General features: G+C 70.9%; 49 protein-coding genes, 1 tRNA gene and 2 pseudogenes (2 of these 52 cut by a window edge). 27 read left to right on the forward strand and 25 right to left on the reverse strand.

The genetic code is table 11. From position 1 onward, the window contains the following. From IH50_RS0131970 to IH50_RS0131980, 3 genes are all read left to right on the forward strand, one after another. Positions 1-504, forward strand: the final stretch of a protein-coding gene (locus tag IH50_RS0131970) for an MMPL family transporter (RefSeq protein WP_030870269.1). 1,704 nt of this gene lie to the left of the window's left edge; 504 of the gene's 2,208 nt are visible here — the last part of the coding sequence; the start codon falls outside the window, past its left edge; the stop codon is at positions 502-504. A 405-nt stretch (positions 505-909) separates the two neighbouring features. After that, a complete protein-coding gene (locus tag IH50_RS0131975) occupies positions 910-1,248 on the forward strand; it encodes an XRE family transcriptional regulator (RefSeq protein ID WP_030870272.1) in 339 nt (112 codons plus the stop codon). 92 nt (positions 1,249-1,340) lie between these two features. Next, positions 1,341-1,616 carry a DUF1876 domain-containing protein gene (locus IH50_RS0131980; protein ID WP_030870277.1) on the forward strand — a complete coding sequence of 92 codons (276 nt, stop codon included), beginning with the start codon at positions 1,341-1,343 and terminating at the stop codon, positions 1,614-1,616. On the opposite strand, the gene IH50_RS0131985 is transcribed toward IH50_RS0131980, so the two are convergent. The 4 genes from IH50_RS0131985 to IH50_RS0132000 all read right to left on the reverse strand — a co-directional run bounded on the left by IH50_RS0131985 (position 1,613) and on the right by IH50_RS0132000 (position 5,459). Further along, positions 1,613-2,773 carry a serine hydrolase domain-containing protein gene (locus tag IH50_RS0131985; protein WP_030870280.1) on the reverse strand — a complete coding sequence of 387 codons (1,161 nt, stop codon included), beginning with the start codon at positions 2,771-2,773 and terminating at the stop codon, positions 1,613-1,615. The genes IH50_RS0131980 and IH50_RS0131985 overlap by 4 nt on opposite strands. Before the next feature lie 103 nt (positions 2,774-2,876). Further along, positions 2,877-3,638 (reverse strand): energy-coupling factor ABC transporter ATP-binding protein, encoded by a 762-nt coding sequence (locus IH50_RS0131990; RefSeq protein WP_107062200.1) that lies wholly within the window; start codon positions 3,636-3,638, stop codon positions 2,877-2,879. Beyond that, on the reverse strand, positions 3,635-4,396 hold the full coding sequence (gene cbiQ, locus IH50_RS0131995; RefSeq protein WP_030870285.1) for a cobalt ECF transporter T component CbiQ: 762 nt from the start codon (positions 4,394-4,396) through the stop codon (positions 3,635-3,637). The genes IH50_RS0131990 and cbiQ overlap by 4 nt, the downstream gene beginning before the upstream one ends. 1 nt (position 4,397) lies before the next feature. Continuing rightward, positions 4,398-5,459 carry an energy-coupling factor ABC transporter permease gene (locus IH50_RS0132000; RefSeq protein WP_030870286.1) on the reverse strand — a complete coding sequence of 354 codons (1,062 nt, stop codon included), beginning with the start codon at positions 5,457-5,459 and terminating at the stop codon, positions 4,398-4,400. Positions 5,460-5,648: 189 nt separating this feature from the next. Here IH50_RS0132000 and IH50_RS40275 point away from each other — a divergent pair, with 189 nt between their 5' ends. Beyond that, positions 5,649-6,005 (forward strand): SsgA family sporulation/cell division regulator, encoded by a 357-nt coding sequence (locus tag IH50_RS40275; RefSeq protein ID WP_078914166.1) that lies wholly within the window; start codon positions 5,649-5,651, stop codon positions 6,003-6,005. A gap of 190 nt (positions 6,006-6,195) precedes the next feature. On the opposite strand, the pseudogene IH50_RS0132005 reads toward IH50_RS40275, so the two are convergent. The 3 genes and pseudogenes from IH50_RS0132005 to IH50_RS0132015 all read right to left on the reverse strand — a co-directional run. Beyond that, positions 6,196-7,845, reverse strand: a pseudogene (locus IH50_RS0132005) (penicillin-binding transpeptidase domain-containing protein); the annotation flags it as partial. A 106-nt stretch (positions 7,846-7,951) separates the two neighbouring features. After that, positions 7,952-9,598 carry a penicillin-binding transpeptidase domain-containing protein gene (locus tag IH50_RS0132010; protein ID WP_030870290.1) on the reverse strand — a complete coding sequence of 549 codons (1,647 nt, stop codon included), beginning with the start codon at positions 9,596-9,598 and terminating at the stop codon, positions 7,952-7,954. A 148-nt stretch (positions 9,599-9,746) separates the two neighbouring features. Next, a complete protein-coding gene (locus IH50_RS0132015; protein WP_030870291.1) occupies positions 9,747-11,507 on the reverse strand; it encodes a dolichyl-phosphate-mannose--protein mannosyltransferase in 1,761 nt (586 codons plus the stop codon). Between the two features lie 85 nt (positions 11,508-11,592). Between IH50_RS0132015 and rsmI the strand changes: the two genes are divergently transcribed. The 5 genes from rsmI to IH50_RS0132040 all read left to right on the forward strand — a co-directional run bounded on the left by rsmI (position 11,593) and on the right by IH50_RS0132040 (position 15,835). Beyond that, positions 11,593-12,441 (forward strand): 16S rRNA (cytidine(1402)-2'-O)-methyltransferase, encoded by an 849-nt coding sequence (gene rsmI, locus IH50_RS0132020; protein ID WP_030870293.1) that lies wholly within the window; start codon positions 11,593-11,595, stop codon positions 12,439-12,441. A 265-nt stretch (positions 12,442-12,706) separates the two neighbouring features. After that, a complete protein-coding gene (locus IH50_RS0132025; protein ID WP_030870295.1) occupies positions 12,707-13,114 on the forward strand; it encodes a hypothetical protein in 408 nt (135 codons plus the stop codon). 30 nt (positions 13,115-13,144) lie between these two features. Beyond that, entirely contained in the window at positions 13,145-14,035 is an 891-nt protein-coding gene (locus tag IH50_RS0132030; protein WP_030870297.1) for a TatD family hydrolase, read from the forward strand. 34 nt (positions 14,036-14,069) lie between these two features. Further along, positions 14,070-14,942, forward strand: a complete 873-nt coding sequence (gene rsmA / locus IH50_RS0132035) for a 16S rRNA (adenine(1518)-N(6)/adenine(1519)-N(6))-dimethyltransferase RsmA (RefSeq protein WP_030870299.1) — start codon at positions 14,070-14,072, stop codon at positions 14,940-14,942. Beyond that, complete coding sequence (locus IH50_RS0132040) at positions 14,939-15,835, forward strand: 4-(cytidine 5'-diphospho)-2-C-methyl-D-erythritol kinase (RefSeq protein WP_030870301.1); 897 nt, start codon at positions 14,939-14,941, stop codon at positions 15,833-15,835. The genes rsmA and IH50_RS0132040 overlap by 4 nt, the downstream gene beginning before the upstream one ends. Before the next feature lie 12 nt (positions 15,836-15,847). Here IH50_RS0132040 and IH50_RS0132045 read toward each other — a convergent pair whose 3' ends face one another. Next, positions 15,848-16,441 (reverse strand): Uma2 family endonuclease, encoded by a 594-nt coding sequence (locus tag IH50_RS0132045; RefSeq protein ID WP_037873251.1) that lies wholly within the window; start codon positions 16,439-16,441, stop codon positions 15,848-15,850. A 156-nt stretch (positions 16,442-16,597) separates the two neighbouring features. Between IH50_RS0132045 and IH50_RS0132050 the strand changes: the two genes are divergently transcribed. The 4 genes from IH50_RS0132050 (at position 16,598) to IH50_RS0132065 (ending at position 23,210) form a co-directional block, all read left to right on the forward strand. Further along, a complete protein-coding gene (locus tag IH50_RS0132050; RefSeq protein WP_030870306.1) occupies positions 16,598-18,409 on the forward strand; it encodes an ABC-F family ATP-binding cassette domain-containing protein in 1,812 nt (603 codons plus the stop codon). A gap of 236 nt (positions 18,410-18,645) precedes the next feature. Continuing rightward, positions 18,646-20,379, forward strand: coding sequence for a PQQ-binding-like beta-propeller repeat protein (locus IH50_RS0132055; RefSeq protein ID WP_030870309.1), 1,734 nt, complete (start codon positions 18,646-18,648; stop codon positions 20,377-20,379). A gap of 69 nt (positions 20,380-20,448) precedes the next feature. Further along, positions 20,449-22,323 (forward strand): PQQ-binding-like beta-propeller repeat protein, encoded by a 1,875-nt coding sequence (locus IH50_RS0132060; protein ID WP_078914167.1) that lies wholly within the window; start codon positions 20,449-20,451, stop codon positions 22,321-22,323. Positions 22,324-22,529: 206 nt separating this feature from the next. Beyond that, positions 22,530-23,210 (forward strand): helix-turn-helix transcriptional regulator, encoded by a 681-nt coding sequence (locus tag IH50_RS0132065; RefSeq protein ID WP_030870314.1) that lies wholly within the window; start codon positions 22,530-22,532, stop codon positions 23,208-23,210. 158 nt (positions 23,211-23,368) lie between these two features. Here the strand turns inward: IH50_RS0132065 and IH50_RS0132070 are convergent, their stop codons facing one another. Beyond that, positions 23,369-23,680, reverse strand: a complete 312-nt coding sequence (locus IH50_RS0132070) for a hypothetical protein (protein ID WP_030870318.1) — start codon at positions 23,678-23,680, stop codon at positions 23,369-23,371. A 21-nt stretch (positions 23,681-23,701) separates the two neighbouring features. Further along, positions 23,702-25,381, reverse strand: coding sequence for a sodium:solute symporter family protein (locus IH50_RS0132075; protein WP_030870321.1), 1,680 nt, complete (start codon positions 25,379-25,381; stop codon positions 23,702-23,704). Positions 25,382-25,557: 176 nt separating this feature from the next. On the opposite strand from IH50_RS0132075, the gene galT reads away from it, so the two are divergent. From galT to galK, 3 genes are read left to right on the forward strand one after another with little or no spacing between them, the layout of a single operon-like run. Continuing rightward, positions 25,558-26,619, forward strand: a complete 1,062-nt coding sequence (gene galT, locus IH50_RS0132080; protein ID WP_030870324.1) for a galactose-1-phosphate uridylyltransferase — start codon at positions 25,558-25,560, stop codon at positions 26,617-26,619. Next, complete coding sequence (gene galE / locus IH50_RS0132085) at positions 26,616-27,596, forward strand: UDP-glucose 4-epimerase GalE (protein WP_030870327.1); 981 nt, start codon at positions 26,616-26,618, stop codon at positions 27,594-27,596. Before galT ends, galE begins: the two co-directional genes overlap by 4 nt. 28 nt (positions 27,597-27,624) lie before the next feature. Beyond that, positions 27,625-28,797, forward strand: coding sequence for a galactokinase (gene galK, locus IH50_RS0132090; protein ID WP_030870328.1), 1,173 nt, complete (start codon positions 27,625-27,627; stop codon positions 28,795-28,797). Positions 28,798-28,800: 3 nt separating this feature from the next. Here galK and IH50_RS0132095 read toward each other — a convergent pair whose 3' ends face one another. Further along, positions 28,801-29,253 (reverse strand): GNAT family N-acetyltransferase, encoded by a 453-nt coding sequence (locus IH50_RS0132095; RefSeq protein ID WP_030870329.1) that lies wholly within the window; start codon positions 29,251-29,253, stop codon positions 28,801-28,803. A gap of 269 nt (positions 29,254-29,522) precedes the next feature. Between IH50_RS0132095 and IH50_RS0132100 the strand changes: the two genes are divergently transcribed. Continuing rightward, positions 29,523-30,290 (forward strand): response regulator transcription factor, encoded by a 768-nt coding sequence (locus IH50_RS0132100; protein WP_030870331.1) that lies wholly within the window; start codon positions 29,523-29,525, stop codon positions 30,288-30,290. Here IH50_RS0132100 and IH50_RS0132105 read toward each other — a convergent pair. After that, positions 30,249-30,746, reverse strand: coding sequence for a MarR family winged helix-turn-helix transcriptional regulator (locus tag IH50_RS0132105; RefSeq protein ID WP_030870335.1), 498 nt, complete (start codon positions 30,744-30,746; stop codon positions 30,249-30,251). The genes IH50_RS0132100 and IH50_RS0132105 overlap by 42 nt on opposite strands. Positions 30,747-30,860: 114 nt before the next feature. Between IH50_RS0132105 and IH50_RS0132110 the strand changes: the two genes are divergently transcribed. Both IH50_RS0132110 and IH50_RS0132115 read left to right on the forward strand, forming a co-directional pair. Beyond that, positions 30,861-31,664 carry a trans-aconitate 2-methyltransferase gene (locus IH50_RS0132110; RefSeq protein ID WP_030870337.1) on the forward strand — a complete coding sequence of 268 codons (804 nt, stop codon included), beginning with the start codon at positions 30,861-30,863 and terminating at the stop codon, positions 31,662-31,664. After that, positions 31,664-32,047 carry a VOC family protein gene (locus IH50_RS0132115; protein WP_030870341.1) on the forward strand — a complete coding sequence of 128 codons (384 nt, stop codon included), beginning with the start codon at positions 31,664-31,666 and terminating at the stop codon, positions 32,045-32,047. Before IH50_RS0132110 ends, IH50_RS0132115 begins: the two co-directional genes overlap by 1 nt. On the opposite strand, the gene IH50_RS41765 is transcribed toward IH50_RS0132115, so the two are convergent. The 3 genes from IH50_RS41765 to IH50_RS0132125 are packed head-to-tail and all read right to left on the reverse strand — an operon-like array spanning position 31,972 to position 33,957. Beyond that, positions 31,972-32,217 (reverse strand): type II toxin-antitoxin system prevent-host-death family antitoxin, encoded by a 246-nt coding sequence (locus IH50_RS41765; RefSeq protein ID WP_158801340.1) that lies wholly within the window; start codon positions 32,215-32,217, stop codon positions 31,972-31,974. The two genes, IH50_RS0132115 and IH50_RS41765, sit on opposite strands and share 76 nt — an antisense overlap. Before the next feature lie 52 nt (positions 32,218-32,269). After that, positions 32,270-32,947, reverse strand: coding sequence for a TetR/AcrR family transcriptional regulator (locus IH50_RS0132120; RefSeq protein ID WP_030870343.1), 678 nt, complete (start codon positions 32,945-32,947; stop codon positions 32,270-32,272). After that, the gene (locus tag IH50_RS0132125; RefSeq protein WP_030870345.1) at positions 32,944-33,957 is read right to left on the reverse strand and encodes an acyl-CoA desaturase; all 1,014 of its coding nucleotides are present in this window, start codon (positions 33,955-33,957) and stop codon (positions 32,944-32,946) included. The genes IH50_RS0132120 and IH50_RS0132125 overlap by 4 nt, the downstream gene beginning before the upstream one ends. Before the next feature lie 291 nt (positions 33,958-34,248). Here IH50_RS0132125 and ppc point away from each other — a divergent pair, with 291 nt between their 5' ends. Then, on the forward strand, positions 34,249-36,981 hold the full coding sequence (gene ppc, locus IH50_RS0132130; RefSeq protein ID WP_030870348.1) for a phosphoenolpyruvate carboxylase: 2,733 nt from the start codon (positions 34,249-34,251) through the stop codon (positions 36,979-36,981). Positions 36,982-37,089: 108 nt separating this feature from the next. Here ppc and IH50_RS0132135 read toward each other — a convergent pair whose 3' ends face one another. From IH50_RS0132135 to IH50_RS38115, 7 genes and pseudogenes are all read right to left on the reverse strand, one after another. Continuing rightward, the gene (locus IH50_RS0132135; protein ID WP_030870351.1) at positions 37,090-37,575 is read right to left on the reverse strand and encodes a hypothetical protein; all 486 of its coding nucleotides are present in this window, start codon (positions 37,573-37,575) and stop codon (positions 37,090-37,092) included. A gap of 125 nt (positions 37,576-37,700) precedes the next feature. Beyond that, positions 37,701-38,291, reverse strand: coding sequence for an aminoacyl-tRNA hydrolase (gene pth, locus IH50_RS0132140; protein WP_030870354.1), 591 nt, complete (start codon positions 38,289-38,291; stop codon positions 37,701-37,703). Positions 38,292-38,373: 82 nt separating this feature from the next. Continuing rightward, positions 38,374-38,967, reverse strand: coding sequence for a 50S ribosomal protein L25/general stress protein Ctc (locus IH50_RS0132145; protein WP_030870357.1), 594 nt, complete (start codon positions 38,965-38,967; stop codon positions 38,374-38,376). Between the two features lie 217 nt (positions 38,968-39,184). Continuing rightward, the gene (locus IH50_RS0132150; RefSeq protein ID WP_030870360.1) at positions 39,185-40,165 is read right to left on the reverse strand and encodes a ribose-phosphate diphosphokinase; all 981 of its coding nucleotides are present in this window, start codon (positions 40,163-40,165) and stop codon (positions 39,185-39,187) included. Positions 40,166-40,253: 88 nt separating this feature from the next. Continuing rightward, on the reverse strand, positions 40,254-41,699 hold the full coding sequence (gene glmU, locus IH50_RS0132155) for a bifunctional UDP-N-acetylglucosamine diphosphorylase/glucosamine-1-phosphate N-acetyltransferase GlmU (protein ID WP_030870363.1): 1,446 nt from the start codon (positions 41,697-41,699) through the stop codon (positions 40,254-40,256). 123 nt (positions 41,700-41,822) lie between these two features. Continuing rightward, positions 41,823-41,893, reverse strand: a tRNA-Gln gene (locus tag IH50_RS0132160). Between the two features lie 6 nt (positions 41,894-41,899). Then, a pseudogene (locus IH50_RS38115) lies at positions 41,900-42,780 on the reverse strand (hypothetical protein). Positions 42,781-42,941: 161 nt separating this feature from the next. Between IH50_RS38115 and IH50_RS0132170 the strand changes: the two are divergent. Next, the gene (locus tag IH50_RS0132170) at positions 42,942-44,252 is read left to right on the forward strand and encodes a sensor histidine kinase (protein ID WP_030870366.1); all 1,311 of its coding nucleotides are present in this window, start codon (positions 42,942-42,944) and stop codon (positions 44,250-44,252) included. Between the two features lie 41 nt (positions 44,253-44,293). Here the strand turns inward: IH50_RS0132170 and IH50_RS0132175 are convergent, their stop codons facing one another. Together IH50_RS0132175 and IH50_RS0132180 are read right to left on the reverse strand one after the other, a co-directional pair. Beyond that, positions 44,294-44,788: an SUKH-3 domain-containing protein gene (locus IH50_RS0132175; protein ID WP_030870369.1), complete on the reverse strand. Its 495-nt coding sequence runs from the start codon at positions 44,786-44,788 to the stop codon at positions 44,294-44,296. A 20-nt stretch (positions 44,789-44,808) separates the two neighbouring features. Continuing rightward, positions 44,809-45,324 carry a YwqJ-related putative deaminase gene (locus IH50_RS0132180; RefSeq protein ID WP_030870372.1) on the reverse strand — a complete coding sequence of 172 codons (516 nt, stop codon included), beginning with the start codon at positions 45,322-45,324 and terminating at the stop codon, positions 44,809-44,811. A gap of 351 nt (positions 45,325-45,675) precedes the next feature. Here IH50_RS0132180 and IH50_RS0132185 point away from each other — a divergent pair, with 351 nt between their 5' ends. The 3 genes from IH50_RS0132185 (at position 45,676) to IH50_RS0132200 (ending at position 50,384) form a co-directional block, all read left to right on the forward strand. Then, positions 45,676-46,665: an SMI1/KNR4 family protein gene (locus IH50_RS0132185; protein WP_030870374.1), complete on the forward strand. Its 990-nt coding sequence runs from the start codon at positions 45,676-45,678 to the stop codon at positions 46,663-46,665. Between the two features lie 9 nt (positions 46,666-46,674). Further along, positions 46,675-49,296 (forward strand): SUKH-4 family immunity protein, encoded by a 2,622-nt coding sequence (locus IH50_RS40280; RefSeq protein WP_078914168.1) that lies wholly within the window; start codon positions 46,675-46,677, stop codon positions 49,294-49,296. Positions 49,297-49,499: 203 nt separating this feature from the next. After that, entirely contained in the window at positions 49,500-50,384 is an 885-nt protein-coding gene (locus IH50_RS0132200; protein ID WP_030870380.1) for a hypothetical protein, read from the forward strand. Positions 50,385-50,429: 45 nt separating this feature from the next. Here the strand turns inward: IH50_RS0132200 and IH50_RS0132205 are convergent, their stop codons facing one another. Next, positions 50,430-51,923, reverse strand: coding sequence for an MFS transporter (locus IH50_RS0132205; protein WP_030870382.1), 1,494 nt, complete (start codon positions 51,921-51,923; stop codon positions 50,430-50,432). Between the two features lie 438 nt (positions 51,924-52,361). On the opposite strand from IH50_RS0132205, the gene IH50_RS0132210 reads away from it, so the two are divergent. The 3 genes from IH50_RS0132210 to mfd all read left to right on the forward strand — a co-directional run. Then, positions 52,362-53,150 (forward strand): ABC transporter ATP-binding protein, encoded by a 789-nt coding sequence (locus IH50_RS0132210; RefSeq protein ID WP_030870384.1) that lies wholly within the window; start codon positions 52,362-52,364, stop codon positions 53,148-53,150. Beyond that, a complete protein-coding gene (locus IH50_RS0132215) occupies positions 53,147-55,726 on the forward strand; it encodes an ABC transporter permease (protein WP_030870387.1) in 2,580 nt (859 codons plus the stop codon). The genes IH50_RS0132210 and IH50_RS0132215 overlap by 4 nt, the downstream gene beginning before the upstream one ends. Positions 55,727-56,009: 283 nt before the next feature. Beyond that, positions 56,010-56,577 carry the start of a transcription-repair coupling factor gene (gene mfd / locus IH50_RS0132220; protein ID WP_030870390.1) on the forward strand. Its footprint extends 2,966 nt past the window's final position, so only the first 568 of its 3,534 coding nucleotides appear in the window; it begins with the start codon at positions 56,010-56,012; the stop codon falls past the right edge of the window.

Here is a 56,577-nt window from a genome sequence, read left to right on the forward strand (position 1 = left end):
GTCGTCGCGGTCTACCAGTGGGGCTGGCTGTCCGGCCTGATGGGCGTCGAGGAGACCGGCCCGATCATGTCGATGATGCCGATCTTCATGGTCGGCGTGGTCTTCGGACTGGCCATGGACTACGAGGTGTTCCTCGTGACCCGGATGCGGGAGGCCTACGTCCACGGGGAGAAGCCCGCCCAGGCCGTGGTGACCGGCTTCAAGTACAGCGCCCGGGTGGTGACCGCCGCGGCGGTGATCATGATGGCGGTGTTCTCCGGCTTCATCGGCTCCAGCGAGCAGATGGTCAAGATGATCGGCTTCGGCCTCGCCGTCGCCGTCCTCTTCGACGCGTTCGTCGTCCGCATGACGATCGTCCCGGCGGTGCTGGCCCTGCTTGGCGACAAGGCCTGGTGGCTGCCGAAGTGGCTGGACCGGATCCTGCCCAACGTGGACGTCGAGGGCGAGGGCCTGCGCACGGACGACGACCGCAAGGACGAGGACCGGGAACTCGTCCGGGCCTGACGGCCTGAGCGGTACGCAGAACCAGCCGGTGAGGGCTCCGTGGGGACGGGGCGCCCTCACCGGCTTCCCTCTGCGCACGGTGTGTCAGGTGTCGTGGATCATGGAGCGGCGTCCGTCGCGAACGGCCCAGGCCGCCAGCTCTCCGTTAATGGACCCTACGGGCATCTGCGTCATGCGTTAAAGGTACATAGCGCCCCATGTGTACACACTGGCTCGTTGCTGCCGACGCTCACGGTCGCCCCAGTGCGACGTGCGCGAGCGCACTGGATGATTCGGCCTCTCCGCCCGGCCTGCCTCGTTCAGGATCGAGCCTGATGTTAACGCTTGCATTAACATCAGGCTCATTCCGGTCGCCGAGGAGCGATACCGCATGCATATGACCGATCTTGAAACCAGGGAGTACGAATGAGAACGGTCGGCTGGGAGGAGGCCAAGCGCAAGGCCCGCGAGCGGCGTGAGGTCGCTGGGCTGCCGGTGCGTTCGGCTGAGGAGAAGCAGGCGGCCATGGACAGGCTGACCGCCGAGGTGCGCGCTTTCAAGCTGGCAGAGGTCCGGCGTGACCAGGCGTTGACCCAGCGCCAGGTCGCCGCGTCCATGGGAGTTTCGGCACCTCGTGTCTCCGCGATCGAGCACGGCGAGCTGGACCGGGCCGAGGTCGCGACACTCCGGGCCTATGTGGAAGCGCTCGGGGGCCGGCTCCGTGTGGTCGCGGACTTCGGGGACGCGGAGTACACCGTGGCCTGAGCCGGTCGCCACGTTTCCGTCGGACACGGGCGGGTGCGCGGGTGCGGGGCGAGGGGCACTCTGGAATGAGAGGAATTCCGGAGGTGATCCTCATGACGCACACCGCAGTGGGATGGCACGTGGACCTGGAGTTCGAGGAGGACGACCGGCAGACGCGCGCCGCCGCGATGGTCCGGCTGCCCGACGGGAGTGAGGTACGGGCCCACGGCCACGCGAACCGGCACCACACCGACTCCAATCAGCCACGGGTCGGGGAGGAGATCGCCGGCGCACGCGCGCTGAACGAACTCGCCATGCAGATGCTGACCAAGGCGCACGGCGAGATCGACGACGCGTCGGGCCGCGTCTCGCACCCGATCCACGTCTAGGCCGAAAGAGCCTGCCGTACCGCCCGTATCAGCGCCTGGGCCCTGGGGTCCGCCGTCACCGTCCTGCGGAAGCCGTTGGTGACGTAGCCGAAGCCGATGCCCGACTCCGGGTCGGCGAAGCCGAGGGAGCCGCCGCGGCCGGGGTGGCCGAAGGAGCCCGGGGCCAGGAGGGGGGAGGCGCCGCCGTGCAGCATGTAGCCGAGCCCGAAGCGGGTGTTCACGACCAGCACCCGGTCGGGGCCGGCCGACTCCTCGGCGCGGGCGAGTTCCACGGTGGCCGGGTCGAGGAGGCGTACGCCGTCGACCGGGCCGGTCAGTGACGCGTAGAAGCGCGCCAGCCCGTCCGCCGTCGCGATTCCGTTGGCGGCGGGCAGGGACGCCGCGTGGAAGGCCGGGGCGTTCTGGTCCGGGAAGGGGGTGATCGCCGCGAAGGCGCGGCGGGTGAGGGAGGACGGGTCGGCGTAGGCGTCGGTGACCGAGCGCTTGGGGCGGGCGCGGAGCGTCCCGGACGGCTCGGGGCCCTCGACCCTGCCGACCGTGCCCACGCGGTGGGCCTGCGCGTCCGGCAGCCCCACCCACAGGTCGAGGCCCAGCGGCCCGGCGATCTCCGACGCGATCCACTCGCCGCAGCCCCGGCCGGTCACCCGGCGCACCAGCTCGTCGACCAGCCAACCGTAGGTCAGCGCGTGATAGCCGTGGCCGGTGCCCGGCTCCCAGGCGGGGGCCTGCGCGGCGACCGCCTCGGCGGCCCGTACGGGGTCGGCCGCCTCGTCCAGGATGAGCGGACGGTCCAGGACGGGGAGCCCCGCGCGGTGGTTCAGTACGTGCCGGACCAGCAGCCGCTCCTTGCCCTGCGCCTTGAACTCCGGCCAGTACCGGCCGACCGGCGCGTCCAGGTCCAGCTCGCCGCGCCGGTGCAGCAGCAGGAGGACGGCGGCGGCGACGCCCTTGGTCGCCGAGCGCACGACCTGCGCGGTGTCCCGCTCCCAGGGCCGCGTGCCGTCGACGTCCTTCACCCCGGCCCACAGGTCGACGACCCTGCGTCCGTCCCGGTACACGGCGACGGCCGCGCCCCGCTCCCCGAGCGCCTCGAAGTTCCGCGCGAACGCCTCCCGGACCGGTTCGAAACCCCCGGCCACCGTGCCGTGCACGTCCACGTCCCTCGGTCCTTCCCCTCGCCTGTGGCACTCGCCTGTGACAGTGCGTGCAACAGTGCCGGTCCGCCTGCGATTCCTGGGCGGAGGTGACTGTGCGCGATCGTTACGAACGGCCGGGCGCGGCCGGCACGGAGCGCGGATCGAAGCCGTACGGCAGCTCAAGCCGGTGGGCGCGCATCAGCGCGTCGTCGGCGAGCAGATCCGCCGTGGCGCCGTCCGCCGCGATCACACCGTCGCTGAGGATCAGTGAGCGCGGGCACAGTTCGAGGGCGTAGGGCAGGTCGTGGGTGACCATCAGGACGGTGACGTCCAGGGAGCGCAGGATGTCGGCGAGTTCGCGGCGGGAGGCGGGGTCCAGGTTGGAGGACGGCTCGTCCAGGACCAGGATCTCCGGCTCCATCGCCAGGACGGTCGCCACGGCCACCCGGCGCCGCTGGCCGAAGGAGAGGTGGTGCGGCGGGCGGTCCTTGAACTCCGCCATGCCGACCAGGCCCAGCGCCCGGTCCACCCGCTCCTCCAGCTCGGGCCCCCGCAGCCCGGCCGCCGCCGGACCGAACGCCACGTCCTCGCGCACCGTCGGCATGAAGAGCTGGTCGTCCGGGTCCTGGAAGACGATGCCGACCCGGCGCCGGATCTCCGCCATGTGCTTCCTGCCCACGGGCAGCCCGGCCACCGTCACCGTGCCGGTGCCGCCGGTCAGGATGCCGTTGAGGTGGAGGACGAGGGTGGTCTTGCCGGCGCCGTTCGGGCCGAGCAGCGCGACCCGCTCGCCGCGCGTGATCGAGAAGTCGACGCCGAACAGGGCCTGGTGGCCGTCGGGGTAGGCGAAGGCGAGGCCGGAGACCTCCAGGGAAGCAGTACTCATAGGGCCCATCCCAGCAGACAGACGACGAGGGCGGCCGAGGGGAGGGCGAGGGCGTACGACCACTGCGCCCGGTCCGCGGTCACCTCGTCGATCACCGGCATGGAACCGGCGTAGCCGCGGCTGACCATGGCCAGGTGGACCCGCTCGCCGCGTTCGTAGGAGCGGATGAACAGCGCGCCCGCCGACTTGGCGAGGACGCCCCAGTGCCTCACCCCGCGCGCCTCGAAGCCGCGGGACTCGCGGGCGATCCGCATGCGCCGCATCTCGTCGGTGATGACGTCGCCGTAGCGGACCATGAAGGAGGCGATCTGCACCAGCAGCGGCGGCAGCCTCAGCCGCTGGAGGCCGAGGAGGAGTTCGCGCAGCTCGGTGGTGGAGGCGAGGAGGACCGAGGCGGCCACGCCCAGGGTGCCCTTGGCCAGCACGTTCCACGCGCCCCACAGTCCGTTCACGCTCAGCGACAGCCCGAGGACGTCGGTCCGTTCGCCCTCCGCGACGAACGGCAGGAGGACGGCGAAGGCGACGAACGGGACCTCGATCAGCAGCCGCTTGAGCAGGAAGCCGGCCGGGACGCGGGCGGCGTACGCGACGAGGGCGAGCAGTCCGGCGTACACCGCGAACGCCCACATCGCCTCGCGCGGGGTGGACACCACGACCAGGACGAAGGCGAAGACCGCGGTGAGCTTGGTGTGCGGCGGCAGGGCGTGCACGGGGGAGTGCCCGTGCCGGTAGAGCTTGTGCGCGTGACCCGCTCCCACGTCAGACGCTCGTACGGGTGGGGGAGGCGGCGGCCTCGGCCTCCTCGCCGGTACGGCGCCTGCGGACCGCCCAGAACACTCCGGTGCCCGCGACGACCGTCACGCCCACCCCGATCACGCCGGCCAGGCCTCCGGAGAGGCGGGCGTCGTCGACGTCCTTGACGCCGTAGTCGGCGAGCGGGGAGCCGGCGATCGCGTGCTCCTCGGCCTTCTTGTCGATGCCGTGGTCGCCGGCGACCTTCTCCAGGCCGTCCGGGTCCGCGGAGGCGTAGAAGCTGACGAACCCGGCGAGGACCAGCGAGGTGACCAGGCCGGTGATCCACACCTTGCGCGGGGAACGGGCGGGGACGGGCTCCGGCTCCGGGGTGTCCGGGGCGTCGACCAGTTCGCCGTTCACCCGCAGCTTGAGCTTCTGCGTCAGGCCGCGCGCCCCGTGCACCAGGTCCGGGCGGACGGCGATGACCGCGCCGACGGTCAGGGCGGTGATCACGGCCTCGCCGATGCCGATGAGGACGTGCACGCCCACCATGGCGCCGGCGACCTTGCCGAGGGAGACGTCGGCGGTGCCGCCGATCGCGTAGAGCAGCGTGAAGACGACGGCGGAGGCGGGGACGGAGACCAGGGCGGCGACGAAGGAGGCGGCGGTCACCGAGCGGCGGGTGCGCGGCAGCACCTTCACCAGGCCGCGGAAGAGCGCGTAGGCGACGACCGTGGTGACGATCGCCATGTCGGTGATGTTCACGCCGAGCGCGGTCAGCCCGCCGTCGGCGAAGAGGACGGCCTGCATCAGCAGGACGACGGAGACGCACAGGACCCCGGTGAAGGGGCCGACGAGGATCGCGGCGAGGGCGCCGCCGAGCAGATGGCCGCTGGTCCCCGCCGCGACGGGGAAGTTCAGCATCTGCACGGCGAAGATGAACGCCGCCACCAGTCCGGCCAGGGGCGCGGTGCGCTCGTCGAGTTCGCGGCGGGCGCCGCGCAGGCTCACGGCGATGGCGCCGGCGGCGACGACTCCGGCAGCGGCTGATATGGGGGCGTTGATGAATCCGTCAGGTGCGTGCACGGACTCGATGATGTGGCCTGTTGCAAACGTTGCGCAAGAGCGAGCCCCTTGTTTTACCTCATGCATAGCCCGGCTGTGATATGCGCCTCTCGGACGCGCGAATTCCGGATCGGGTGCACGATGGAACGGGGGGCGGGTATACGGCTTGGACGGCTTTCATTCAGATCGGCGCAGCGTAAGGGGCCACCGATGTCCGTGGTAGAGCAGTACGCGCGAGCCCACATCGTCACCGACGTCCTGGATGAGGACCGTGGAGCGGTACCCGTGGTACTGCGCTACGACTCCGAGCAGGACCCCCGCTGTGTCCACATGGAGCTTCCGGGCGCCGCGCCCCGCGAATGGACCGTCGCACGGGAACTGCTGGAGCAGGGGCTGCGCGCCCCCGCGGGCCGGGACGAGATACGGGTGTGGCCGTGCGGCCGGGTCCAGGCCGTGGTCGAGTTCCACACCGCGCAGGGCGTGTCGGTGGTGCAGTTCGAGACCAAGACCCTGACCCGGTTCCTGCGGCGGACCTACGCGGCCGCCGCCGAACCCGTCCCGCACTGACGCCCGACCCCGGTGCCGGCCCTCGGCTGCCGGGGGCGGCGTCCGGCTTTGGGCCTGACGCCCGGCCGCTGGGCCAGGCCCTCGGCTCCGGGCCTGACGCTCGGCCTCCGGGCCTGACGCTCGGTCTCCGGGCCTGACGCTCGGTCTCCGGGCCTGACGCTCGGTCTCCGGGCCTGACGCTCGGTCTCCGGGCCACGATCGGGCCGGCCGTCGAGCCGCCGTGACCGCCCTGCTGGACCACGCCCGCGGCCGCCAGGTCCCCGCGGTACGCGGTGAACCAGCCGTTGGGCTTCTTCTGCCCGTCGACCTCGGCCGACCCGGTCTTCGCGCCCTTCTGCCCGCTCACCCCGGCCATCGCCTCCGCGGCGGTGCCGTAGGAGGCGGTGTACGACATCAGCTCCCGGAGCTGCGCCAGCGTGCCGGCCGACAGGGTGCGCGAGGCCGTCGCGAGCTTCCGCCCGTCGACCTGAGGGGAGACCAGGTACGGCTGGCGGAAGACGCCCGACTGGACCGTCGCCGACACCGACGCCATGTTCAGCGGGTTCATCCGCACCCCGCCCTGGCCGATCAGGGAGGCCCCCATCGGGGCCTTCGACTGCACCGGCACCGAGCCGTCGAAGGTCGGCACGCCGACCTGCCAGTTGTTCATCGACAGCCCGAAGACCTGCTGGGCCTGCTTGGTCAGGTCGTCGTCCGCCAGCTCGGGCGCCTGGCTGATGAAGGCCGTATTGCAGGAACGGGCGAAACTCGCCTTGAACGTGCCGTCCTTGATCTCGAACTTGTCGTCGTTCTGGAACTTCCAGCCGCCGTAGGTGAAGTACTTCGGGCACGGGTGCTGCTCGTCCACCGAGGCGAGGCCCTTCTCGATCAGCAGCGAGGCGGTGATCACCTTCATCGTGGAGCCCGGGGCCAGCGAACCGGAGAACGCGGTGTTGAAACCGTGCGAGGAGTTCGCCACCGCCAGGATCTCGCCGGTCGACGGGCGCAGCACCACCACCGACGCCCGCTCCTTCTTCGCCACCTGTGCCTCGGCGGCGGCCTGCAGGGACGGGCTCAGCGTGGTCTTCACCGTGCCGGGCGTGCCCTCGCTCAGTTCCAGGAGCGTCTTGTCGGACAGCTCCGCCTTCTTCGACGCCTTGCCGCGCACGATCCGCAGCTCGACGCCGGCCTCGCCGCCCGCCTTCTCGCCGTACTTCTCGCGCAGCCCGTCCAGCACCGGCCCCAGGGACGGGTACGCGGCGGTGGTCAGCTCGTCGCCGTCCCGGTCCAGCGCCTTGACGGGCGGGGTGCCCGCCTCGCCGGTGACAAGGGTGTCGCCCTCCTTCAGCTCGGGATGCACCACGGCCGGCTGCCAGGCCACCCGCGGCTCACCGTCCCCGGCCCGGCGTACGACGGTCAGCGCGCTGTCGTACGCCAGCGGCTTGCTGACGTCCTCGGCTGAGACCGTGCCCTTGACGGCGAAGGGGACCTTGCCGCCGGCGCGGGTGCCGGGGGTGAGGGTGAGGTCCTTGATCCGGGCGTCCTCGGCGTAGGCGGTGAGCAGGGCGGCCGCGGCCTCGGGATCGTCGGTGGTGGCGGCGGCTTCCTTCACCTTCCCGGACTGCCAGGCGGTGAGGAAGCGTTCGGCCGTGCCGGTGACCTCGGCGGCGGACAGCGGCCCGGTCCTGACGTCCTTCGCCTGCGCGGAGGACGACGTCCGCGTGCCGTCCTCGGCCGCGGCACCGCCGCCGAACAGCGCGTAGGCGCCGAACCCGGCGCCCCCGACGACCACGGCGATCACCCCGCCGAGCACGACGGGCCGTCTCCTGCGCCCCCCGGCGGCGTTCCTTCTGTTCCCCACTGCTTCCCGTTCCTCCACTGTCCGCCGGGCTCCCCGTGGCCCTCGTGGCGCTCACGTGTGCCGACGACGGCCACCACACTAGAGTCCCGCCGCGTGCCCGGCGCGGTCAGCCGGCGGCTCGTAGCACGGCTGCGACAATCGGCCCGGCCGCGTCGCCGCCGTGGCCGCCCTTCTGGACCATGGCCGCCGCCGCGACGTCGTCGCGGAAGCCGGTGAACCAGCTGTCGGAGGTGGTGTTGCCGTCGACCTCGGCGGAACCGGTCTTCGCGCCGATGTCGCCGCGGAGCCCGGCCATGGCCTCCTGGGCGGTGCCCTGGGTGGCGGTGAGCCGCATCATCTGCCTGAGCTGGGAGGCGGTGCCCGCCGGGAGTCCCTTGGCCTGCGCGAACTGCCGGCCGTCGAGGTCGGAGGGGACCAGGTACGGCTGGCGGAAGGCGCCGGTGATGGCGGTGGCCGTCACGGAGGCCATGTTCAGCGGGTTCATCTGCACCTGGCCCTGGCCGATGGCGTTCGCCGCCTGGTCCGGGCCGCTGACGGTGGGAACACGGCCGTCGAAGGAGGCGATGCCCGTCTTCCAGTCGTCGCGGCCGAGCCCGAACCGTTCCTGGGCCTCCTGGGTGAGCGAGGCTTCGGTGAGCGGCTTCTCGTCGACGAGCTTGATGAAGGCCGTGTTGCAGGAGCGCAGGAAGCTGTTGGCGAGGCTGGCGCCCTCGTTCGGCTCCATGCCGGTGAGGTTCTTGAAGGTCTGCCCCTGCCACATGGCGCTGGGCGGACAGGGCGCCGGGCCGTTCATGGAGGTCACGCCGTTGTCGATGAGCATGGCGGCGGTGATGATCTTCATGGTGGAGCCGGGGGCGACCTGCCCCTGGAAGGCCGCGTTGAACCCGTCGTCGCGGTGGTTGGCCACCGCCAGCACCTCACCGGTGCTCGGCTTCACCGCCACCACCGACGACTCGGCGTACTGCCGCACCGCCTTCTCGGCCGCGGCCTGCGCCGTGGCGCTGAGGGTGGTGCGCAGCTTGCCCGGCTCGCCCTCGGCGAGGGTCAGCAGCGGGGTGTCGGCGGCGGCCTCGCCCGTGGTGCCCGCGGAGTGTCTGATCACCAGCTCGACGCCGGGGGTGCCGCCCGCCTTCTCGCCGTACTTCTGGCGCAGGGTGTCCAGGACCGGCCCGAGCGAGGGGTACTTCTCCTTCGTCAGCACCGTGCCGTTGCGGTCCACCGCCTCGATGGGCGGCTGCGCGGACTCCTCGGTGACGAGGGTGTCGCCCTCCTTCAGATCCGGGTGGACGACGGACGGCTGCCAGTCGACCAGCGCCCGCCCGGTGGTCTTCCCGCGTACGACGGTCAGCTCGCTCCTGTAGCTCAGCGCCTCGGACTTCCCGTCGAAGGTGACGGTCGCCTTCACCGTGAACGGCACGGTGGTGCCGGTGGCCTTGCCGGGCGTGATGCCGACCTCGCCTATGTGTGCGTCGTCGCCGTACGCCGTCAGCAGCGCGCCGGCCTCCTGCGCGTTGTTCGTGTACGACGCCGCCTGCGACACCTCCCCTTTCTCCCAGGCCGCGAAGAAATTCTTGGTGGTCTCCTCGACCTCCCCCGCGTCCGGCGGCCCGGTCTCCTTCGTCCCCGCGGCGCTCGCACCACCGCCCCCGCCACCGCTCACGGCCGACACGATGTTGTAGGCGCCGTACCCGGCCCCGCCCAGCATCACCGCGAACACACCGCCGATGACGGCGGCCTTGACCCCCTTGCTCATCGGACATCCCCCTCCGCCGGACTCCCCACGCCTTATGAACGTGTTCAAAAAGTCCGCTGAGTGAGCACTCTATGCGCAGGGGGTGACAACCGGGACGGCTGTTTCCGTTTGTTGTCCGAACGGAGACCCGCCCGGACACCGGAACGGCTCAAACCCACGTATCCAGCCACATCCGCGCCCGCCAGTCCTCTATCGGGATCGGGATGCCGGTGTAGATGGGCCAGAAATAGATGAAGTTCCAGGCGATCAGGAGGGTCAGTACGCCCGCCGCCGTCGCGCCCGCGACGCGGCGGGTGTCGGTGGAGCGGGGCGGGCCGACGAGGGCGCCCAGGAGCATCGCCACGGCCAGGCAGAGGAAGGGGAGGAAGACGACGGCGTAGAAGAAGAAGATCGTGCGCTCCTGGTAGAGGAACCAGGGGGCGTAGCCGGCCGCGATGCCGCAGGCGATCGCGCCGGCCCGCCAGTCGCGGCGCAGCAGCCAGCGCCACAGGACGTAGAGGATCGCGAAGCAGGCCGTCCACCACAGCATCGGGGTGCCGAGGGCCAGCACCTCCTGGGCGCACTTCTCGCCCGCGTCGGCCGGGCAGCCGTCCATGCCGGGGGCCGGGGACTCGTAGAAGTAGGAGACCGGGCGGCCGGTGACGATCCAGCTCCACGGGTTGGACTCGTAGGTGTGCGGCGAGGACAGGCCCACGTGGAAGTCGTAGACCTGGTTCTCGTAGTGCCACAGGCTGCGCCACCAGTCGGGCAGCAGCCACGACCAGTCGCTGTCCTTGCCGTCCTTCGCCGCCCAGTCGCGGTAGTAGCCGCCGGTGCCGTCGGCCGGGGAGAGGATCCAGCCGATCCAGGAGGCGAAGTAGGTGACCACCGCCACCGGCACGGTCGACAGGAACGCCCAGCCCAGGTCGCGCCGCAGGACCGCGACGCGGGGCCGGTGCGCGCCGGCGACCCGGCGCGCGCCGACGTCCCACAGCACCGCCATCACACAGAACGCGGCCGTGATGTAGAGGCCGTTCCACTTCGTGCCGATCGCCAGGCCCAGCATCAGACCCGCCGCCAGGCGCCACGGACGGAAGCCGATCCGGGTGTGCTCGGCGACGTACGCGTCCGGGCGGACCCGGCCGTCGGCGTCCACGGGCAGCGCGGCGGCGAGTTTTTCGCGCGCCCGGTCCCGGTCGACCAGCAGGCAGCCGAACGCCGCCAGCACGAAGAACATCAGCACGCCGTCGAGCAGCGAGGTCCGGCTCATCACGAAGTGCAGCCCGTCCACCGCCATCAGCGCGCCCGCGAGACAGCCGAGGAACGTGGAGCGGAACAGGCGCCGGCCGATCCGGCACAGCATCAGCACGGAAAGCGTGCCGAGCAGGGCCGTCATGAACCGCCAGCCGAACGGGTCGAAGCCGAAGATCAGCTCGCCCAGCCCGATCACGTACTTGCCGACCGGCGGATGCACGACGTACGCCGCGTCCGTCGGGATGGGGACGGCACCGCCCGAGAGGATCAGGTCGTTGGCGTTCTTGTCCCAGTTGACCTCGAACCCGCGGTGGACCAGCGCCCACGCGTCCTTGGCGTAGTACGTCTCGTCGAATATCACCGCCTTCGGGCTGCCCAGGTTCCAGAACCGGAGCACCCCCGCCAGCAGCGTGACCAGCAGCGGGCCGCCCCACCCCGACCAGCGGGCGATGCGCCCGGCGAGCAGCGGCGGCACCCCCAGCGTGTCCCACAGCCGCTTCGACGGCTCCGTGTACGGCGGCACCAGGCGGTCGTACACGTCGTCCCTGCGGACATCGCCTCCGGCCGGACCCGGCGCCCGGTAGCCGAAACGGCGCAGCCGCTGCTGCCACGACGGCCGCTCTTCGTGCGGTGGCCGATCCTGCCGGGTGTCCATGGAGGACGCGGTACTGGTCACCGCGCCATCGTAGGGAACGGGACTGTGTGAGTCCCGCGCATGACCGGTATGCCCCGGCTCTGTTCCGTACTGGGAGGATGGGGGCGTGACCGGAATCCTCGTACTCGCAGGCACCCCCATCGGCGACATCTCCGACGCCCCGCCCCGGCTCGCGGAGGAACTCGCGGGCGCCGACGTCGTCGCCGCCGAGGACACGCGGCGGCTGCGGCGCCTCACCCAGGCGCTCGGCGTCACCCCCAAGGGGCGGATCGTGTCGTACTTCGAGGGCAACGAGTCCGCCCGCACGCCCGAGCTGGTCGAGGAGCTGACGGGCGGCGCGCGCGTGCTGCTGGTGACGGACGCCGGGATGCCGTCCGTGTCCGACCCCGGCTACCGGCTGGTCGCCGCGGCCGTCGAGCGGGACGTCAAGGTCACCGCCGTGCCCGGCCCGTCCGCCGTGCTCACCGCGCTCGCCCTGTCCGGGCTGCCCGTGGACCGGTTCTGCTTCGAGGGGTTCCTGCCGCGGAAGGCCGGCGAACGGCTGGGGCGGCTGCGCGAGGTCGCCGAGGAGCGGCGCACCCTCGTCTACTTCGAGGCCCCGCACCGCCTCGACGACACCCTCGCCGCGATGGCCGAGGTGTTCGGCGGGGAACGGCGGGCCGCCGTCTGCCGGGAGCTGACCAAGACGTACGAGGAGGTCAAGCGGGGCCCGCTGGCGGAGCTGGCCGCGTGGGCGGCGGAGGGCGTGCGCGGGGAGATCACGGTGGTGGTCGAAGGGGCGCCGGAGAAGGGGGCCGAGGAGGTCGACGCGGCCGAGCTGGTGCGCCGGGTGCGGGTGCGGGAGGAGGCGGGGGAGCGCCGCAAGGAGGCGATCGCGGCGGTGGCCGTGGAGGCGGGGCTTCCCAAACGGCAGGTGTTCGACGCGGTGGTGGCCGCGAAGAACGCGGGGGCGTGAACGGCTCCGGGGGCGCGGAACGGCTCCGGAGCGCACAACGGTCTCCGAGCAGGACGCTTCTCCGGTGAGCGGGCGCCCCACGGACGGGTAAAGCGACCCGGCGGAAGGCAAAGCCCCGGCACCGTCCGCGCGGCGGTCGGGCAAGGGGGCATCAAATCGCCGCCAATACTCGGCCGCCCCTCCTGCGCTCCGGTCCGCGGAGGAGTCCACTGGAGGAGAAGGATCGGATGCGATCCGTTCTGCCAGTGGACCGACAGGAGCCGGCATGACCGAGATCTCGGGGCACAGCGTGCTGCGGGCGGGCGCCACCGCCGTGGTCAACGAGTCGTATTCCTTCGCCTGCATGCGATGCGGATACGGCTGGGAACAGTCGTACGAAATAGAGCACCACACCGCCGCCGACGGCCACGACTTCGTGATGTACGTGGCGGACGGCCTGATCGTCCCCTCCCCGCTGAACCGGCCGACGTGCCAGAACTGCGACGGCCATGTCGTACGGATCATGCGGCCGGGCCGGGTCGCCTCCGCGCGGGACGCCGCCCACCGGGAGCGCCGGGTGCCGCCCGCCGGGCCCGTCGAGGCGGTATGGGTGCCCGAGGGAACCGACCCGAAGACGGAGCACCGCCACTGGCATCTGTCCGGCCTCCTCCGCCCCTTCCGCCGGGCGACCTGACGCCCGCGCCGCTTCCGTAGGATCGGGGGCATGCCTGCGAACGCCCTCGACAAGAACGCCGCCCCGCCGCTCCCGGAGCCCCTGCGGGTGCCGGTCGCGGACTCGCACACCCACCTCGACATGCAGTCCGGCACCGTGGAGGAGGGACTCGCCAAGGCCGCGTCGGTGGGGGTGACGACCGTGGTGCAGGTCGGCTGCGACCTCGAGGGGTCCCGGTGGGCGGCCGAGACGGCGGCGGCGTACGACGCCGTCCACGCGACGGTCGCACTGCACCCCAACGAGGCCCCACGCATCGTCCACGGAGACCCCGACGGCTGGTCCCGGCAGGGGGCCAGGCAGCCCGGCGGGGACGCGGCGCTGGACGAGGCGCTCGCCGAGATCGACCGGCTGGCCGCGCTGCCCCAGGTCAAGGGCGTCGGCGAGACCGGCCTCGACTACTTCCGCACCGGCCCCGAGGGCAAGGAGGCGCAGGAGCGGTCCTTCCGCGCCCACATCGAGATCGCCAAGCGCCACGGCAAGACCCTCGTCATCCACGACCGCGACGCCCACGCCGACGTCCTGCGCGTACTGAAGGAGGAGGGCGCCCCCGAGCGCACCGTCTTCCACTGCTACTCCGGGGACGCCGAGATGGCGGAGATCTGCGCGGGCGCCGGGTACTACATGTCGTTCGCCGGCAACGTCACCTTCAAGAACGCGCAGAACCTGCGGGACGCGCTCGCCGTGGCCCCGCTGGAACTGGTCCTGGTGGAGACCGACGCTCCGTTCCTGACCCCGGCGCCCTACCGGGGCCGCCCCAACGCCCCCTACCTGGTGCCGGTGACCGTACGCGCGATGGCGGCCGTCCGGGGCGTCGACGAGGACACCCTCGCCACCGCCCTCGGGGCGAACACCGCCCGCGCCTTCGGTTGTCCACAGGCGTGACCTGCCCGGTCGCCGCGCCCCGTACCCTTGTCCCGTGACCAGCCCCACCCCCGACGCCCTCCTGGGCCCCGCCGACGTCCGTGAACTGGCGGCCGCCCTCGGCGTACGGCCCACCAAGCAGCGCGGCCAGAACTTCGTCATCGACGCCAACACGGTCCGCCGTATCGTGCGCACCGCCGGGGTCCGCCCCGACGACGTGGTCGTCGAGGTCGGTCCGGGGCTCGGCTCGCTCACGCTGGCGCTCCTCGAGGCCGCCGACCGGGTCACCGCCGTCGAGATCGACGACGTCCTGGCCGCCGCGCTGCCCGCCACCGTCGCCGCCCGCACGCCCGGGCGGGCCGAGCGGTTCGCGCTGGTCCACTCCGACGCGATGCACGTCACCGAACTGCCCGGGCCCGCCCCGACCGCGCTGGTCGCGAACCTGCCGTACAACGTGGCCGTCCCGGTGCTGCTGCACATGCTGGAGACCTTCCCGAGCATCGAGCGCACCCTCGTCATGGTCCAGTCGGAGGTCGCCGACCGGCTCGCCGCCGCCCCCGGCTCGAAGGTGTACGGCGTGCCCTCGGTCAAGGCCAACTGGTACGCGGAGGTCAAGCGGGCCGGCGCCATCGGGCGGAACGTCTTCTGGCCCGCGCCCAACGTCGACAGCGGGCTGGTCTCGCTGGTCCGCCGCGCGGAGCCGCTGAAGACCACGGCCTCCCGGCGCGAGGTGTTCGCCGTCGTCGACGCCGCCTTCGCCCAGCGCCGCAAGACGCTGCGGGCCGCGCTCGCCGGGTGGGCGGGTTCGGCGGCCGCGGCGGAGGCCGCCCTGGTCGCGGCGGGCGTGTCGCCGCAGGCGCGGGGTGAGTCCCTCACGGTGGAGGAGTTCGCGCGCATCGCCGAGAACAAGGAGCAGGGCCAGCAGTGAGCGTCACCGTCCGCGTCCCCGCCAAGGTCAACGTCCAGCTCGCGGTCGGCGCGGCCCGCCCCGACGGCTTCCACGACCTCGCCAACGTCTTCCTCGCGGTGGGCCTGTACGACGAGGTCACCGCCACCCCGTCCGCCGACGGACCGCGCATCACCTGCGCCGGCCCCGACGCCGGCCAGGTCCCCCTCGACCGCACCAACCTCGCCGCCCGCGCCGCCCTGGCGCTCGCCGAGCGGTACGGCCGGGACGCGGACGTCCACCTCCACATCGCCAAGGACATCCCCGTCGCCGGGGGCATGGCCGGCGGCAGCGCGGACGGCGCGGGCGCCCTGCTGGCGTGCGACGCGCTGTGGGGGACGGGCGCCTCGCGCGAGGAACTCCTCGACATCTGCGCCGAACTGGGCAGCGACGTGCCGTTCAGCCTGGTGGGAGGGGCGGCGCTCGGTACCGGGCGGGGGGAGAAGCTGACGGAGCTGGAGGTCGGGGGGACCTTCCACTGGGTGTTCGCGATGGCCTCACGGGGGCTGTCCACACCGGCGGTGTTCCGGGAGTTCGACCGGCTGGGGGAGGGGCGGGAGATCCCGGAGCCGGTCGCGTCGCGGGAACTGATCGGCGCCCTGGCGAAGGGGGACGCGGAAGCGCTCGCCGCCGCCGTCACCAACGATCTCCAGCCGGCGGCCCTCTCCCTGTTCCCGGAGCTGGCCGACACCCTCGCGGCGGGCCGCTCGGCCGGTGCGCAGGCCGCCCTGGTCTCGGGCTCGGGGCCGACGACGGCGTTCCTGGCGCGGGACGCGGAGGCGGCCGAGGTCATCGCGGGGGCGCTGAGAGCCTCCGGCACGTGCCGTGACGTACGTACGGCATCGGGGCCGGTGTCGGGGGCAACGGTCGTCTGAAGCGCCCGGCCCTCAGAGCTCGTCGACGGCAGTCAGGTCGATGTCGATGGAGTAGGGCTTGTCGACCTTGATGCGGTCGCGGTGCATGCCCATGTGCACGTAGGCCTGTGTCATCGGATCCAGCTCGTAGACGTGAATGACAGGCCTGCCGCTCACGCCGTTCTCCTCGACGCGCCAGAAGTTCGGGATGCCCGCGGTCGCGTACTTCTGCGGCTTGGTGGTGCGGTCGCGTGACTCGGAGTCCGGGGAGACGACCTCGACGGCGAGGAGCACGTCCTTCGCCGCGTAGCGCGTCTGGCCCGATCCGGTGATCGCGTCGGTGCGGACAACGCTCACGTCAGGCTCGGGGCCGTTGCGTCGGTCAAGGACGATGGTCATTTCCCGCCTGATCCTGAACCCGGGCGGCACGGTCTGGCGAAGCCCGTTGACCAGCAGGTCGATGACGACGCTGTGGAAATCTCGCTGCGGACTCACGAAAATCAGGCTCCCGTCGATGAGCTCGGTGTGCGGCGGGAGATCGGGCAGCGTGAACAGGTCGTCCACGGTGTAGCCGTCCTGGGGCGGCACCGGCCAGCGACGGCGGTGCTCTACGGGCTCGGCGGTCATGGTTCCTCCCATGGACGGGATCCTGCTGCCTGCCTCCTACGGTAGCCGCCCGTTTCCGATCACGTCATCACAAAGAGTGACTGCCTCCTCGCGTCCCGGCCCCGTCCCCACAGGGCATACGCTGGAAAGCTGATCGATCCACCGGGCAGGAGAGTAATGGCCGTCAATCTGGTCAATGTCGAGAACGTCGGCAAGGTGTACGGGACGCGCGCGCTGCTCGACGGCATTTCCCTCGGCGTCTCCGAGGGGGACCGGATCGGGGTCGTGGGGCGCAACGGGGACGGCAAGACCACCCTCATCCGGATGCTGGCCAAGCTGGAGGAGGCCGACACCGGGCGCGTGACGCACTCCGGCGGGCTGCGGCTCGGGGTGCTCACCCAGCACGACTCCCTCGACCCCGCCGCCACCGTCCGGCACGAGGTCATCGGCGACATGGCCGACCACGAGTGGGCCGGGAACGCCAAGGTCAGGGACGTACTGACCGGACTGTTCGGCGGACTGGACCTGCCGGGGTTCCCCAAGGGCCTGGACACGGTCATCGGACCGCTGTCCGGTGGTGAGCGGCGCCGGATCGCGCTCGCCAAGCTGCTCATCGAGGAGCAGGACCTGATCGTCCTCGACGAGCCGACCAACCACCTCGACGTCGAGGGCATCGCCTGGCTCGCCGAGCACCTGCGCAACCGCCGGTCCGCGCTTGTCTGCGTCACCCACGACCGCTGGTTCCTCGACCAGGTCTGCACCCGCATGTGGGACGTGCAGCGCGGTGACGTGTACGAGTACGAGGGCGGCTACTCCGACTACGTCTTCGCCCGCGCGGAGCGTGAGCGCATCGCCGCCACCGAGGAGGTCAAGCGGCAGAACCTGGTCCGCAAGGAGCTGGCCTGGCTGCGGCGCGGCGCCCCCGCGCGCACGTCCAAGCCGCGCTTCCGGGTCGAGGCCGCGAACGAGCTGATCAAGGACGTTCCGCCGCCCCGCGACAGCAGCGAGCTGATGAAGTTCGCCTCCTCCCGGCTCGGCAAGACGGTGTTCGACCTGGAGGACGTCACCGTCCAGGCCGGGCCCAAGGTGCTGCTCAAGCACATCACCTGGCAGCTCGGACCCGGGGACCGCATCGGTCTGGTCGGGGTCAACGGCGCGGGCAAGACGTCCCTGCTGCGGGCGCTCGCCCAGGCCGCCCGGAGCGAGGGGGAGGTGCAGCCCGCGGGCGGCCGGGTCAAGGTCGGCAAGACGGTCAAGCTCGCCTACCTCTCCCAGGAGGTCGCCGAGCTCGACCCCACCTGGCGGGTGCTCCAGGCCGTGCAGCAGGTGCGCGAGCGCGTCGACCTCGGCAAGGGTCGGGAGATGACCGCCGGGCAGCTCTGCGAGACGTTCGGGTTCAACAAGGAGAAGCAGTGGACGCCGGTCGGCGACCTGTCCGGCGGTGAGCGGCGGCGGCTGCAACTGCTGCGGCTGCTGATGGACGAGCCCAACGTCCTCTTCCTCGACGAGCCCACCAACGACCTCGACATCGAGACCCTCACCCAGCTCGAGGACCTCCTCGACGGCTGGCCCGGCTCGATGATCGTCATCTCCCACGACCGGTTCTTCGTCGAGCGCACCACCGACCGCGTGTTCGCCCTCCTCGGCGACGGCACCCTGCGGATGCTGCCGCGCGGGATCGACGAGTACCTGGAGCGCCGCAAGCGCATGGAGGAGGCCGCCGCGGCGGCCTCCGCACCGGCCGCGGCGCCGCAGGGTTCCGCGCCGGAGAGGAGCGCCGCCGACCAGCGCGCCGCCAAGAAGGAGCTGCAGAAGATCGAGCGGCAGCTCGACAAGGTCTCCGAGAAGGAGACCAAGCTGCACGCCGCCATCGCCGAGCACGCCACCGACTTCGCGAAGGTCGCCGAACTCGACGCCGAGCTGCGGGAGCTGGCCGGACAGCGGGACGAGCTGGAGCTGCGCTGGCTGGAACTGGCGGAGGACGCCTGAGCCGTCCCTGCCCGTTCGCGCGCGGGGCGCGCGTGGTGTGAAGAGGGCGTGAGGGCGCGTAACGGGGGCATCACGGGCCGGTCCTCCCTTGGGAACAGGGGAGAACGCGGCCCGGTGGTGTGTCCGTGCCGGGTGATAGAAAGGGCCCAGTCTGAGAAACGTCTGCATACGGCTCTGGGTTCATCGCGCACCTCAGGGCGTGGCTAGAAGTCAGTGATGTAAGGGGGAACGCGCTGATGACGCAGCCGCCGAACCAGCCGCCGCAGGGAGGCTTCGGAGCGCCGCAGGAACCGCCGCCGGGGGGTGGCTTCGGGGCTCCGCAGACGCCCCCTTCGCCCCCGCAGGGTCCGCCGCAGCCCGGATACGGGTATCCGCAGCAGCCGGGGCCGTACAACTCCGGGCCGTACGCCTCCGGGCCCTACGGGCAGCCGCAGCAGCCGGGACCGTACGGGCAGCAGCCCGGGTACGGATACCCGCCGCAGCCGCAGTTCCCCGGGGCGCCCGGCACGCCGCCGCCCGGCGGGTCCGGCTCCCGCAACCCCTTCACGCGCAAGCCCGTCATGATCATCGGTGCGGCGGTCGCCGCGCTGCTGGTGGTCGGCGGCACCGTGTGGGCCGTCTCCGGTGACGACGGCAAGAAGGACGAGAAGCCCGTCGCCCAGCAGACCGACGACCCCGAGCCGGGTGGCTCGTCCGGCGCCCCGGTCAACCCGGGCGACGGCAGCGGCGACGGCGGCGAGGACCCGGAGGACCTCAACAAGGGCCGCCAGGCCGGTGAGTCCAAGGTGCTCTGGTACAAGGAGGCGCCCGACGCGCCCGGTTCCGGCGCCGAAGCCCCCGGCATGTGGATCACCGACAAGACGGCGGTGAAGGCCGCCTACAAGGAGCTCGTCGCCTACAACGTCGGTGACGGCAGGCCCACCTGGGACACCATCACCTTCCCGCAGGAGATCTGCGCGGTCACACGGGAGAAGACGGCCGACGGCAAGGTCGTCATCGCCTACAAGAGCGGCAAGAGCGACAGCGCCAAGTGCAACCAGCTCCAGCTCGTCGACCTCGACACCGGCGAGAAGGGCTGGAAGCAGGAGGTCCCCGACGGCGCCCTGTTCGACTCCGCGCTCACCATCGAGATGACCCTCACCGGCGACACGCTGATGGTGGGCCGCTCGCAGTCCGGCACGGCGTACGACGTGACCGACGGCAAGAAGCTGTTCGACGCGAGGAAGTACGGCGACGCCCCCTGCTTCCCCGCCGCCTTCGCGGGCGGTGAGCGCCTCCTCCAGGTCGCGTCCTGCGGCGCCGGCGGCACCAACGAGCACGACGAGCTCCAGGAGCTCGATCCGAAGACGGGAAAGGTGAAGTGGACCCAGAAGTTCGACAAGGGGTGGCGCATCGAGCGCACCTACTCCGTCGACCCGGTGGTCGTCTACAGCACCAACGAGGAGAAGAAGGCCTGGAACATATCCGCCTTCACCGGCGGCAGCGGTAAGTTCCGCTCCGAGGTCACCGTCGACGAGGACTTCGCCCCCGGCTGCGACTGGGCCATCCTCGCGCGCGACCTCCAGGGCTGTGAGGGCGCCGTCGTCGACGGGAACACCCTCTACCTGCCCACCGAGGCGACCACCGGGGCCAACGAGATCGTCGCCGTCAGCCTCGACAACGGCAAGGAGCGGTGGCGGGTCAAGTCCCCCGTCGAGGAGTCCATGCAGCCCATGAAGATCGAGGGCGGCAAGCTCATCGCCTATGTCGAACCGTCGTACGACGCGGGCGGCCAGGTCGTGGCCGTCCCGGTCGGCGGCGACCACAAGCCGGCCGGACTGATGCGGAACCCGCAGGGCGTCGCGGACATCGAGGGCAGCTTCTTCAGCAAGTCGATCGACTGGGTCGACGGACGCTTCTACATCTCGACCACGCGGCTGACCGGCAATGACGATGCGAAGGAGAAGTTGATGCTCGCCTACGGCAAGTGAGAGCCGCGGTCCGTCCTCTTCTCGCCGTCCGCCGTCCGCCGTCCCCTTCTTCTCCGAGGTACTCACGTCATGACCCAACCGCCTCCGCCGCCCAACCAGCCCCCGCAGCAGCCGGGGTTCGGTCCGCCGCAGCCGCCGGCCGCTCCTGGTGGGCCCGATCTCAACAAGGCCCCGGAACCCGGGTACGGGTATCCGCAGGCTCCTCCGGCCGCCCCGCAGACTCCGGCCGGTCCTCCGGCCGCTCCGCAGGAACCCGGGTACGGGTACCCGCAGGCTCCGCAGACCCCGGCGGCTCCTCCGGCCGCCCCGCAGGGGCCCGGATACGGATACCCGCAGCAGCCTCCGGCCGCCGCCGGGTACGGGTATCCGGGGCAGCCGCAGCAGCCCGCGGCGTACGGGCAGCCGGGGCCGTACGGGCAGCCCGGCTACGGATATCCGCAGCCGCCGACCATGCCGATGCAGCCGCAGCCGGGAGGTGGCGGGAAGAAGTTCAACGCGCAGGCCGCCATCATCGTCTCGGCGGTCGCGGCCATCGCCCTGATCGTCGGCGCCGGTGTCTGGTACGCGTCGTCGTCCGGCAAGGACGACGACAAGAAGACCAGCGCGGAGTCCGGCGACGGCAAGAACAAGACGAACGGCGGCGGCGGGGAAGGCGGGGGCGGCTCCTCCGAGGCGAAGGAGAAGGCACCGGCCGACACCGGCTCCAAGGTGCTCTTCCAGGTGCCCGCGCCCAAGACCCCCAAGGACGTCACGACCATCTCCACCTCCGGTTCCTGGCTGACCGACACGGTCTACGCCAAGAGCGGCATCGCCGAGATCGTCGGCTACGACCGCGCCAAGGGCACCGAGAAGTGGAAGATCGACCTGCCCGGACCGGTGTGCGAGGCCACCCACCGCGTCACCGAGGACAACAAGACGGCGATCACCTTCAAGCCCGCCATGCCGACCAAGGGGAACCCGCAGGCCTGCACGCAGGTCGCGGTGATCGACCTGGAGGCGGGCAAGGAGCTGTGGACCAAGACCGCCAAGTCCGGCACCACACCGGTCAGCTTCAACAACGTCACGATCGGCGGCGGTACCGTCGCGGCGGGCAGCACCAGCGGCGGCGCCGCCTGGGACATCGCCTCCGGTGAGCAGCTGTGGGCGCCCAAGACGTCCGACTCCTGCTACGACTCCGGGTACGGCGGCGGCGAGAAGCTCGTCGCGGTACGCAAGTGCGGCTCGTACGACCAGCGGCGGCTGCACATCCAGAACATCGACCCGAAGAGCGGGAAGGTGATCGCCGAGTACAAGATGGACGAGGGCATCGAGTACGCCGCCGTCGTCTCCACCGACCCGCTGGTCGTGGCGGCCGACGTCAACGAATCCGCGGGTGACGGCAGCGGGATCTCGGACTTCTTCTCCATCGACAACAAGACCGGCAAGCTGCGCACGCGCATCTCCGCGCCGGGCGAGGAGTTCGGGGCCCGCTGCGACGGCATCTACAAGCTCGAGAAGTGCAGCGGGCTGGTGGTCGGCGACGACAGGCTGTACATCGCCACCGAGGAGCACGAGGTCGGCGGGGAGTCGTACAGCCAGACCAACGAGATCGTCGTCTTCGACCTGGCGACCGGCAAGCAGACCGGTCAGCGGGCCGACGCGGGGGACGACTACACGATCGTCCCGCTGCGGATGGACGGCGGCAACCTCCTGGCATACAAGCGTCCGCCGTACGACAAGGGCGGGCAGATCGTCAGCATCGACGGGGGGACCTTCAAGCAGACGACGCTGATGGAGAACCCGGCGACGGAGACCGTGCGGGACGTGGAGGCGCGGATGTCCCCGGAGTACTCGGAGATCCTGTTCTCGCAGGGCGGCCTGTACATGTCCGATATTTACGCCAGTGATTTCTCGTCGGCTTCGGACGAGAAGGAGTACCTCGTGATCGCTTTCGGTACGAGCTGATCGTTCGGATTCTCGCTTTTCGCGGCCCCGTCCCTGGTCAGGGACGGGGCCGCGGGCGTATCGCTCATCATGGGCCCATCGCCGTCGAATGCGAGAATTTCGGCGATCCGGGGCGATTCTCGCCGGTAGGGGGAGCGCGATGTCGAACAAGCGTGTAGCTTCCGGGGGCATCTTGGGGTGCGTTGTCGTGGGGGGTTGGTTGTTCGATGGGAGTGCGGCTGATGGTGGTCGACGACCACCGGTTGCTCGCCGAGGCGCTGGCCTCGGCGTTGAAGCTGCGGGGGCACCGGGTGCTGGCGGCCGCGGCGCCGGCGTCCGGGGCGGCGGATCTGGTGATCAGCAGGGCGCCGGAGGTGTGTCTGCTGGGGACGGCGGCGCCGGCGAACGCGGGGGCCTTCGATCCGGTGGTGAAGATCAAGCGGGAGCGGCCGCAGGTGGCGGTGGTCGTGCTGGGGCCGGTGCCGTCGCCGCGGGGGATCGCGGCGGCGTTCGCGGCGGGGGCGTCGGGGTACGTGCGGCACGACGAGCGCATCGAGGGGGTCGAGCGGGCGATCATGAAGGCGCGGGCGGGGGAGGCCGCGGTGGCGCCGCAGTTGCTGCAGGGGGCGTTCGGGGAGCTGCTGAACCCCGCGGCGCAGCCGGATGACGAGGGCGCGCGGCTGTTGCGGATGCTGACGCCCCGGGAGGTGGAGGTGCTGGTGCGGGTCGCCGACGGGGAGGACACCCGGCTGATCGCGGCGGGCATGGGCATCGCACCGTCCACGGCCCGGACGCATGTCCAGCGGGTCCTGATGAAACTGGGCGTGGGCTCCCGCCTGGAGGCGGCGGCCCTGGCCGCCCGCACGGGCCTCCTGGACCGCGCGGGGCCGGTGGGGAGCGGATCCTAGACCCTGCGCCGGGTGGGGATGCCTGTGGTGCGGTGTCCGGTCCGGTGGGTGGGGATGCCCGTGGTGCGGTGTGCGGTCCGGTGGGGGGATGTCCGTGGCGCCTGTGCGGCGGGGGCACCCCGCACGACACCGGACCGCACAGCCCCGTACAGCGCCCCCTACTCCTTCCGTTCTCCCGGAACGAGGTCCGGCGGCGGCGGAGCCGTCGGCCTGAGCTTCAGCCAGAGGAGGAACAGCAGGCCCAGGATCAGCATCCCCAGCCCTGTCCAGAGGTTGATGTTGACCCCCTGGGCCTTGTCGATGTCCGCGTCGGACGCGGTGAACCCCGCGATCGTGACGATCACGCCGTACACGACGAACAGCCCGCCGATGATCCGCCGGATGTCGAACAGCCGTGCGGCCGTGGCGGACTTGGTCTCCAGTTCGGAGACCTCGTGCTGGAGCTCACGCTCGGAAAAGTGCTCGGACATGGTCTCTCCATCCTCCCGCGGTCAGAACGAGAACGGGATGTAGCAGGCGGCGGCCAGGATCACCGCACCCCAGCCCAGCAGCGCGGGCTTGCGGTACCACGCGTCGTCGCCTTCGGCGGGCGGCTCCGCCATGCCGGGCGAGCGCGTGCCGTAGACCAGGCCCTGGAGCTCGTCGGCGGGCTTGGGTGCGGTGAAGAGCGACACGGCGACCATGACCACCGCGCCCGCGACGAAGCCGGCGATCGCGGAGACGAAGTTGGCGCCCTGGTCGGAGGGGATGTCGATGATGCCCTGCTTGTAGATGACGAAGTAGTTGATCATCGCGGCGGTGGTGCCGGCGATCAGGCCCCAGAAGCCGGACTTCATGGACGCCCGCTTCCAGAACATGCCGATGATGAAGACCACGAACATCGGCACGTTGAAGAAGGAGAACAGCGTCTGGAGGTAGCTCATGATGTTGGAGAAGGAGCTGGCCAGGAACGCCGTGCCGATGGAGGCGAGGACGCCGACCGCGGTGATCAGGCGGCCGAAGCGGACGTAGTACTCGTCCTCGCGGTGCTTCACCACGTACTTCGCCCAGATGTCGGTGGTGAAGACGGTGTTGAAGGAGGAGACGTTGGCGGCCATGCCGGCCATGAAGGCGGCCAGCAGGCCGGTGACGGCGATGCCCAGGACGCCGTTGGGCAGGAGCTGCTGCATCAGGTACGGGATCGCGTCGTTGTACTGCAGGTCCGAGTCGCCCGTGCCGATCCGCGGGACCATCACGGCGGCGACCAGGCCCGGGATCATCACCAGGAACACGATGAAGATCTTCGGGAACGCGGCGATGAGCGGGGTGCGCTGGGCCGCCGAGAGGTTCTTGGCGGACAGGGCGCGCTGCACCTCGGCGAAGTTCGTCGTCCAGTAGCCGAAGGAGAGGACGAAGCCGAGGCCGAGGACGATGGTCAGCCAGTTGGCGCCGAGCGGGTTGTCGCTGCCGATGCCGGTGCCGCCCCAGGCGGTCATGAAATCGTCGCCGCGTGACTCGGTGAGGGAGTCGGACAGTCCGTCCCAGCCGCCGACGCTCTTCAGGCCGAGCACGGTGATGGGGATGAGTGCGGCGAGGATGACGAAGAACTGCAGGACCTCGTTGTAGATGGCCGAGGACAGGCCGCCGAGGGTGATGTAGGCCAGGACGAAGAAGCCGGCGACGACGATCGCCACCCACTGCGGCCAGCCGAGGAGGGCCTCGACGACGATCGCGAGGGCATACAGGTTGACACCGGCGATCAGGATGGCCGCGGCCGCGAAGAGGACCGAGCTGAGCAGGTGGGCCGCCTTGTCGAAGCGCAGCAGCAGGAACTCGGGGACCGAGCGGACCTTGCTGCCGTAGTAGAACGGCATCATCACCAGGCCCAGGAAGACCATCGCGGGGATGGCGCCGATCCAGTACCAGTGGGTCGTGTAGACGCCGTACTGGGCGCTGTTGGCCGCCATGCCGAGGATCTCGGTGGCGCCGAGGTTGGCCGCGATGAAGGCCAGGCCGGTGACCCAGGCGGGCAGGGAGCGGCCGGAGAGGAAGAAGTCGAGGCTGGTCCTGACCGAGCGGCGGGCGGCGAGGCCGATGCCCAGCACGACGACGAAGTAGATCCCGAGGATCGTGTAGTCCAGCCAGTTGGTGGGGAGTCGAAGCTCTGCGGCCAGGTATGTGGGGGTTTGCATACACACTCGCTTCGTTCGCGAACTGATCCGGTGCGGAACCTATGCCTCCGTGTTCAGCGACTGAACACGTCCCATGGCGTTCTTTGTTTGATCGTGATGAGTAACGCTCGCTGGTGGGTTGTGATGTGTTATGTTTAATTGTGTTGAGTGATGGACGGGTGCAGAGGAGTGCGGCAGTGAAGAAGACCTCGACCCGGCTGGCCGACGGCCGCGAGCTCATCTACTACGACCTGGCCGACGACACCGTCCGCGACGCCGCCGACCGCCGCCCGCTGGACGCCACCGTCACCACGTCCGAGATCCGCCGCGACGCACTGCTGGGCGACTCCGTCGCCATCGCCTCGCACCGCCAGGGACGCACGTACCACCCGCCGGCCGACGAGTGCCCGCTGTGCCCCTCCGAGGGCGACCGGCTGAGCGAGATCCCGGACTCGTCGTACGACGTGGTCGTCTTCGAGAACCGTTTCCCCTCGCTGGCCGGGGACTCGGGCCGGTGCGAGGTCGTCTGCTTCACCTCCGACCACCACGCGTCCTTCGCCGGCCTGAGCGAGCGGCAGGCGCGCCTGGTGCTCGACGCCTGGACCGACCGGACCTCCGAGCTGTCGCATCTGCCCTCCGTCGAACAGGTCTTCTGCTTCGAGAACCGGGGGGCCGAGATCGGCGTCACCCTCCAGCACCCGCACGGGCAGATCTACGCCTACCCCTTCACCACCCCCCGCACCGCCCTGATGCTGCGCCAAGTGGCCGCACACAAAGAGGCGACGGGCGGCGAGAACCTCTTCGACGCCGTGCTGGAGCGGGAACAGGCCGGCGAACGGATCGTCCTTGAGGGTGAACACTGGGTGGCCTTCGTGCCGTACGCGGCGCACTGGCCCTACGAGGTCCACCTCTACCCCAGGCGCCGGGTGCCCGACCTGCTCGGACTGGACGAGGCGGCGCGCACAGAGTTCCCCCAGGTGTATCTGGAACTCTTGAAGCGCTTCGACCGGATCTTCGGGGAGGGCGAGCCCCCGACGCCGTACATCGCGGCCTGGCACCAGGCCCCGTTCGGCGCGCTGGAGGAGTTCGACGGCGTCACCCGTGACGACTTCGCGCTCCACCTCGAGCTTTTCACCATCCGCCGTACGTCCGGCAAGCTGAAGTTCCTCGCGGGTTCCGAGTCCGGCATGAACGTGTTCATCAACGACGTGCCGCCGGAGCGCGCGGCCGAGCGACTGCGAGAGGTAGCGAGTTCATGAGCGGGAAGTACCTGGTGACGGGCGGGGCCGGTTACGTCGGCGGGGTCGTCGCCCAGCACCTGCTGGAGGCCGGCCACGAGGTCGTCGTCCTCGACAACCTCTCCACCGGCTTCCGGGAGGGCGTCCCCGCGGACGCGTCGTTCATCGAGGGCGACATCCGCGACGCCGCCAAATGGCTCGACCCGTCGTTCGACGGCGTGCTGCACTTCGCCGCCTTCTCGCAGGTCGGCGAGTCGGTGGTGAAGCCGGAGAAGTACTGGGACAACAACGTCGGCGGCACCATGGCGCTGCTCGGCGCGATGCGCGAGGCGGGTGTGCGCCGGCTGGTGTTCTCCTCCACGGCGGCGACGTACGGCGAACCCGAGCAGGTCCCGATCGTCGAGACCGCGCCGACCCGCCCCACCAACCCCTACGGCGCCTCCAAGCTCGCCGTCGACCACATGATCACCGGCGAGGCGGCCGCCCACGGCCTGGGCGCGGTCTCCCTGCGCTACTTCAACGTGGCCGGAGCCTACGGGCGGTACGGCGAGCGGCACGACCCCGAGTCGCACCTCATCCCGCTCGTGCTGCAGGTGGCCCAGGGACGGCGCGAGGCGATCTCCGTCTACGGCGACGACTACCCGACGCCCGACGGCACCTGCGTGCGCGACTACATCCACGTCGCCGACCTGGCCGAGGCCCACCTGCTCGCCCTGAAGGCCGCCGCGCCCGGCGAGCACCTGATCTGCAACCTCGGCAACGGCAACGGCTTCTCCGTCCGCGAGGTCGTCGAGACGGTCCGCCAGGTCACCGGCCACCCGATCCCCGAGGTCGTGGCACCCCGCCGGGGCGGCGACCCGGCGGTCCTGGTCGCGTCGGCCGCGACCGCCCGCGAGAAACTGGGCTGGAACCCGTCGCGCGCCGACCTCGCGGGGATCGTCGCGGACGCGTGGGAGTTCGCGCAGCAGCGCGCGCAGCAGGCCGGACAGGCCGAGTAGAACATCACGAAGAGGCAGGGGTCAGGGCATGAGCGAGTCCAGCGAGTCCGTCGCGGGGTCCGTCGCCGAGCGGTTCGAGGAGCTGTACGGGGCCGCGCCGGACGGGGTGTGGGCGGCACCGGGCCGGGTCAACCTCATCGGCGAGCACACCGACTACAACGACGGCTTCGTCATGCCGTTCGCCCTGCCGCACACCGCGGTCGCGGCGGTGTCCCGGCGCGACGACGGCGTCCTGCGGCTGCACTCCGCCGACGTGGACGGGCCGGTCGTGGAACTGACGGTGGACGCCCTGACCCCCGAGTCCGACAAGCGGTGGACCGCCTACCCGGCGGGCGTGGTGTGGGCGCTGCGCGAGGCCGGACACACCGTCACCGGCGCCGACATCCACCTCGCCTCGACCGTCCCGGCGGGCGCGGGCCTGTCGTCCTCGGCGGCCCTGGAGGTCGTGGTCGCGCTCGCCCTGAACGACCTGTTCGGCCTCGGCCTGCGCGGCTGGCAGCTGGCCCGCCTGTGCCAGCGCGCCGAGAACGTCTACGTCGGCGCCCCCGTCGGCATCATGGACCAGACGGCCTCCGCCTGCTGCGAGACGGGCCACGCCCTCTTCCTCGACACCCGTGACCTCTCCCAGCGGCAGATCCCCTTCGACCTGGCCGCCGAGGGCATGCGCCTGCTCGTCGTCGACACCCAGGTCAAGCACAGCCACAGCGAGGGCGAGTACGGCAAGCGCCGCGCCGGCTGCGAGAAGGGCGCGGCCCTGCTGGGCGTCGACGCGCTGCGGGACCTGCCGTACGACGAACTGGACGCGGCGCTTCAGCGGCTCGGCGACGAGGAGGAGGTCCGCCGGCTGGTCCGTCACGTGGTGACGGAGGACGAGCGGGTCGAACGGGTCGTCTCCCTGCTGGAGTCGGGCGAGACCCGGGCCATCGGCCCCGTCCTGGCCGAGGGCCACGCCTCCCTGCGCGACGACTTCCGCGTCTCCTGCCCCGAACTCGACCTGGTGGTGGAGACGGCGGTGGGCGCGGGCGCCCTCGGCGCCCGCATGACCGGCGGCGGCTTCGGCGGCTCGGCCATCGTCCTGGCGGAGGAGACCGACGTCCCGACGATCACCAAGGCGGTGGAGGAGGCCTTCGCGGCGGCCGGCTTCACGGCCCCCCGCGTCTTCGAGGCGGTCCCGGCGGCGGGCGCGCGACGGGTGCGCTGAGCCTCAGCCCAGCCGCTTCGTCAGGGTGTACTCCGTGATCCCCGGCGGGTAGTCGGGGATCACGCACACCACGTCGTAGCCGTGCTTCCGGTAGAAGTCCGGGGCCTGGAAGTCCCAGGTCTCCACGCGGGAGGCCGTGCAGGCGCGGCCGGCGGCGAGGCGTTCCGCCTCCGTCAGCAGACGGGAGCCCAGGCCCGCCCCCCGGTGGCGGGCGTCGACCCAGAGATAGGTCACGTGCAGCCAGGCGGTCCAGGTGTGGCCGACCAGCCCGCCGGCCAGTTCGCCGTTCGCATCCAGCGCCCACACGTGCAAAGGCGCTTCACGTTCGTCCGGGGTTCCGCGCAGGGCGCGCAGGACCGGTGAGGCCGCCGTATTGGTGTCCCTCAGCCGCCTGCGGAGCAGATCACGTCGGGCCTTGTCGACTTCTGTCTCAAGACGAAACATGCGGCACACCATAAACGCGGAAGGCCGCAAGTTCTGCAAATAACCTTCCGCTCCGGGCCCCCGCCCGTACCCTGATGAACAGCGCCGGTGGGGGCCGGCGCCGTTCAGGGGGCGAGACGGTCGGGTACGGCGTCCGAGGCGGGGGTGGCGGTGGTCGCGGCGGCCCGTCCCATGTCCGGTGAATGAGGTGACAGGGCCTCGGCGCCGTACCCGCGCCGGTGTCGTCCTCCGACGATGGGGTAGTCCCCTGCTCTGAGGAGAGCGTGGGGAAGGGGGGTTTCGTGGTTCGCGTTCGAGTCCTGGTCGTCGACGACCACCGCATCTTCGCCGAGTCACTGGCCGCGGCCCTGGCCGCGGAGCCGGACGTCGACGTGTCCGCGGCGGGCAGCGGCCCGGCCGCGCTGCGCTGTCTGGAACGGGCGGCCGCCGAGGGACGGCGGTTCGACGTGCTGCTCGTCGACGCCGACCTGGGCGGCAAGGTGCCGGGCGGCCGGCCGGCCGTCCCCGTGCAGGCCGGCGACGAGGACGGGCTCGTCGACGGGATATCGCTGGTCACCGGGGTGCGTTCGGTACAGCCGCAGGTACGGATCGTCGTCCTCGCGGAGAAGGACGACCCGGCCCGGGCCGCGCTCGCCCTCCAGGCCGGAGCCTCCGGATGGGTGGCCAAGGACTGCTCGCTGAGCCGGCTGCTCACCGTCATCCGGGGGGTGCTGCGCGACGAGACGCATCTGCCGCCCGCGCTGCTCACCGGCGTCCTGCGGGAGCTGACCGCCGCCCGGCGGCACCGCACGGAGAGCGAACGGCTCGTGGAGTCCCTGACCCCGCGCGAGCGGGAGGTGCTGCGGTGCATGGTCGCGGGACTGGGGCGCAAGGCGGTCGCCGAGCGCCTGTATCTGTCCCCGCACACCGTACGGACCCATATGCAGAACGTCCTCGGGAAGCTGGGCGTCCACTCCACCCTCGCCGCGGTGGCCCTCGCCCGGCGGGCCGGTGTCGGACCCGTCGACCTAACCCGGGACGTTGTCGAACGGGGCGGTCAACTGGCGTAGCAGCCCGGCCAGTTCGCTGCGCTGGGCGCGGGTGAGCTCCCCGAGGATCGCCCGCTCCTGCGCCAGCAGCCCGGCCAGTGCCTGGTCGGCGCGGTCGCGGCCCTCGTCCGTGAGCCGGACCAGGACACCGCGCCGGTCACTGGGGTCGGGCAGCCGCTCCACCAGGCCCTTCTTGGTGAGGCGGTCGATGCGGTTGGTCATCGTGCCCGAGGTGACCAGCGTCTGCGTGAGGAGCTGGCCCGGCGAGAGCTGGTACGGGGCGCCCGCGCGGCGCAACGCGGTCAGCACGTCGAACTCCCAGGACTCCAGGCCGTGCTCGGCGAAGGCGAGCCGGCGTGCCCGGTCCAGGTGCCGGGCCAGTCTGCTTACCCGGCTGAGCACCTCGAGCGGTTCCACGTCGAGGTCCGGGCGCTCCCGGCGCCACGCTGCGACCAGCCGATCGACCTCGTCCTCCATGACGATCAGTGTAGTGGTTGTGTCGACGTGAAGTCTCTTGATGTCGAGTCTCTTGACGTCGAGATGAGTGGTGGGTGACGCTGGGTACCCGTCCGTCAGCCATCGGGAGGCCCCATGTCCGCAGCGACCCCCCTCTGGGACCCCGCCCAGTACCTGCGTCACGCCGGTCACCGCACCCGGCCCTTCACCGACCTGCTCACCCGCGTCCCGCAGCTCGCGGGGGACCCGCCCCGCATCGCCGACCTCGGCTGCGGCGCCGGCAACGTCACGGCCCTGCTCACCGACCGCTGGCCCACCGCCCACGTCACCGGCTACGACAACTCGCCCGAGATGCTCGGCAAGGCCCGCGCCGACCACGAGGGCGGCCGGCTCCGCTTCGCCCACGCCGACGTCCGCACCTGGGCACCGGACGGACCGCACGACCTGATCATCAGCAACGCCACCCTGCAGTGGGTCCCGGGACACGTGGAACGGTTCCGCGACTGGATCGAAGGACTCGCCCCCGGCGGTACGTTCGCCTTCCAGGTGCCCGGCAACTTCGACGCCCCCAGCCACGTACTGATGCGTGAACTGGCCGCCTCCCCGCGCTGGCGGACCCGCCTGGCCGGCGTCCTGCGCCACGACGACGCCGTCCTCCGCCCCGAGGCCTACCTGGAGCACCTGACCGCCCTCGGCTGTGCGGTCGACGCCTGGGAGACGACGTACATCCACCTGCTGGAAGGAGAGGACCCCGTCCTCGACTGGGTCAAGGGCACGGGCCTGCGCCCCGTCCTCACCGCCCTCGCCGACGACCCGGAGGCACGGGACGCCTTCGTCACCGAGTACCGCACCGCCCTGCGGACCGCCTACCCGCCCGGCCCGCACGGCACCCCGTTCCCCTTCCGCCGCGTCTTCGCGGTCGCCGTCAGGGAGGCGTGATGCTCACCGCCGTCGACCATGTGCAGCTCGCCGCACCGCCCGGCTCCGAGGAACGGCTGCGCGCGTACTACGTGGATGTCCTCGGCATGACCGAGGTACCGAAACCGGCCGCCCTGGCCGCGCGCGGCGGCTGCTGGTTCGAAGCCGGAGACGTACGCCTCCACCTGGGCGTCGAGGACGGCTTCCGGCCCGCGAGAAAGGCCCACCCCGGCCTGCTGGTCACCGGCATCGAGGCCTACGCCGCCCGCCTGACCGCCCACGGCGCCCCGGTCACCTGGGACGACAACCTCCCGGGCCACAGACGCTTCTACTCCGAGGACCCGGTGGGCAACCGGCTGGAGTTCCTGGAACCGTCGGCCGCGATGCCCGCACCACGCGCATGACCACCGGCGGCGGCCAGGGCACTCTCCAGATCCTCGATCACCCGGGGAGCGACGAGGAGGGCCATCACCCGGCCCTCATCCGTGAGGGTGATGGGCTCGCGGCCGCCGGCCACCCAGCGGACCAGCTCCTCCAGCCGGGGAGCGGCCTCGTCGACGGTCATCTCGATCATGCGGGCACCGTCCCGCACAACCGGCCGGCCGCGCAGCCCGGTCGGCCCGGATTCAGCTCTTCCGGTGCCCTATCAGCCGCGGCTTCGGCTCCAGCCCGTCCAGCCCGTGCCACGCCAGATTGACCAGGTGGGCCGCCACCTCCGCCTTCTTCGGCTTGCGCACGTCCAGCCACCACTGGCCCGTCAGCGCCACCATCCCGACCAGCGCCTGCGCATACAGCGGGGCCAGCTTCGGGTCGAAACCGCGGCTCTTGAACTCGCGGCCCAGAATGTCCTCCACCTGGGTGGCGATGTCCGAGATCAGCGAGGCGAAGGACCCCGTCGACTGGGGGATGGGCGAGTCACGGACCAGGATGCGGAAACCGTCCGTGTACTCCTCGATGTAGTCCAGCAGCGCGAACGCCGCCTGCTCGCACAGCTCACGGGGATGGCCGGCCGTCAGCGAGCCCGTCACCATGTCCAGCAGACGCCGCATCTCGCGGTCCACCACCACCGCGTACAGGCCCTCCTTGCCGCCGAAGTGCTCGTACACCACCGGCTTGGAGACCCCGGCCTTCGCCGCGATCTCCTCCACCGACGTGCCTTCGAAGCCCTTCGCCGCGAACAGGGTGCGGCCGATCTCCAGCAGCTGCTGGCGGCGCTCCGCACCGGTCATCCGGGTGCGACGCGCACGCCGCGGCTTGTCATTGCTCGGGGTGCTGCTGGAGTCGGTCGCCACGGCGACCATCATGCCGCCTCGACGGACTCCGTCCCCTGCCGGGCGCCGCCTTCCGGGGTGTTACGGCGCGAATCGATACGCGAGCGTGACGGCCACCGCACGTCGTACGCCCAGCCCAGCTGCTCGAACCAGCGGATCAACCGGGCGGAGGAATCCAGCTGCCAGCGCTCCACACCGTGCCGCGCCGACGTCGGGTCGGCGTGGTGCAGGTTGTGCCAGGACTCACCGCAGGACAGGACCGCCAGCCACCACACATTGCCCGAACGGTCCCGCGACTTGAACGGACGCTTGCCGACCGCGTGACAGATCGAGTTGATCGACCACGTCACATGGTGCAGCAACGCCACCCGGACGAGTGACCCCCAGAAGAAGCCGGTGAACGCACCCCACCAGGACATCGTGACCAGACCGCCGATCAGCGCGGGCAGCGCCAGCGACAGCGCCGTCCACAGGACGAACTGCCGGGAGATCGCCCGCAGCGTCCGGTCCTTGACCAGATCCGGCGCGTACTTGTCCTGCGGCGTCTGCTCCTCGTCGAACATCCAGCCGATGTGCGCCCACCACAGGCCCTTCATCAACGCCGGAACCGTCTCCCCGTACTTCCACGGCGAATGCGGGTCGCCCTCGGCGTCGGAGAACTTGTGGTGCTTGCGGTGGTCGGCCACCCACCGCACCAGCGGACCCTCCACCGCCATCGACCCGGCGATCGCCAGCGCGATCTTCAACGGCCGCTTCGCCTTGAACGAACCGTGCGTGAAGTGGCGGTGGAAACCGATGGTGATGCCGTGGCAGCCGAGGTAGTAGAAGAAGACCAGCAGACCGAGGTCCAGCCAGCTCACCCCCCACCCCCACGCCAGCGGCACCGCCGCCACCAGCGCCAGGAACGGGACGGTGATGAAGAGCAGCAGCGTGATCTGCTCGATGGAGCGCTTGCGCTCACCGCCCAGCGTGGCGGACGGCACGGCGCCGCCGGACTCGGGTTGTTTCGGAGCTTCGTGCAGCACGTCGGAGCCTGAGGTCATGCGTGTCCCCTGTGGGGTATGTGGACTGAGGGTGGGTACCGGGCCGCCGGAAACGCGCTGTGTTCCTTACGCTTCCGTAACCTACGGCAACGTAAGTATGGCAGCGCGTAGCCCGTCGGCAAGAGCCCGTCGGCCTGCGCGTCCGGGTCGAGACCTATCCTTGAAGTCGGTCGGACAGCGCGGTCCGCTCTGATTTCTTCCCGGACGTCCGGCCCGAAGCGGCACACGCCGCGCGAGACGCCGTCCGGGTTCCCTCCCAGACGAGCTTCAACACTGCAAGGAGCCGCACCTGTGAGCAGTGCCGACGACCAGACCACCACGACGAGCAGCGAACTGCGCGCCGACATCCGCCGACTGGGTGATCTCCTGGGCGAGACCCTGGTCCGGCAGGAGGGCCCGGAACTGCTCGACCTCGTCGAGAAGGTCCGCCGACTCACCCGTGAGGACGGCGAGGCCGCCGCCGAGCTGCTGCGGGGCACCGAACTGCAGACCGCGGCCAAGCTGGTCCGCGCGTTCTCCACCTACTTCCACCTCGCCAACGTCACCGAGCAGGTGCACCGCGGCCGCGAACTGCGCGCCCGCCGCGCCGCCGAGGGCGGACTGCTCTCCCGCACCGCCGACCGCCTCAAGGACGCCGACCCCGAGCACCTGCGTGAAACGGTCCGCAACCTCAACATCCGGCCCGTCTTCACCGCCCACCCCACCGAGGCCGCCCGCCGCTCCGTCCTCAACAAGCTCCGCCGGATCGCCGCCCTCCTCGACACCCCGGTCATCGCCTCCGACCGGCGCCGCCTCGACACCCGCCTCGCCGAGAACATCGACCTCGTCTGGCAGACCGACGAACTGCGCGTGGTCCGCCCCGAACCCGCCGACGAGGCCCGCAACGCCATCTACTACCTCGACGAACTCCACGCCGGCGCCGTCGGCGACGTCCTGGAGGACCTCACCGCCGAACTGGAACGCGTCGGCGTCCACCTCCCCGACGACACCCGCCCCCTCACCTTCGGCACCTGGATCGGCGGCGACCGCGACGGCAACCCCAACGTCACCCCCCAGGTCACCTGGGACGTCCTCATCCTCCAGCACGAACACGGCATCAACGACGCCCTGGAGATGATCGACGAACTGCGCGGCCTCCTCTCCAACTCCATCCGCTACACCGGCGCCACGGACGAACTCCTCGCCTCCCTCCAGGCCGACCTCGACGCCCTCCCCGAGATCAGCCCCCGCTACAAGCGCCTCAACGCCGAGGAGCCCTACCGGCTCAAGGCCACCTGCATCCGCCAGAAGCTGGAGAACACCAAGCTCCGCCTCGCCAAGGGCACCCCCCACGAAACCGGCCGCGACTACCTCGGCACCGCCGAACTCCTCACCGACCTGCGCATCATCCAGGCCTCCCTGCGCGAACACCGCGGCGGACTCTTCGCCGACGGCCGCCTCGCCCGTACGATCCGCACCCTCGCCGCCTTCGGCCTCCAGCTCGCCACCATGGACGTCCGCGAACACGCCGACGCCCACCACCACGCCCTCGGCCAGCTCTTCGACCGGCTCGGTGAGGAATCCTGGCGCTACGCCGACATGCCCCGCGAGTACCGCTCCAAGCTCCTCGCCAAGGAACTCAGGTCACGCCGCCCCCTCGCCCCCACCCCGGCACCCGTCGACGCCGCAGGCGAGAAGACCCTCGGCGTGTTCCAGACCGTCAAGCGCGCCCTGGAGGTCTTCGGACCCGAGGTCGTCGAGTCCTACATCATCTCCATGTGCCAGGGCGCCGACGACGTCTTCGCCGCCGCCGTCCTCGCCCGCGAGGCCGGACTCATCGACCTCCACGCCGGCTGGGCGAAGATCGGCATCGTCCCCCTCCTGGAGACCACCGACGAGCTCAAGGCCGCCGACACCATCCTCGAGGACATGCTCGCCGACCCCTCCTACCGGCGCCTCGTCTCCCTGCGCGGCGACGTCCAGGAGGTCATGCTCGGCTACTCCGACTCCTCCAAGTTCGGCGGCATCACCACCAGCCAGTGGGAGATCCACCGCGCCCAGCGCCGCCTGCGCGACGTCGCCCACCGCTACGGCGTACGCCTGCGCCTCTTCCACGGCCGCGGCGGCACCGTCGGCCGCGGCGGCGGCCCCACCCACGACGCCATCCTCGCCCAGCCCTGGGGCACCCTCGAAGGCGAGATCAAGGTCACCGAACAGGGCGAGGTCATCTCCGACAAGTACCTCATCCCCGCCCTCGCCCGCGAGAACCTCGAACTCTCCGTCGCCGCCACCCTCCAGGCGTCCGCCCTGCACACCGCCCCCCGCCAGTCCGACGAGGCCCTCGCCCGCTGGGACGCCGCCATGGACGTCGTCTCCGACGCCGCCCACACCGCCTACCGCAAGCTCGTCGAAGACCCCGACCTGCCGACGTACTTCCTGGCCTCCACCCCCGTCGACCAGCTCGCCGACCTCCACCTCGGCTCACGGCCCTCCCGCCGACCCGGCTCCGGCGTCTCCCTCGACGGACTGCGCGCCATCCCCTGGGTCTTCGGCTGGACCCAGTCCCGGCAGATCGTCCCCGGCTGGTACGGCGTCGGCTCCGGCCTCAAGGCCCTGCGCGAGGCCGGCCTCGACACCGTCCTCGACGAGATGCACCAGCAGTGGCACTTCTTCCGCAACTTCATCTCCAACGTCGAGATGACCCTCGCCAAGACCGACCTGCGCATCGCCCAGCACTACGTCGACACCCTCGTCCCCGACGAGCTCAAGCACGTCTTCGACGCCATCAAGGCCGAACACGAACTCACCGTCACCGAGGTCCTGCGCGTCACCGGCGAACAGGAACTCCTCGACGCCGACCCCGTCCTCAAGCAGACCTTCACCATCCGCGACGCCTACCTGGACCCCATCTCCTACCTCCAGGTGGCCCTCCTCAAGCGCCAGCGCGACGCCGCCGGCGCCGGCGAGGAACCCGACCCGCTCCTCTCCCGCGCCCTGCTCCTCACCGTCAACGGCGTCGCGGCCGGACTGCGCAACACCGGCTGACCCGACACGACGAAAAGGGGTGCCCCCGGCCACGTACGGCCGGGGGCACCCCTTTTCGTCCTCGTACGGGCAGGGCACCCCTTCGTCCTCGTCCTGTGCGGCTCCGTCCTACACGGCCAGGAAAGCCGCCGTCAGCAACGCCGTCCCCGACAGCGCCAGCACCCACGCCGCCCGCGTCCGCAGCAGACCACCCGCCACGACCACCGACGCCAGCAGCAGCGCACCGCCCAGCGGAACCCACGCGTACAGAATCCCGGCCGGACCCGCACGCACGGCGTCCGTACCACCCGGCTTCAGCACCACCGCGTACGTCCGCCCCACCGCCACGGCCACCGACTTCTCCAGCACGACCTCCGCACGCGGCTGCGACCCCGGCGACAGCGGCGTGTACGGCCCCGTACACGCCGTCGCGCCGCACCGCGCCACCGCCACCGTGCCGCGCTCACGCCCCTTCGTCAGCATCGCGTGCTGCGCCGTGCCCCACGACGCCCACACACCCGCGACCAGGATCAGCACGGCGACCGTGCCCATCGCCGCGAACCGGCCGAACCGCAGGGCGGACGAGCCACGGGAGGAGCGGGCAGCGCGAGACATGGCCGAGATCCTTGGCCATGACCTTGCGGTCGGTCAACTCCGGGCGGGGTCCGACGGACCCCGGCGGGACTCCGGCGAAGTTCCGGCGGGGCTCCGAAGAGGAGACAAGCCCACCGACGCACCCCTCACGAGTTGTACGTACTCTGCGCCCGCTCCAGCCCCTCGATCACCAGACACTCCACCGCATCCGCCGCCCGGTCCACGAAGTAGTCCAGCTCCTTGCGCTCCGTCGACGAGAAATCCTTCAGCACGAAATCCGCCACCTGCATCCGCCCCGGCGGCCGCCCGATCCCGAACCGCGCCCGGTGGTACTCCCGCCCGAACGCCTTCGTCAGCGACTTCAGCCCGTTGTGACCGTTGTCCCCGCCACCCAGCTTCAGCCGCAGCGTCCCGTAATCGATGTCCAGCTCGTCATGGACCGCGACCACCCGTTCCGCCGGCACCTTGTAGAACTCCCGCAGCGCGTTCACCGGCCCGCCCGACAGATTCATGTACGACATCGGCTTCGCCAGCACCACCCGCCGGTTCGCCGGCCCCGGCGGACCGATCCGCCCCTCCACCACCTGCGCCTGCGCCTTCCCCGCCCGCTTGAACCGGCCCCCCACCCGCTCCGCCAGCAGATCCGCCACCATGAACCCCACATTGTGGCGGTTCATCGCGTACTCCGGCCCCGGATTGCCCAGCCCCACGATCAGCCAGGGACCCGCCGCATCCATCGTCACGCCCGTGTCTCCCTCATACGCGTCGGCCGCTGCCCCGTACGGGAACAGCGGCCGACGAAACGACTCCGAAAGAGGATCAGGCCTCGGCGGCCTCTTCACCCTCGGCACCCTCGGCGGGCGCCTCCTCGGCCTGCGCGGCCAGCACCTGGAGGACCACCGCGTCCTCCTCGACGGCCAGCTTCACACCGTTCGGAAGCTTGACGTCCTTGGCCAGGACGGAGGCACCGGCCTCCAGACCCTCCACGGAGACGCTCACGCTCTCCGGGATGTGCGTGGCCTCGGCCTCGACCGGCAGCGCGACCAGCACGTGCTCCAGCAGGTTGCCACCCGGAGCCAGCTCGCCCTCGGCCTGCACCGGGATCTCGACCTGGACGGTCTCGCCGCGCTTCACCAGCTGCAGGTCCACGTGCTCCAGGAAACCCTTCAGCGGGTCACGCTGCACGGCCTTCGGGATCGCCAGCTCGTTCGTCTTGCCGTCGATGTCCAGCGCGATCAGCACGTTCGGCGTACGCAGCGCGAGCAGCAGCTCGTGACCCGGAAGGGTCAGGTGCAGCGGGTCCGAACCGTGCCCGTACAGCACACCCGGAACGTTGTTGTCACGACGGATACGGCGCGCGGCACCCTTGCCGAACTCGGTGCGCGTCGCGGCGGAGATCTTCACCTCGGACATGGTCACTCCTCGAAGTCAGAAACGGACGTGGTCACCCGGCCACGAACGGCCTGCTACGAAGAGCGCGTCGATAACGGACCACCGAACCCGCCTCACGAAAAGCGGAACGGCCTCCCTCGCCGAGCAACTTCGACAGTCTACTCGGACCAGGAGGCCGCACCCAAAACGATCACCGGGAGGCCCGGTGCAGAACCCTTACTGCAAGGACCGCACCGGACTACTGCTCGTCGAACAGACTCGTCACCGAACCGTCCCGGAACACCTCACGCACCGCACGCGCGATCGTCGGCGCGATCGACAACACCTTGATCTTGTCCAGGGACTCACCCAGCTCACCCGGCGTCGGCAGCGTGTTCGTGAACACGAACTCACTCACCCGCGAGTTCTTCAACCGGTCCGCCGCCGGACCCGACAGCACACCGTGCGTCGCCGTCACGATCACGTCCTCCGCACCGTGCGCGAACAACGCGTCCGCCGCGGCACAGATCGTGCCACCCGTGTCGATCATGTCGTCCACGAGGACACAGATACGGCCCTCCACGTCACCCACGACCTCATGCACCGTGACCTGGTTCGCCACGTCCTTGTCACGCCGCTTGTGCACGATCGCCAGCGGCGCACCCAGCCGGTCGCACCAACGGTCCGCCACCCGCACCCGGCCCGCGTCCGGAGACACCACCGTCAGCTTGGAGCGGTCCACCTTCGCACCCACGTAGTCCGCCAGAAGCGGCAGCGCGAAGAGATGGTCGACGGGTCCGTCGAAGAAGCCCTGGATCTGATCCGTGTGCAGATCCACGGCCAGCAGCCGGTCCGCACCCGCCGTCTTCATCAGGTCCGCGATCAGACGCGCCGAGATCGGTTCACGACCCCGGTGCTTCTTGTCCTGCCGCGCGTAACCGTAGAACGGCACGATCACCGTGATGGACCTGGCCGACGCACGCTTCAACGCGTCGATCATGATCAACTGCTCCATGATCCACTTGTTGATCGGAGCAGTGTGGCTCTGGATCAGGAAACAGTCGGCACCACGAGCCGACTCCTGATACCGCACATAGATCTCACCATTGGCGAAGTCGAACGCCTTCGTCGGCACGACCCCGACATCCAGCTGTTGGGCGACCTCCTCGGCAAGCTCGGGGTGGGCGCGGCCGGAGAAGAACATCATCTTCTTCTCGCCGGTCGTCTTGATCCCGGTCACAGCACAATCTCCTCAGAGGTGTCGCAACTGATGGCGGTGCGGAAACGCACTTATCACGGTACGCCCTGTCCGACAGGGACGAATCCGGTCAGTCCTCGGCAGCCGGCTCCCGCGAAGCCGCCTCCGCCGCCTTCGCGGCAGCACTCCCCGGACGCTTACGAGCCACCCAACCCTCGATATTCCGCTGCTGGCCACGGGCCACAGCCAGCGAACCCGGCGGCACATCCTTCGTGATCACCGACCCGGCAGCCGTATAAGCACCGTCCCCGATCGTGACAGGCGCCACAAACATGTTGTCCGAACCCGTCCTGCAGTGCGACCCGACCGTCGTGTGATGTTTGTCCTGCCCGTCGTAATTGACGAACACGCTTGCCGCACCGATGTTCGAGAAGTCGCCGATCGTCGCGTCACCCACATACGACAGGTGCGGAACCTTCGTCCCCTCACCGATCGACGCGTTCTTCGTCTCCACGTACGTACCGATCTTGGCCTTGCGCGCCAGCCGCGACCCCGGCCGCAGATACGCATACGGCCCCACACTCGCCTCAGGACCTACCTCGGCACCCACGGCCACCGCGTTGTCCACCCGCGCACCCGCACCCACCCGCGTATCCGTCAACCGCGAGTTCGGCCCCACCTCGCACCCCTCGGCGAGATGCGTCGCCCCGTGCAACTGCGTCCCCGGGTGAACCACCACGTCCTGCTCGAACGTCACCGTGACATCGACCCACGTCGTGGCCGGGTCGATCACGGTGACCCCGGACAGCATGGCGGCCGTCAGCAACCGGTCGTTCAGGATCCGCCGTGCCTCGGAGAGCTGCACCCGGTTGTTGATCCCCGCGATCTCACGGTGGTCCCCCGCCACCGACGCACCCACCCGGTGCCCCGCCTCACGCAGGATCCCGAGCACATCCGTCAGGTACTCCTCACCCTGACTGTTGTCCGTCCGCACCCTCTTCAACGCGTCCGCCAACAACGCCCCGTCGAACGCGAACACACCCGAATTGATCTCCCGGATCGCCCGCTGCGCCTCCGACGCGTCCTTGTGCTCCACGATCGCCGTCACGGCACCACTGTCGTCCCGCACGATCCGCCCGTAACCGGTCGCGTCCGGCACCTCCGCCGTCAGCACCGTCACCGCGTTGCCGTCGGCGGAGTGCGTGGCCGACAACCGCCGCAGCGTCTCACCCGTCAGCAACGGGGTGTCACCACATACCACGACCACGGTCCCGTCCACGGAACCGCCCAGCTCCTCCAGCCCCATCCGCACGGCATGACCCGTGCCGTTCTGCTCCGCCTGCACGGCGGTACGCACGTCCGGGGCGACCTCGGCGAGATGCGCGGTCACCTTCTCGCGGGCGTGACCCACGACGACGACCAGATGCTCCGGCTCCAGCTCACCGGCTGCGGCGAGCACATGACCCACCAGGGAACGGCCACAGATGTCGTGCAGGACCTTCGGTGTGGCCGACTTCATACGGGTGCCCTCACCCGCTGCGAGAACGACGACGGCTGCCGGGCGACTGGTGCTCACGGGATGCCCTTCGGCTGTGATGGGGGAGGGGGTGACATCCGCAGGATACCGGGGTGTTTGTGGGGGGACATGAGAGCGGACCCTGACCGGGGTGACCGGTCAGGGCCCGAACTTGAGCATGTGCTCCCGGGGGAGGACTCGAACCCCCATGATCAGAACCAAAATCTGACGTCTTGCCCTTAGACGACCCGGGATTACCGCTATGTCCGATTTCGTAGATCGGTTGCGGTGGCAGCCCCTACTATGCCGTACCACCAGCCTTCGATGCGACGGTACAGCTCGGCTCCGTCCCGAACGTCGACACGAAGGCATCCGCGGTAGCTGTCGGCGGTGTTCTTGCGGTTGGTGAGTGGGTTGTGTCTCTTGAGGGTGGTCTTCATGAGCCTGCTTGTGTCGATGCCCACGTGATGGGCCCAGAACTCCTCCGCGGCTGCCACATCGGCGCTCTCGTGGATCTGCACCGCGAATCTGAGATTCGCCGGGTCCACGTCGAGCAGGTTGAGCCAGGCCATGAAGACCGTGATCATGTCCGGGTCACTGTTGACGAAAGTGATGCGCTCCCGGCGGCTGTAGGACTTGCTCTTCGCGCCTTCGGCCCAGTAGAGACCGACGCCGATTACGAAAAGCTCGCGGTCGGTCAGCGTGCCGATTTCGCTCATGCCTGCTGTTTGGTGCGTTGTCGTTTCTCCTCGCGCAGCTGGAGCGTGGCCTCCCAGCCGCGTTTTGCGATCGCCGAAGCCTCCTCGCGGGTTCGCGCCGGGCGCTCCGGCTTCGGCAGATCCCGGACCCACAGCGAGATCGAGCTCTTCGAGCAGCCCAGTTCGACCTGGATCTGGTCGTACGTCCAGCCCTGGAGCCGGAGCTCCCTCGCCTTGTCCCGTAGGTCGTCCTTGGCGTTCGGTCGTTTGGTCCATTCCGGGGCCGGCTCGCCCTGGAGGAGGCGGTTGAGGATGTCGTTGTTGTCGACGTGGAGCCGGTCGCGGATCTGGCGTCGGCTCAGTCCCGCCCGTCGCAGGGCGACCGCCTGTTCCCGTAGGCCTTCGAAGTCGGCGTATTTGCCGGGTGCATGTGTCACACGCATACCGTCCGGGCGGAATGGCCGGTTCCCCCCTCGAACGGTGTCCGATTCAGCAGTTCGAGGGATTTCGGGCCGTATCGCATCCGAACGGTCACCCTGTGTGGTGTGGTCCGGGCGTGGAAACTCGCCGGAAAAGCGGAGCTTCCCGCCCGTAGGCTGGACACATGACCACGACGGGGGAAGAGCTGGTGACGGCCCGGGGAGGGCCGTGGTGGTGGGACAGGCGGCGTAGTGCCGTGTTCGATGGGGGCCTCGCGGTGGTGTCCGCGCTGGAGTGCGGGCTGGAGGGGGTCCCGTTCGCGCGGGAGGCGGGGGTTCCGGCGGCCGTGGGGGTCGTGTTCGGTGTGCTGGCCGGTTCCGTGCTGGTGGTGCGGAGGCGGTGGCCGATCGCGGTGGTGCTGGTGGCGATCGCGGTGACGCCGGCCGCGATGGGGTTCCTGATGGGTGTCGTCGGTCTGTATTCGCTGGCCGCGTCCGAGGTGCCGCGCCGGATCATCGCGTCGCTGGCCGGGATGCAGTCGGTGGGCGTGCTCATCGTGATGTTCGTGCGGATGCGGCAGAACCTGGCGCGGGGGGAGCTGGACGTCGGGGACTGGATCGTGCCGTTCGCGTCGGTGACGATGGCGATCGGGGTGACGGCGCCGCCGTTGTTGCTGGGGTTGTACGTGGGGGCGCGGCGGCGGTTGATGGAGAGTCTGCGGGAGCGGGCGGACAGTCTGGAGCGGGAGCTTCAGTTGCTCGCGGAGCGGGCTGAGGAGCGGGCGGAGTGGGCTCGGGGTGAGGAGCGGACGCGGATCGCGCGTGAGATGCATGACGTGGTGGCGCACCGGGTGAGTTTGATGGTGGTGCATGCGGCGGCGTTGCAGGCGGTGGCGCGGAAGGATCCGGAGAAGGCGGTGCGGAATGCTGCTCTGGTGGGGGATATGGGGCGGCAGGCGTTGACGGAGTTGCGGGAGATGCTCGGGGTGTTGCGCTCGGGTGGGGACGGGGGGCAGCGGCGGGAGCGGGCGTCGGTGCCGTTGGCGGCGGTGGGGGTGGCTGCGGCGGCTGCGGCGTCTCGTGCGGTGGATGAGGGGGAGGGGCCTTGTCTGTCGGAGATCGAGGAGTTGGTGGGGCAGTCGGCGGCTGCGGGGATGGTGGTGGATCTGTCGGTGGTGGGGGAGTCGCGGTCGTGTGCGCGGGAGGTGGAGTCGACGGCGTATCGGGTGGTGCAGGAGGCGTTGACGAACGTGCACAAGCATGCGGCGGGTGCGAAGACGTATGTGCGTCTGGCGTACCGGGTGTCGGAGATCGCGATGCAGGTGGAGAACGAGGCGCCGCCGGTGGTGGGGGCGGGGGTGTCGGCGGGGTTGCCGTCGGGGGGGAATGGTCTGGTGGGGATGAAGGAGCGGGTGTCGGCTTTGGGTGGGGTGTTTGTGTCGGGGCCGACGGATGCGGGGGGTTTTCGGGTGTCGGCGGTGATTCCGGCGTCGTAGTCCGGGTGCGGTCCGGGTGTCGTCCGGTCGTCCTGTTGTGTTCAGCCGGTGGTGAGGCGGGTGGGCTGGATGCCGGTGACGAGGGTGGTGAGGGCGTGGTCGATGTCGGGGCCGAGGTACCAGTCGCCGGTGTGGTCGAGGGCGTAGGTGCGGCCTTGGGCGTCGATGGCGAGGAGTGCTTGGGTGTCGGTTTCGGTGCCGAGGGGGCAGACCTCGGTGTCGAGGGCGCGGCCGAGGTCGCCGAGGGTGCGGGCGAGGTGGAGGCCGTGGAGGGGGTCGAGGTGGAGGGTGGAGGGGGCGATCTGGCGGCCGGGGCCGCCGGGGGTGATGTGAAGTCCGCCGAATTCGGCCCAGGCTTCGACGGCGGCGGGGAAGACGGTGTGGCGGTGTCCTGCGGGTGAGGTGTGGTCGCGGAGGGTGTCGGCCCAGGTTTCGGCTTGTTTGATGTTCCAGCGGCCGGGTTGCCAGCCGGCGGTGCGCAGGGCTGCGTCGACGGGGACGGCGAAGCGGGTGGTGGAGGTGCGGTCGGTGTGCATCTGCCTTTTGTTCGTCGGGGTCAGTTGTTGGTGGCGGGGTCGATCATGCGGACGCCGAAGTGGGCGATGAGGGCGGTGCAGGCGCGGCAGGGGGTGGCGTAGGCGCCGTGGAGGGGGTCGCCGTCTTCGCGGATGCGGCGGGTGGTGAGTTTGGCGTGTTTGAGGGTTTTGCGGGCTTCGCCGTTGGTCATGGGTCGGCGTGCGGCGCGTTTGCTGCGTGCGGCGTCGGCGGTGGTGAGGTGCCGGGAGATGAGGATGGTTTCGGCGCAGCGGCCGGTGAAGCGGTCGCGTTGGTCGCTGGTGAGGGTGTCGAGGAAGTCCTGGACGAGGGGGTGGAGGGCGGGGGGTGTGTCGCCGCGTGCGGCGGTGCCGGTGAGGGTGGCGCCGCGGACGGAGAGGGCGGCGGCGATGGTGGGGAGGATGCCGTCGCGGCGGTGGTGGAGGGTGGGGGTGTGGGGGGTGTCGGTGGCGCTCCAGCCGATGCGGGGGTCGCCGGATGGGCCGGTGTGCGGCCCCGTCTGCTGCGTCACGTTCATGATCGTCTTTCCCTCCCCAGCATCCCCCTGGAGGTCACAGGGTGCCAAATGGCGTGGCTGATGGGGAAGCTGGGTCGGGGTGACACGCCCGGGTTTGGGCGGGCTGTCACGGGAGGGTGACGGCTGGTCACGGAAGCGGAGGGGTGGGTGACCGGTGCCGGTGACCGTTGGGGTCGTACCGCATAGGCTGTCGGCACCGCGATCCGTGCGGTGTTCCGCGTGATGTGTGTGCGGGCGCCGTGGGGGTCGTGGCGGTAAGTAGTCGAGACAGACGTGACAGTCGAATACGTTCCGTGGTGGTCCGAAGGTGGGCGGTGCGGGGCGTACAGAGTGCCGCAGGGGGCAACCGCCATGACGACAGGTCGGCTCGGGCAGAAGGCCGCGCCGCCGAACGCGGCCTATGCGGGGCAGGTCGTGTTTTTTCCGGATCCGGTGCGGGCGGCCCGTCACCCGAGGGGGGTGCGGGTGGATGAGGGTGGTTATCCCGATTTCTCGCCCTATGCGCGTGCGGCCGCGGAGGTGGCGGAGCCGCCGGAGGGTTTCGGCGTGGACGAGTTGCGGCTGACGGATTATGTGTCGGCGAACGCGGCGTTGTCGGCGAGTGGTCATGAGTTGTGGGACACGGTGCCGGCGGTGGCGACGCCGCACGGCTGGACGTGGCATCACGTGGTGGGGTCGCGGCGGCTGGAGTTGGTGCCGGTCGAGGTGAAGGCGTTGTTGCGGCATCACGGTGGTGTGGCGACGTCGGCGGTGGATCATGGCAAGCGGGGTACGCGGCCGTTGCAGGAGACGCGTCCGGCGCATTTCGGGTTGCCGAAGTCGGGTGTGGCGGTGACGGAGTCGCAGGTGCTGGGGGTCGAGGAGGAGCTCGGGTACCGGTTGCCGGGTGCGTACCGGTCGTTTCTGAAGGCGGCGGGTGGTTGTGCGCCGGTGGGGACGGCGTTGGACGCGGGGCTGGGGCTGTTGGTGGATCAGCCGTTCTTCACGGTGCGGGACGAGGCGGCGGTCAATGACCTCGTGTATGTCAACAAGTGTCTGCGGGATCATCTGACCAAGGACTATCTGTGCGTCGGTTTCGTGCAGGGTGGTCTGCTGGCGGTGAAGGTGCGGGGGGAGCGGCAGGGTTCGGTGTGGTTCTGCGCGTACGACGATGCGCGGGACGTGGATCCGTCGTGGTCGCCGGCCGAGCGGGTGGAGCGGTTGTTGTTGCCGTGCGGGGATGATTTCGATGGGTTCCTGTCCCGGCTGGCGGGGTCTCCGCCGGAGTTGGACACGGTGGCGAATCTGATGGTGGACGGCGGGTTCGCGCGTGCCGTTCCGGTTTCTTCCGCGGGGGAGTGAGCTTCGGCGATGGTGACGTTCGCGCAGGCGCAGGAGCGTGCGGAGGAGTGGGTCAACGGGGATGTGCCGTCGTATCAGCATCGTGAGGTGCGGGTGCGGGAGTTCGGCCTCGGGTTCGTGGTGTGGGCGGAGGATCGTGCGGAGGGTCCTCGTTCGGACGGGGGCGCGCAGCGGCTGGTGATCGCCCGTGACAGTGGTGAGGCGACGTTGTGGCCGGCGTTGCCGGTGGGTGAGGTGATCCGCCGGTATGAGGAGGAGTACGGGCGTGACGGTTCGGCGCCCGATCCGGTGCCGGCGCCTGCGGCGCGGGTGGATCTGAATCAGACGTCGTTCTTGTTGAGTCCGCCGGAGTGGTTGCAGGAGGCGGCGGACCGGTTGGGGATTCCGGATCGGCGGGGGGAGGGGTCGGGTTCGTCTGGGGCGTCGGCGTCGGCGTCGGCTTCGGGGCCGGGTGCGGGTTCGTCCGCGGATCCGGTGTCGGATGCGGTTCCCGCTTCGGGTTCGTCCGGGGCTCCGGACGCGAGTTGGGCTTCGGGTGCCGGTGGTGGGGGTTCGGCCCCGTCCGCGGGTTCCGCTCCGGAGCCGGAGGGTGCGGGGAGCGGGGCCGTGTGGCCTGCCGCCGGGGGGAGTGCGGGGGCCGGTGCCCCGGTGGGGGCGACTCCGTGGGCCGGTACGGACACCAATGCCGATGCCGGTGAGGACCGTTCCGTGCCGTTGCCGGAGACGGTGTTCGCGCCGCAGTTGAGCGAGTCCGGTGAGGGCGTTCCGCCTGTGGCTCCGCCGGAGGCGATGACGGCGCTGATGTCGGGTGGCAGCGGGCTTCCGCCGACGGCTGTGGCGCCGGCGGTGCAGGATTCCGGTGCGCCGCAGGGGGCACCGGGTACGCCGCCGCCCGCGCAGGGTGGTGCGCCGTACGGTCGTCCGCAGGGGCCCGGTGGTGTGCCCACGCCTCCGCCGGCCGGTCCGGGTGCGCCGGAGCGTCCGCTCGCGCCGAACGCCGGGGACATCGCGGACGCCGTGACCAGCAAGGCGACTCCGCCTCCGCGGCGCGGCTCGGGTGGGACGCCTCCGCCTCCGCCGTCCGCTCCGGGGGCTCCGGGTGCGCGTCCGGGGGGTACGCCCGCGCCGCCGTCCGCTCCGGCGGGCGGGTATGTGCCGACGCAGATGGTGTCGTCGCTCGGCCCCGAGGGGCCGGGGGCGCCGGCTGGTCCGACCCCGCCGCCGGGGACGCCGGCTCCGCCTCCGCCGCCCGGTGGCGCCCACCACGCGGCGACGATGCTTGCCGGTCCGGGTGCGCCTGGTGCGCCTCAGCCTCCGGGCCCGCCCGGTGCTCCCGGTGCTCCTGGTGCGCCTCAGCCTCCCGGTCCTCCCGCCGCCCCGGGTGCACCTGGTGCACCTGGTGTTCCCGGTGTGCCGCAGCCTCCGGGTTCGCCCGGTACCGCCGGGGGCGGGCGCGGGACCGTGCATCACGCGGAGACCGTGCTGGCCGCACCGCCGGTGGCGGGGCCCGGTGTGCCGCCGCCTCCGGCGCCGCCGGCGATGCCCGGTGGTGCTCCGCCGATGCCGCCGGGCGGGATGCCCCCTGGTACGCCGCCGCCCGGTGTTCCCGTGCCGGGGCAGCCGCCGGCGTACGGCTATCCGCAGCCGCCCGCCGGTCAGCCGACCGTCGGCCCCGGCTATCAGGCCGTGCTGCGCTACCGTGCGCAGGACGGCAGCGAGCAGCAGCTGATCCGGCGTTCGGCGCCGGGTACGCCGCACCCGGAGTGGCAGATCTTCCATGAGCTGCGTGCCATGAACGTGCCGCCGGACCGGGTGCTGGAGCTGCACACCGAGCTGGAGTCGTGCGAGCTGCCGGGTGCGTACTGTGCGCGGATGATCCGTGAGCAGTGGCCGCAGGCGCGGATCACGTCGATCGCCCCGTACGGCACGGATCATGCGAGCCGGCAGCAGGGTATGGGTCAACTGTTGGCTCATCAGGGTGAGTTGCATCAGGTGGCGGACGGTCCGGCGCGTCCCGCGCCGGTGCGTGCGCCGATTCCGCCGGTGCAGCCGGTTCCGCCGGTTCCGCCGGAGGCGGTCGCGCAGGAGCTGGCGGGGGCGTTCGGGCCGGGTGTGTTCCGGTTCGAGCAGGCGGCGGTGTCCCGGCAGGGTGTGCCGCCGGTGGTGGCGCACACCCTGGTGGTGGCGGGGCTGCCGCTGGACATGGGGCCGTTCTTCTGGGCGCAGGCGCAGCCGGGCCGTCCGGTGCCGACGCTGGCGGAGCTGGCGGCGGAGCGGGGTGTGCAGCCGGCTTCGGACGCGGGTTCGTACCTGGTGATGGGCAGTGATTTCGGCAAGGCGATCTGTGTGCAGTACGGCACGGCGAACATCGTCGCGGTGCCGGTGGAGTCCGGGCCGGGTGGTGCGCCGGTTCCGCCGCAGTTCGTGAACACCGGTCTGCCGGAGTTCGCGCGCTGTCTGGCGCTGCTGGGGCGGATGTGGCGGCTGCGGTTCGGGCTGAACCAGGAGCAGGCGGGCCGTTGGACGGTGGACTTCCAGGCGCAGTTGGCGGCGCTGGATCCGGCGGCGCTGGGTTCGCCGGAGAGCTGGTGGTCGGTGCTGCTGGAGCAGATGTGGGACGGGTTGTTGTGATCTGTCGCGGGTGAATCCCGTGTGAGGTGAGGAGCCGGGCCCGGTCGTCAGGACGACCGGGCCCGGCTTTTGCGTGCCCTTCTCGCGGAGTGTCGCGTTATGAACACTTCCGTGTCATCCACCAAGATGTGCGCGATTCATCCCATTTCGTGCTCGGTCTTTCGTGCTGGGCTTCGTGTCCGTCGGTGGAGAGGGGTTCCAGGGTGAGCAGCGCATCGGTGTCGTCGCAGGGCTTCGAGGTCGTACGGGGGCGTGGTTACCGTCCTTTGCAGGTGATCGCGTATGTCGAGGCCCTTTCGGACGATCGTGACGCGGCCTGGGAGCGGGCCGCGCGGCTCACCGTCCTCGCGCGGGAGATGGAGGAGGAGCTGGAACTGCTGCGGGTGCGGGTGGCGGGGCTGGCGCCGCAGACGTACGAGTCGCTGGGGGAGAGCGCGCGGCGGTTGTTCGGGCTGGCCGGGGAGGAGGCGGCGGCCGTGCGGGAGTCGGCGCGGCAGTACGCGCGGGATGTGACGGACCTGGCGGAGGACGACGCGGCCGGCGTGCGGGAGGCCGCGCGGGCGCACGCCGAGACGGTACGCGCCGGGGCCGACGAGCAGGCGGGGGAGGTGCTGCTGGCGGCCCGCGCGGAGGCCGAGCGGATCCGGACCGAGGCCCGGCTGGAGGTGAAGGAGCGGCGTGCGCAGACGCTGGTGGTGCTGCGGGAGATGCGGGAGCGCACCTCGGCGATGCTCGCCGAGGCGGCCGGGGAGCAGGCGGAACGGCTGGCCGCGGTGGAGCGTGAGGAGGGGGCGCGGGTGGCCGCTCTGGAGGCCCGGCACGCCGAGGCGGAGGAGCGTGCCGAGCGTGCGCTGGCCGAGGCGCGGCAGGTCTTCGCCGACGCGGAGGAGGATGCGCGGCACCGTGCGGAGGAGGCGCGGGAGCGGGCGGCGGAGCTGCTCGCCGGGGCGCGTGTCCGCGCGGAGGGCGTCGCGAGGGAGACCGAGCGGGTGCTGCGTGAGCACGCCGGGAGGCGGGAGGAGGTGCAGGCACAGCTGGACCAGGTGTGCGCGGGGCTCAGCGCGCTGACGGGCCGGGCGGTGGAGTGAGCCGTCCCCGGGGTCTTGCGCGCGGGGGTGCGGGAGGGGGTGTTCTCAGTCCTTGAGCGCCGGGAACGTGCGGGGTGCGAGGAGCAGCAGGACCAGGAACGCCAGTGCCGCCGCGCCTGCCGCGCCGAGGTAGACGGCGTGCACGGCGTCCGCGACGGCCCGGCGGGTCGCCTCGGGGACGGTGCCGGCGTCCAGGGCGCGGGTGACGGAGTCCAGGTCGCTCGCGTCGCCCAGGCGTGCGGCCAGGACGCTGTTGGCGACCGCGCCGAAGAGGGCCGCGCCGACGGTCTGGCCGGTCTGCCGGCAGAAGAGGACCGATGCGGTCGCCGTACCGCGTTCCTCCCACTTCACCGACGACTGCACCCCGATGATCAGGGGGAGCTGGAACAGGCCGAGGGCCGCGCCCAGCAGCAGCATCAGCAGGGTCGGCTGCCATGCCTGGCCGGGGTAGGGCAGGAGGGGGAACGCGAAGAGGACGAGCGCGGCCGTGCCGATGCCGAGCATCGCGGTGCTGCGGAAGCCGATGCGGCGGTACACGTGCTGGCTGAGGGCGGCCGACACCGGCCAGGTCAGTGTCCATACGGAGAGGACGAATCCGGCGGCCACGGGGGTGAGGCCGAGGACGGACTGGGCGTAGGTGGGCAGGAAGACGGTGGGGGCCACCATCAGCAGGCCCAGGGCGCCGAGGGCCAGGTTGACGGCGGCGATCGTGCGGCGGCGCCACACCCAGCCGGGGATGATCGGTTCCGCCGCGCGGTGTTCCACCACGACCACGACGGCCAGGAGGGCGGCTCCCGCCGTGAACAGGGCGAGTGACGGGGCGGACAGCCACGGCCAGGCGACCCCGCCCTGGACGAGCGCGGTGAGCAGGACGCCCCCGCAGGCGAAGATCGCGAACGCGCCCGCCCGGTCCACGCGCGCGTGGCGGCCGTTCTCCCGCCGCGGTTCGTGGAGGTGACGGACGATCAACCACAACGCCACCGCTCCGACGGGCAGGTTGACGAGGAAGATCCAGCGCCAGTCGGCGTAGGAGGCGAGCAGTCCGCCGATGCCGGGGCCGGCCACCGCGGAGAGGGCCCATACGGTGGAGAGGCGGGCCTGGATCTTCGGGCGTTCCTCCAGCGGGTACAGGTCGGCGGCGAGGGTCTGCACCGTGCCCTGGAGTGCGCCGCCGCCCAGGCCCTGGACGACGCGGAACGCGACGAGCGCGGCCATGTTCCAGGTGGCGGCGCACAGCAGTGAGCCCAGCAGGAACAGGGCGGCGCCCGCGATGAGGACCGGTTTGCGGCCGAAGGTGTCGGAGAGCCTGCCGTAGACGGGGAGGGTGACCGTGACGGCCAGCAGGTAGCCGGAGAAGAGCCAGGAGAAGTAGGAGAAGCCGCCCAGGTCGCCGACGATCTGGGGGACGGCGGTGGACACGATGGTGGAGTCGAGTGCCGCCAGGGCCATCGCGAGCATCAGCGCGGCGACGACGGCTCCGCGCCGGCCGGTCGCGGCGGTCCGTCCGCTGTCGTGTGTCACCGGTCTGGTGCCGTCCACCCGGAGGTCCTCCCTCGCTCTGCTTGCCCCTTGCACGTGTTTGCCGCCGGACAGCTTCGCACTCGGTCCCCGCGTCGCGGGAGGGCGGATGCGGGTGGGCCGGTGGGATGAGCCGACCCTGAGACGGTGTCCGCCCGCCGGAGGAGAGCCCTTAGGGGTACCTCCGTACTACGGGTCGGGGAGGGTTCGTACCGGCGGAGGACGAGACGGGGCGGGTGCCGTCCTTAACCTGGCTTTACGCCGCTGGGGGGCGGCGCACCACACCGGCAAGGGTGGGGTTTTCCCCAGGACAAGACTGCGCTGAACACCAGGGCGCCGGGCCTTGCCGGCCGCCAGACTGAATCACGTCGCACGAACACGCACGAAGCGGCCGGCCGGGTACGACGGGCGGGCGCCGGGGCACCGCTTTCATCTGCTGACCGACATAGGAGACTTACCGTGACATCGGCTGTGACCATTCCCAGGCACGGGGGTACTGGAGGGCGTACGGCCGTTGCCGCGCGGGCGCGGCAGGTCGTGAAGGCGTACGGGTCGGGTGAGACCCGGGTCGTCGCCCTCGACCATGTCGACGTGGACATCGCCCGGGGCCAGTTCACCGCGATCATGGGCCCTTCGGGGTCCGGCAAGTCCACGCTGATGCACTGCCTCGCCGGGCTCGACACCGTGACGTCCGGGCAGATCTACCTGGACGAGACCGAGATCACCGGCCTGAAGGACAAGAAGCTCACGCGGCTGCGCCGGGACCGGATCGGTTTCATCTTCCAGGCGTTCAACCTGCTGCCGACGCTGAACGCGATCGAGAACATCACGCTGCCCATGGACATCGCCGGCCGCAAGCCCGACCAGGGGTGGCTGGACCGGGTGGTGGAGACCGTCGGGCTCGCGGAGCGGCTCAAGCACCGGCCGACGCAGCTCTCCGGCGGTCAGCAGCAGCGGGTCGCGGTGGCGCGGGCGCTGGCGGCCCGGCCGGAGATCATCTTCGGTGACGAGCCGACCGGGAACCTCGACTCCCGCGCCGGCGCCGAGGTGCTCGGCTTCCTGCGCCGCTCGGTGGACGAGCTGGGGCAGACCATCGTGATGGTCACCCACGATCCGGTGGCCGCCTCCTACGCGGACCGGGTGCTGTATCTCGCCGACGGCCGCATCGTCGACGAGATGTACCAGCCGACGGCCGATCAGGTCCTGGACCGCATGAAGGACTTCGATGCCCGGGGGCGTACGTCATGACCGTCCTGAAGACCTCCATGCGCAACTTCTTCGCGCACAAGGGGCGGATGGCGCTGTCCGCGGTGGCGGTGCTGCTGTCGGTGGCGTTCGTGTGCGGCACGCTGGTGTTCACGGACACCATGAACACGACGTTCGACAAGCTGTTCGCGGCCACCTCCTCGGACGTCACGGTGAGCGCCAAGGGTGCCTCCGACAGCGGTGAGACGACCGCGGACAACGGCAGGCCGCCGGTGATACCGGCCTCCGTGCTCGACGAGGTCAAGGGCGCGGACGGCGTGAAGTCGGCCGAGGGCACGGTGTCCTCCACCTCGGTGACCGTCGTCGACGCCGACAAGGACAGCCTCTCGCCGACCAGCGGCGGCCCGACCATCGTCGGCAGCTGGAACGGCAACGACGCCCGCACCATGAAGATCACCGAGGGTGCGGCGCCCGAGGGTGCGGACCAGATCATGGTCGACGCCGACACCGCCGACAAGCACGACCTGAGGCTCGGCGACGAGATCGGCGTGATCAGCGTGGTCGGCACGCTCACCACGAAGATCTCGGGCATCGCCGACTTCACGGTCACCAACCCCGGCGCGGCGATCTTCTACCTGGACACGAAGACCGCGCAGCAGGCCCTGGTCGGCGAGAGCGGCGTCTACACCAACGTCAACGTGACCGCCGCGGCCGGCGTCAGCGACACGCAGCTGAAGAAGAACGTCGCGGCCGAACTCGGCGGCTCCTACAAGGTGCAGACCGCCGAGGAGACCGCGGAGGCCAACCAGAAGGACGTCGAGGACTTCATGAACGTCATGAAGTACGCGATGCTCGGCTTCGCCGGGATCGCCTTCCTCGTCGGCATCTTCCTGATCATCAACACCTTCTCCATGCTGGTCGCCCAGCGCACCCGGGAGATCGGCCTGATGCGGGCGATCGGCTCGTCCCGCAGGCAGGTCAACCGTTCGGTGCTGGTCGAGGCGCTGCTGCTCGGCGTCCTCGGTTCGGTCCTCGGGGTCGGCGCGGGCGTCGGACTCGCCGTCGGGCTGATGAGGCTCATGAGCATGATGGGCATGGAGCTGTCCACGGACGACCTCACGGTGGCCTGGACGACCCCGGCGCTCGGACTGCTCCTCGGCGTCGTCGTCACCGTGCTCGCCGCCTACCTGCCCGCCCGGCGGGCCGGGAAGATCTCCCCGATGGCCGCGCTGCGCGACGCCGGCACCCCGGCGGACGCCAAGGCCGGCTGGATACGCGGCGGGATCGGCCTGGTCCTCACCGGCGCCGGCGGCTTCGCCCTGTACCTGGCGGGCAGCGCGGACAAGGCGACGGACGGCTCGATGTGGCTGGGTCTGGGCGTGGTGCTGTCCCTGATCGGCTTCGTCGTCGTCGGACCGGTGCTGGCGGGCGGTGTGGTGCGCGTCCTCGGCGCGGTCCTGCTGCGGGCCTTCGGCCCGGTGGGCCGCATGGCCGAGCGCAACGCCCTGCGCAACCCGCGCCGCACCGGCGCGACGGGCGCCGCGCTGATGATCGGTCTGGCGCTGGTGGCGTGCCTGTCCGTGGTCGGGTCCTCCATGGTCGCCTCGGCCACCGAGGAGCTCGACAAGGCGGTCGGCACGGACTTCATCATCCAGTCCGACACCGGCCAGCTGATCACCCCGCAGGCCGTCGAGGCCGTGAAGAAGTCACCCGCGGTGGACCGGGTCACCGAGTACAAGTGGACCGAGGCCGACTTCACCACGCCCGACGGCAAGACGCTGAAGGACACGGCGATCACGGCGGCCGACCCGACGTACGCGACCGACCTGCGGGTCGAGACGGTCGCCGGCCGGCTCGGCGACGCCTACAAGCCCGACTCGATGTCCGTCCACGAGGACTTCGCCAAGGACCACGGCATCAGGATCGGCTCGAAGATCGAGATCGCGTTCAAGGACGGCGAGACGGGCACGCTGACGGTCCGGGCCATCACCAGCAGTGAGGGCGTCATCGACGCGGGCGCGATGTACACGTCCATCGACACCCTCGCCACGTACGTGCCGGCCGACAAGATGCCGCTGGACACGCTGCTCTTCGTCTCGGCGAAGGACGGGCGGACCGACGCCGCGTACACGTCGCTGAAGGACGCGCTGCACGACTACCCGCAGTACACGGTGCGCGACCAGACCGACTACAAGGAGGCGCTGAAGGACCAGATCGGCCAGCTGCTGAACATGATCTACGGTCTGCTGGCCCTGGCGATCGTCGTGGCGATCCTCGGTGTGGTGAACACCCTCGCCCTGTCGGTCGTCGAGCGGACCCGGGAGATCGGCCTGATGCGGGCCATCGGCCTCTCGCGCCGGCAGCTGCGCCGCATGATCCGCATGGAGTCGGTCGTGATCGCCCTCTTCGGTGCCCTGCTAGGGCTGGGCCTGGGCATGGGCTGGGGCGCGACCGCGCAGCAGCTGCTCGCCCTGGAGGGCCTGAAGGTCCTCGACATCCCGTGGCCGACGATCATCGGCGTGTTCATCGGCTCGGCCTTCGTGGGCCTGTTCGCCGCCCTGGTCCCGGCTTTCCGGGCGGGCCGCATGAACGTCCTGAACGCCATCGCCACCGACTAGCCACCGCATACGGGGGTTGCGGGGGAGCGCCCGGCGCCGGGAAGTCCTTGGAGGGCTTTCCGGCGCCGGGTGGTTCCGTTCGGCCCGTCCGGTGTTCGGGGGCGGGGCACGTCCAGGGCCGGACGGGGCTTCGGGGGCCGGGCACCGGCACCGCCCACCGGTCGGTGGACGTTGTCCACAGCCCGGGCGCCGGGGGTCTTCGGCGACGTACGCTGGACAACCCCGGCCCGCCGCGCGTGTCGGGCCCGACGTGTTGCACACCCCTGGACGGAAAGCGCCCCGAATGAGCCTGCACGGTCTGCTCGACGCCGTAGTCAAGGACACCGCTCTCGCGGAAGCGATCGCGGCCGCCGCGGACGGCAACCGCATGCACGTCGACCTGGTCGGCCCGCCCGCGGCCCGCCCCTTCACCGTCGCCGCCCTGGCCCGCGACACCGGCCGTCCCGTACTGGCGGTGACGGCCACCGGACGCGAGGCGGAGGACCTGGCCGCGGCCCTGCGCTCCCTGCTCCCGCCCGAGGGTGTCGTGGAGTACCCGTCCTGGGAGACGCTGCCGCACGAGCGGCTCAGCCCCCGCAGCGACACCGTCGGCCGCCGCCTCGCCGTGCTGCGCCGCCTGGCCCACCCCCGCCCCGACGACCCCGAGACCGGCCCGGTCTCCGTCGTCGTCGCGCCCGTGCGCTCCGTGCTCCAGCCCCAGGTCAAGGGTCTGGGCGACCTGGAGCCGGTCTCCCTGCGCACCGGGCAGAACGCCGATCTGAACGAGACCGTCGAAGCCCTCGCCGCCGCCGCGTACGCGCGTGTGGAACTGGTGGAGAAGCGCGGCGAGTTCGCCGTACGGGGCGGCATCC

The sequence above is a fragment of the Streptomyces sp. NRRL S-37 genome (assembly GCF_000721605.1).
Lineage (GTDB): Bacteria > Actinomycetota > Actinomycetes > Streptomycetales > Streptomycetaceae > Streptomyces.

Bases quoted from the DNA above. Each gene is read 5' to 3' on its own strand.
- IH50_RS0132030 (WP_030870297.1), top strand. From the start codon at position 13,145: ATGCCTGCGAACGCCCTCGACAAGAACGCCGCCCCGCCGCTCCCGGAG.
- IH50_RS0132050 (WP_030870306.1), top strand. From the start codon at position 16,598: ATGGCCGTCAATCTGGTCAATGTCGAGAACGTCGGCAAGGTGTACGGG.
- IH50_RS0132065 (WP_030870314.1), top strand. From the start codon at position 22,530: ATGGGAGTGCGGCTGATGGTGGTCGACGACCACCGGTTGCTCGCCGAG.
- IH50_RS0131980 (WP_030870277.1), top strand. From the start codon at position 1,341: ATGACGCACACCGCAGTGGGATGGCACGTGGACCTGGAGTTCGAGGAG.
- IH50_RS0131990 (WP_107062200.1), bottom strand. From the start codon at position 3,638: ATGAGTACTGCTTCCCTGGAGGTCTCCGGCCTCGCCTTCGCCTACCCC.
- IH50_RS0132185 (WP_030870374.1), top strand. From the start codon at position 45,676: ATGACGACAGGTCGGCTCGGGCAGAAGGCCGCGCCGCCGAACGCGGCC.
- IH50_RS0132145 (WP_030870357.1), bottom strand. From the start codon at position 38,967: ATGTCCGAGGTGAAGATCTCCGCCGCGACGCGCACCGAGTTCGGCAAG.
- IH50_RS0132175 (WP_030870369.1), bottom strand. From the start codon at position 44,788: ATGCACACCGACCGCACCTCCACCACCCGCTTCGCCGTCCCCGTCGAC.
- IH50_RS0132055 (WP_030870309.1), top strand. From the start codon at position 18,646: ATGACGCAGCCGCCGAACCAGCCGCCGCAGGGAGGCTTCGGAGCGCCG.
- IH50_RS0132125 (WP_030870345.1), bottom strand. From the start codon at position 33,957: ATGACCTCAGGCTCCGACGTGCTGCACGAAGCTCCGAAACAACCCGAG.
- IH50_RS0132170 (WP_030870366.1), top strand. From the start codon at position 42,942: ATGACCACGACGGGGGAAGAGCTGGTGACGGCCCGGGGAGGGCCGTGG.
- IH50_RS0132135 (WP_030870351.1), bottom strand. From the start codon at position 37,575: ATGTCTCGCGCTGCCCGCTCCTCCCGTGGCTCGTCCGCCCTGCGGTTC.
- IH50_RS41765 (WP_158801340.1), bottom strand. From the start codon at position 32,217: ATGATCGAGATGACCGTCGACGAGGCCGCTCCCCGGCTGGAGGAGCTG.
- IH50_RS0132045 (WP_037873251.1), bottom strand. From the start codon at position 16,441: ATGACCGCCGAGCCCGTAGAGCACCGCCGTCGCTGGCCGGTGCCGCCC.
- IH50_RS0132110 (WP_030870337.1), top strand. From the start codon at position 30,861: ATGTCCGCAGCGACCCCCCTCTGGGACCCCGCCCAGTACCTGCGTCAC.
- galE (WP_030870327.1), top strand. From the start codon at position 26,616: ATGAGCGGGAAGTACCTGGTGACGGGCGGGGCCGGTTACGTCGGCGGG.
- IH50_RS0132075 (WP_030870321.1), bottom strand. From the start codon at position 25,381: ATGCAAACCCCCACATACCTGGCCGCAGAGCTTCGACTCCCCACCAAC.
- galK (WP_030870328.1), top strand. From the start codon at position 27,625: ATGAGCGAGTCCAGCGAGTCCGTCGCGGGGTCCGTCGCCGAGCGGTTC.
- IH50_RS40275 (WP_078914166.1), top strand. From the start codon at position 5,649: ATGTCCGTGGTAGAGCAGTACGCGCGAGCCCACATCGTCACCGACGTC.
- IH50_RS0131975 (WP_030870272.1), top strand. From the start codon at position 910: ATGAGAACGGTCGGCTGGGAGGAGGCCAAGCGCAAGGCCCGCGAGCGG.
- IH50_RS0132095 (WP_030870329.1), bottom strand. From the start codon at position 29,253: ATGGTGTGCCGCATGTTTCGTCTTGAGACAGAAGTCGACAAGGCCCGA.
- IH50_RS0132010 (WP_030870290.1), bottom strand. From the start codon at position 9,598: ATGAGCAAGGGGGTCAAGGCCGCCGTCATCGGCGGTGTGTTCGCGGTG.
- IH50_RS0132120 (WP_030870343.1), bottom strand. From the start codon at position 32,947: ATGATGGTCGCCGTGGCGACCGACTCCAGCAGCACCCCGAGCAATGAC.
- IH50_RS0132215 (WP_030870387.1), top strand. From the start codon at position 53,147: ATGACCGTCCTGAAGACCTCCATGCGCAACTTCTTCGCGCACAAGGGG.
- IH50_RS0132070 (WP_030870318.1), bottom strand. From the start codon at position 23,680: ATGTCCGAGCACTTTTCCGAGCGTGAGCTCCAGCACGAGGTCTCCGAA.
- IH50_RS0132060 (WP_078914167.1), top strand. From the start codon at position 20,449: ATGACCCAACCGCCTCCGCCGCCCAACCAGCCCCCGCAGCAGCCGGGG.
- IH50_RS0132115 (WP_030870341.1), top strand. From the start codon at position 31,664: ATGCTCACCGCCGTCGACCATGTGCAGCTCGCCGCACCGCCCGGCTCC.
- IH50_RS0132025 (WP_030870295.1), top strand. From the start codon at position 12,707: ATGACCGAGATCTCGGGGCACAGCGTGCTGCGGGCGGGCGCCACCGCC.
- IH50_RS0132180 (WP_030870372.1), bottom strand. From the start codon at position 45,324: ATGAACGTGACGCAGCAGACGGGGCCGCACACCGGCCCATCCGGCGAC.
- pth (WP_030870354.1), bottom strand. From the start codon at position 38,291: ATGGATGCGGCGGGTCCCTGGCTGATCGTGGGGCTGGGCAATCCGGGG.
- IH50_RS0132105 (WP_030870335.1), bottom strand. From the start codon at position 30,746: ATGGAGGACGAGGTCGATCGGCTGGTCGCAGCGTGGCGCCGGGAGCGC.
- IH50_RS40280 (WP_078914168.1), top strand. From the start codon at position 46,675: ATGGTGACGTTCGCGCAGGCGCAGGAGCGTGCGGAGGAGTGGGTCAAC.